The organism is Enterococcus sp. JNUCC 77, assembly GCF_054819945.1.
The window spans coordinates 743,749-801,419 of the sequence record NZ_JBTHIG010000002.1; the positions used below are offsets into that span (position 1 = coordinate 743,749).

The 57,671-nt window shown below is 36.5% G+C and carries 55 protein-coding genes and 1 pseudogene (2 of these 56 only partly in view); 43 read left to right on the forward strand and 13 right to left on the reverse strand.

Going from position 1 to position 57,671, the window contains the following annotated elements; all coding sequences use genetic code 11:
- The 8 genes from ACVWNY_RS16665 to ACVWNY_RS16700 form a co-directional block, all read left to right on the forward strand.
- On the forward strand, positions 1-531 hold the 3' portion of the coding sequence (locus ACVWNY_RS16665; RefSeq protein ID WP_218325714.1) for a sulfurtransferase. Its footprint begins 216 nt before the window's first position; only the last 531 of its 747 coding nucleotides appear in the window; its start codon lies off the left edge, out of view; its stop codon occupies positions 529-531.
- 157 nt (positions 532-688) lie between these two features.
- A complete protein-coding gene (locus ACVWNY_RS16670) occupies positions 689-1,489 on the forward strand; it encodes an SDR family oxidoreductase (RefSeq protein ID WP_218325715.1) in 801 nt (266 codons plus the stop codon).
- Positions 1,490-1,507: 18 nt separating this feature from the next.
- Complete coding sequence (locus ACVWNY_RS16675; protein ID WP_218325716.1) at positions 1,508-3,358, forward strand: BglG family transcription antiterminator; 1,851 nt, start codon at positions 1,508-1,510, stop codon at positions 3,356-3,358.
- Positions 3,355-3,840 carry a transcriptional regulator GutM gene (locus ACVWNY_RS16680; RefSeq protein ID WP_218325717.1) on the forward strand — a complete coding sequence of 162 codons (486 nt, stop codon included), beginning with the start codon at positions 3,355-3,357 and terminating at the stop codon, positions 3,838-3,840. Before ACVWNY_RS16675 ends, ACVWNY_RS16680 begins: the two co-directional genes overlap by 4 nt.
- Complete coding sequence (srlA, locus tag ACVWNY_RS16685; protein ID WP_218325718.1) at positions 3,840-4,409, forward strand: PTS glucitol/sorbitol transporter subunit IIC; 570 nt, start codon at positions 3,840-3,842, stop codon at positions 4,407-4,409. The genes ACVWNY_RS16680 and srlA overlap by 1 nt, the downstream gene beginning before the upstream one ends.
- Positions 4,410-4,428: 19 nt before the next feature.
- Positions 4,429-5,433 (forward strand): PTS glucitol/sorbitol transporter subunit IIB, encoded by a 1,005-nt coding sequence (gene srlE, locus ACVWNY_RS16690; RefSeq protein WP_218325719.1) that lies wholly within the window; start codon positions 4,429-4,431, stop codon positions 5,431-5,433.
- 11 nt (positions 5,434-5,444) lie between these two features.
- Positions 5,445-5,804 carry a PTS glucitol/sorbitol transporter subunit IIA gene (locus tag ACVWNY_RS16695; protein WP_218325720.1) on the forward strand — a complete coding sequence of 120 codons (360 nt, stop codon included), beginning with the start codon at positions 5,445-5,447 and terminating at the stop codon, positions 5,802-5,804.
- Between the two features lie 17 nt (positions 5,805-5,821).
- On the forward strand, positions 5,822-6,499 hold the full coding sequence (locus tag ACVWNY_RS16700) for a fructose-6-phosphate aldolase (RefSeq protein ID WP_218325721.1): 678 nt from the start codon (positions 5,822-5,824) through the stop codon (positions 6,497-6,499).
- 50 nt (positions 6,500-6,549) lie between these two features.
- On the opposite strand, the gene ACVWNY_RS16705 is transcribed toward ACVWNY_RS16700, so the two are convergent.
- Positions 6,550-7,092, reverse strand: coding sequence for a DUF1697 domain-containing protein (locus ACVWNY_RS16705; protein WP_218325722.1), 543 nt, complete (start codon positions 7,090-7,092; stop codon positions 6,550-6,552).
- 127 nt (positions 7,093-7,219) lie between these two features.
- On the opposite strand from ACVWNY_RS16705, the gene ACVWNY_RS16710 reads away from it, so the two are divergent.
- The 12 genes from ACVWNY_RS16710 (at position 7,220) to dagF (ending at position 18,475) form a co-directional block, all read left to right on the forward strand.
- Positions 7,220-8,083 (forward strand): SAM hydrolase/SAM-dependent halogenase family protein, encoded by an 864-nt coding sequence (locus ACVWNY_RS16710; protein WP_218325723.1) that lies wholly within the window; start codon positions 7,220-7,222, stop codon positions 8,081-8,083.
- A 122-nt stretch (positions 8,084-8,205) separates the two neighbouring features.
- The gene (locus ACVWNY_RS16715) at positions 8,206-9,909 is read left to right on the forward strand and encodes an ABC transporter ATP-binding protein (protein WP_218325724.1); all 1,704 of its coding nucleotides are present in this window, start codon (positions 8,206-8,208) and stop codon (positions 9,907-9,909) included.
- Positions 9,909-10,742, forward strand: coding sequence for an energy-coupling factor transporter transmembrane component T family protein (locus tag ACVWNY_RS16720; RefSeq protein WP_218325725.1), 834 nt, complete (start codon positions 9,909-9,911; stop codon positions 10,740-10,742). Before ACVWNY_RS16715 ends, ACVWNY_RS16720 begins: the two co-directional genes overlap by 1 nt.
- A 297-nt stretch (positions 10,743-11,039) precedes the next feature.
- Positions 11,040-12,893: a BglG family transcription antiterminator gene (locus ACVWNY_RS16725; protein WP_218325726.1), complete on the forward strand. Its 1,854-nt coding sequence runs from the start codon at positions 11,040-11,042 to the stop codon at positions 12,891-12,893.
- Between the two features lie 4 nt (positions 12,894-12,897).
- On the forward strand, positions 12,898-13,230 hold the full coding sequence (locus tag ACVWNY_RS16730) for a PRD domain-containing protein (RefSeq protein WP_218325727.1): 333 nt from the start codon (positions 12,898-12,900) through the stop codon (positions 13,228-13,230).
- A 19-nt stretch (positions 13,231-13,249) separates the two neighbouring features.
- Positions 13,250-13,606 carry a glycine-rich SFCGS family protein gene (locus tag ACVWNY_RS16735; RefSeq protein ID WP_218325728.1) on the forward strand — a complete coding sequence of 119 codons (357 nt, stop codon included), beginning with the start codon at positions 13,250-13,252 and terminating at the stop codon, positions 13,604-13,606.
- An 11-nt stretch (positions 13,607-13,617) separates the two neighbouring features.
- Positions 13,618-13,977, forward strand: a complete 360-nt coding sequence (locus tag ACVWNY_RS16740; RefSeq protein WP_218325729.1) for a DUF4312 family protein — start codon at positions 13,618-13,620, stop codon at positions 13,975-13,977.
- Between the two features lie 17 nt (positions 13,978-13,994).
- Entirely contained in the window at positions 13,995-14,774 is a 780-nt protein-coding gene (locus ACVWNY_RS16745) for a DUF4311 domain-containing protein (protein WP_218325730.1), read from the forward strand.
- 53 nt (positions 14,775-14,827) lie between these two features.
- Entirely contained in the window at positions 14,828-15,520 is a 693-nt protein-coding gene (locus ACVWNY_RS16750; protein WP_218325731.1) for a DUF4310 family protein, read from the forward strand.
- A gap of 18 nt (positions 15,521-15,538) precedes the next feature.
- Positions 15,539-16,645: an amidohydrolase/deacetylase family metallohydrolase gene (locus ACVWNY_RS16755; protein ID WP_454072014.1), complete on the forward strand. Its 1,107-nt coding sequence runs from the start codon at positions 15,539-15,541 to the stop codon at positions 16,643-16,645.
- On the forward strand, positions 16,635-17,726 hold the full coding sequence (locus tag ACVWNY_RS16760) for a DgaE family pyridoxal phosphate-dependent ammonia lyase (protein ID WP_218325733.1): 1,092 nt from the start codon (positions 16,635-16,637) through the stop codon (positions 17,724-17,726). The genes ACVWNY_RS16755 and ACVWNY_RS16760 overlap by 11 nt, the downstream gene beginning before the upstream one ends.
- A gap of 11 nt (positions 17,727-17,737) precedes the next feature.
- Positions 17,738-18,475, forward strand: a complete 738-nt coding sequence (gene dagF / locus ACVWNY_RS16765) for a 2-dehydro-3-deoxy-phosphogluconate aldolase (protein ID WP_218325734.1) — start codon at positions 17,738-17,740, stop codon at positions 18,473-18,475.
- Between the two features lie 41 nt (positions 18,476-18,516).
- On the opposite strand, the gene ACVWNY_RS16770 is transcribed toward dagF, so the two are convergent.
- The gene (locus ACVWNY_RS16770) at positions 18,517-20,424 is read right to left on the reverse strand and encodes a BglG family transcription antiterminator (RefSeq protein ID WP_218325735.1); all 1,908 of its coding nucleotides are present in this window, start codon (positions 20,422-20,424) and stop codon (positions 18,517-18,519) included.
- 174 nt (positions 20,425-20,598) lie between these two features.
- Here ACVWNY_RS16770 and ACVWNY_RS16775 point away from each other — a divergent pair, with 174 nt between their 5' ends.
- From ACVWNY_RS16775 to ACVWNY_RS16810, 8 genes and pseudogenes are all read left to right on the forward strand, one after another.
- Complete coding sequence (locus ACVWNY_RS16775) at positions 20,599-20,913, forward strand: PTS sugar transporter subunit IIB (protein WP_218325736.1); 315 nt, start codon at positions 20,599-20,601, stop codon at positions 20,911-20,913.
- Positions 20,914-20,925: 12 nt separating this feature from the next.
- Positions 20,926-22,194 carry a PTS sugar transporter subunit IIC gene (locus ACVWNY_RS16780; protein ID WP_218325737.1) on the forward strand — a complete coding sequence of 423 codons (1,269 nt, stop codon included), beginning with the start codon at positions 20,926-20,928 and terminating at the stop codon, positions 22,192-22,194.
- Positions 22,195-22,211: 17 nt separating this feature from the next.
- Complete coding sequence (locus ACVWNY_RS16785) at positions 22,212-22,559, forward strand: PTS sugar transporter subunit IIA (protein ID WP_218326151.1); 348 nt, start codon at positions 22,212-22,214, stop codon at positions 22,557-22,559.
- Positions 22,560-22,642: 83 nt separating this feature from the next.
- Positions 22,643-23,434 (forward strand): histidine phosphatase family protein, encoded by a 792-nt coding sequence (locus tag ACVWNY_RS16790; protein ID WP_454072015.1) that lies wholly within the window; start codon positions 22,643-22,645, stop codon positions 23,432-23,434.
- 79 nt (positions 23,435-23,513) lie between these two features.
- A complete protein-coding gene (locus tag ACVWNY_RS16795) occupies positions 23,514-24,941 on the forward strand; it encodes a glycoside hydrolase family 1 protein (protein ID WP_218325739.1) in 1,428 nt (475 codons plus the stop codon).
- Positions 24,942-25,409: 468 nt separating this feature from the next.
- Positions 25,410-26,618, forward strand: a pseudogene (locus ACVWNY_RS16800) (MFS transporter).
- 125 nt (positions 26,619-26,743) lie between these two features.
- A complete protein-coding gene (locus ACVWNY_RS16805; RefSeq protein ID WP_425514609.1) occupies positions 26,744-26,902 on the forward strand; it encodes a hypothetical protein in 159 nt (52 codons plus the stop codon).
- Between the two features lie 348 nt (positions 26,903-27,250).
- Positions 27,251-28,222 (forward strand): alpha/beta hydrolase, encoded by a 972-nt coding sequence (locus ACVWNY_RS16810; RefSeq protein WP_454072017.1) that lies wholly within the window; start codon positions 27,251-27,253, stop codon positions 28,220-28,222.
- A 333-nt stretch (positions 28,223-28,555) separates the two neighbouring features.
- Here the strand turns inward: ACVWNY_RS16810 and ACVWNY_RS16815 are convergent, their stop codons facing one another.
- From ACVWNY_RS16815 to ACVWNY_RS16835, 5 genes are all read right to left on the reverse strand, one after another.
- Positions 28,556-28,948 (reverse strand): VOC family protein, encoded by a 393-nt coding sequence (locus tag ACVWNY_RS16815; RefSeq protein WP_461211751.1) that lies wholly within the window; start codon positions 28,946-28,948, stop codon positions 28,556-28,558.
- 77 nt (positions 28,949-29,025) lie between these two features.
- Positions 29,026-29,799 carry a helix-turn-helix domain-containing protein gene (locus ACVWNY_RS16820; protein ID WP_454072018.1) on the reverse strand — a complete coding sequence of 258 codons (774 nt, stop codon included), beginning with the start codon at positions 29,797-29,799 and terminating at the stop codon, positions 29,026-29,028.
- A 233-nt stretch (positions 29,800-30,032) separates the two neighbouring features.
- On the reverse strand, positions 30,033-30,773 hold the full coding sequence (locus ACVWNY_RS16825; RefSeq protein WP_454072019.1) for a hypothetical protein: 741 nt from the start codon (positions 30,771-30,773) through the stop codon (positions 30,033-30,035).
- Complete coding sequence (locus ACVWNY_RS16830) at positions 30,770-31,630, reverse strand: ATP-binding cassette domain-containing protein (RefSeq protein WP_218325744.1); 861 nt, start codon at positions 31,628-31,630, stop codon at positions 30,770-30,772. The genes ACVWNY_RS16825 and ACVWNY_RS16830 overlap by 4 nt, the downstream gene beginning before the upstream one ends.
- Positions 31,627-31,995 (reverse strand): GntR family transcriptional regulator, encoded by a 369-nt coding sequence (locus ACVWNY_RS16835; RefSeq protein ID WP_218325745.1) that lies wholly within the window; start codon positions 31,993-31,995, stop codon positions 31,627-31,629. Before ACVWNY_RS16835 ends, ACVWNY_RS16830 begins: the two co-directional genes overlap by 4 nt.
- Before the next feature lie 188 nt (positions 31,996-32,183).
- On the opposite strand from ACVWNY_RS16835, the gene ACVWNY_RS16840 reads away from it, so the two are divergent.
- The 7 genes from ACVWNY_RS16840 to ACVWNY_RS16870 all read left to right on the forward strand — a co-directional run bounded on the left by ACVWNY_RS16840 (position 32,184) and on the right by ACVWNY_RS16870 (position 41,471).
- Positions 32,184-33,128 (forward strand): AAA family ATPase, encoded by a 945-nt coding sequence (locus ACVWNY_RS16840; RefSeq protein ID WP_454072020.1) that lies wholly within the window; start codon positions 32,184-32,186, stop codon positions 33,126-33,128.
- Positions 33,128-34,201: a DUF58 domain-containing protein gene (locus ACVWNY_RS16845; RefSeq protein WP_454072021.1), complete on the forward strand. Its 1,074-nt coding sequence runs from the start codon at positions 33,128-33,130 to the stop codon at positions 34,199-34,201. Before ACVWNY_RS16840 ends, ACVWNY_RS16845 begins: the two co-directional genes overlap by 1 nt.
- A complete protein-coding gene (locus ACVWNY_RS16850) occupies positions 34,198-36,402 on the forward strand; it encodes a transglutaminaseTgpA domain-containing protein (protein ID WP_218325748.1) in 2,205 nt (734 codons plus the stop codon). Before ACVWNY_RS16845 ends, ACVWNY_RS16850 begins: the two co-directional genes overlap by 4 nt.
- 2 nt (positions 36,403-36,404) lie before the next feature.
- Positions 36,405-36,842: a helix-turn-helix domain-containing protein gene (locus ACVWNY_RS16855; RefSeq protein ID WP_454072022.1), complete on the forward strand. Its 438-nt coding sequence runs from the start codon at positions 36,405-36,407 to the stop codon at positions 36,840-36,842.
- Between the two features lie 484 nt (positions 36,843-37,326).
- A complete protein-coding gene (locus ACVWNY_RS16860; RefSeq protein WP_438720692.1) occupies positions 37,327-38,160 on the forward strand; it encodes a PRD domain-containing protein in 834 nt (277 codons plus the stop codon).
- 4 nt (positions 38,161-38,164) lie between these two features.
- The gene (locus ACVWNY_RS16865; protein WP_454072023.1) at positions 38,165-40,024 is read left to right on the forward strand and encodes a beta-glucoside-specific PTS transporter subunit IIABC; all 1,860 of its coding nucleotides are present in this window, start codon (positions 38,165-38,167) and stop codon (positions 40,022-40,024) included.
- 16 nt (positions 40,025-40,040) lie between these two features.
- On the forward strand, positions 40,041-41,471 hold the full coding sequence (locus ACVWNY_RS16870) for a family 1 glycosylhydrolase (RefSeq protein ID WP_454072024.1): 1,431 nt from the start codon (positions 40,041-40,043) through the stop codon (positions 41,469-41,471).
- Between the two features lie 412 nt (positions 41,472-41,883).
- Here ACVWNY_RS16870 and ACVWNY_RS16875 read toward each other — a convergent pair whose 3' ends face one another.
- Together ACVWNY_RS16875 and ACVWNY_RS16880 are read right to left on the reverse strand one after the other, a co-directional pair.
- Positions 41,884-43,122, reverse strand: a complete 1,239-nt coding sequence (locus ACVWNY_RS16875) for a hypothetical protein (protein ID WP_438720689.1) — start codon at positions 43,120-43,122, stop codon at positions 41,884-41,886.
- A gap of 101 nt (positions 43,123-43,223) precedes the next feature.
- Positions 43,224-44,300, reverse strand: a complete 1,077-nt coding sequence (locus ACVWNY_RS16880; RefSeq protein WP_454072025.1) for an NAD(P)/FAD-dependent oxidoreductase — start codon at positions 44,298-44,300, stop codon at positions 43,224-43,226.
- Positions 44,301-44,436: 136 nt separating this feature from the next.
- On the opposite strand from ACVWNY_RS16880, the gene ACVWNY_RS16885 reads away from it, so the two are divergent.
- On the forward strand, positions 44,437-44,760 hold the full coding sequence (locus tag ACVWNY_RS16885) for a PadR family transcriptional regulator (protein ID WP_218325755.1): 324 nt from the start codon (positions 44,437-44,439) through the stop codon (positions 44,758-44,760).
- A gap of 7 nt (positions 44,761-44,767) precedes the next feature.
- A complete protein-coding gene (locus tag ACVWNY_RS16890; protein WP_454072026.1) occupies positions 44,768-45,727 on the forward strand; it encodes a permease prefix domain 1-containing protein in 960 nt (319 codons plus the stop codon).
- Between the two features lie 164 nt (positions 45,728-45,891).
- On the opposite strand, the gene abc-f is transcribed toward ACVWNY_RS16890, so the two are convergent.
- Positions 45,892-47,382, reverse strand: coding sequence for a ribosomal protection-like ABC-F family protein (gene abc-f, locus ACVWNY_RS16895; protein WP_454072027.1), 1,491 nt, complete (start codon positions 47,380-47,382; stop codon positions 45,892-45,894).
- A gap of 616 nt (positions 47,383-47,998) precedes the next feature.
- On the opposite strand from abc-f, the gene ppdK reads away from it, so the two are divergent.
- The 4 genes from ppdK (at position 47,999) to ACVWNY_RS16915 (ending at position 54,998) form a co-directional block, all read left to right on the forward strand.
- Complete coding sequence (gene ppdK / locus ACVWNY_RS16900) at positions 47,999-50,626, forward strand: pyruvate, phosphate dikinase (RefSeq protein WP_454072028.1); 2,628 nt, start codon at positions 47,999-48,001, stop codon at positions 50,624-50,626.
- A gap of 582 nt (positions 50,627-51,208) precedes the next feature.
- A complete protein-coding gene (pepV, locus tag ACVWNY_RS16905) occupies positions 51,209-52,621 on the forward strand; it encodes a dipeptidase PepV (protein WP_438720683.1) in 1,413 nt (470 codons plus the stop codon).
- An 87-nt stretch (positions 52,622-52,708) separates the two neighbouring features.
- Positions 52,709-54,637: an OPT/YSL family transporter gene (locus tag ACVWNY_RS16910; RefSeq protein WP_218325760.1), complete on the forward strand. Its 1,929-nt coding sequence runs from the start codon at positions 52,709-52,711 to the stop codon at positions 54,635-54,637.
- Positions 54,630-54,998: a PqqD family protein gene (locus ACVWNY_RS16915; RefSeq protein WP_218325761.1), complete on the forward strand. Its 369-nt coding sequence runs from the start codon at positions 54,630-54,632 to the stop codon at positions 54,996-54,998. Before ACVWNY_RS16910 ends, ACVWNY_RS16915 begins: the two co-directional genes overlap by 8 nt.
- Before the next feature lie 50 nt (positions 54,999-55,048).
- On the opposite strand, the gene ACVWNY_RS16920 is transcribed toward ACVWNY_RS16915, so the two are convergent.
- Complete coding sequence (locus ACVWNY_RS16920; RefSeq protein WP_218325762.1) at positions 55,049-55,570, reverse strand: HdeD family acid-resistance protein; 522 nt, start codon at positions 55,568-55,570, stop codon at positions 55,049-55,051.
- Between the two features lie 528 nt (positions 55,571-56,098).
- Between ACVWNY_RS16920 and ACVWNY_RS16925 the strand changes: the two genes are divergently transcribed.
- Together ACVWNY_RS16925 and ACVWNY_RS16930 are read left to right on the forward strand one after the other, a co-directional pair.
- Entirely contained in the window at positions 56,099-56,569 is a 471-nt protein-coding gene (locus ACVWNY_RS16925) for a hypothetical protein (protein ID WP_454072029.1), read from the forward strand.
- A 28-nt stretch (positions 56,570-56,597) separates the two neighbouring features.
- Positions 56,598-56,837, forward strand: a complete 240-nt coding sequence (locus tag ACVWNY_RS16930) for a hypothetical protein (protein WP_218325764.1) — start codon at positions 56,598-56,600, stop codon at positions 56,835-56,837.
- Positions 56,838-56,881: 44 nt separating this feature from the next.
- Here the strand turns inward: ACVWNY_RS16930 and ACVWNY_RS16935 are convergent, their stop codons facing one another.
- Both ACVWNY_RS16935 and ACVWNY_RS16940 read right to left on the reverse strand, forming a co-directional pair.
- On the reverse strand, positions 56,882-57,097 hold the full coding sequence (locus ACVWNY_RS16935) for a hypothetical protein (RefSeq protein WP_218325765.1): 216 nt from the start codon (positions 57,095-57,097) through the stop codon (positions 56,882-56,884).
- Positions 57,098-57,284: 187 nt separating this feature from the next.
- Positions 57,285-57,671 carry the 3' portion of a Na/Pi cotransporter family protein gene (locus ACVWNY_RS16940; protein ID WP_454072030.1) on the reverse strand. The gene runs 1,338 nt beyond the window's last position, so the window shows 387 of its 1,725 coding nt (coding positions 1,339-1,725); its start codon lies off the right edge, out of view; the stop codon is at positions 57,285-57,287.

The following is a 57,671-nucleotide window of genomic DNA, read 5'->3' on the forward strand; positions in this document are numbered from 1 at the left end:
GATGATGCTCGGTTAGTTGAGATTATGAGGGCTTGCGACTTTGGACAGGTAAAAATCGTTGATGGTGGTTGGAATGCTTTATTAGCTGCAGGCTTTGAAACTGCTGAGGAAAATTCTTCACTACCAGCTAGCAAAATAATAATTGGCAGAGTTGAAAAAAGTCATTTTATCTCTAAAGAAGTCTTACTTGAAAATTATGGTCAATATAAAATTATCGATGTTCGTTCTCAAGCAGAATATGATGGGGCCATTTTATATGGGGAAGCTCAAGGAGGACACTTGCCGCAAGCCTGTTTAATTCTTTTTGAAAGCTTATTTCTACCAAATCAAAAGCTCCTTTCCAAAGAAAGCTTGCAAAAAATATTCACTGCTGGAGGTTTAAAGCCGCAAGATGAGATTGTTGTCTATTGTACAATTGGTGTACGGGCAGCCTATATGAGCTTAGTTTTACAAATGTTAGGCTTTGAAAGAGTAAAAAATTATCAGCAGGGCTTTTTAGAATGGAGTAAGCAAGAACAGGTTGAAAAATAATAAGTAATTTTAGCTAGTTAATTGATTAAGCCAATCAGTTAGCTAGTTTTTTTAATTAATACAAAGATTTTTTAAGCAGTAGAAAAATGATTGTATTAATTATTTCTAATAAACCCCTTACACTGAGTTCAGCAAAGAAATGTAAGGAGTGATTTGATTGGAAAATTGGTTAGCAATTGAGAACAAAATTATTATTGTCACCGGTGGTTCTTCAGGAATTGGTGAAGTAATTGTTGAGGAATTACTAGACGTTGGGGCAAAAGTAGCGAATTTTGATTTAAATGATAATCAGAAGAAACATGATAATTTATTATTTCTTCAAACGGATGTCTCTTCAAAAGAAAATGTTGAACAAGCTGTTGCAAAAGTAGTTGAAAGATTTGGCACGGTGGATGGTTTAGTCAATAATGCAGGCATTAATATCCCTAGGTTATTGGTGGATTCAAAAGAGCCTAACAGCATGTTTGAATTGACAGAGGAAAACTTTGATAAGATGGTGAGCATTAATCAAAAAAGTCTTTTTTTAGTTTCCCAAGCAGTGGGACGGATTTTAGTTGCTAAAAAAGATGGCGTAATAATCAATATGTCTTCAGAAAGTGGCTTAGAAGGTTCAGAAGGTCAAAGTATTTATGCAGCCACCAAAGCGGCGGCTAATAGTTTAACCCGTTCATGGGCCAAAGAGTTAGGCAAATCAAATATTCGTGTTGTAGGAATTGCACCTGGAATTATGGAAGCAACAGGCTTGCGAACGATCGCTTATGAAGAAGCTTTAGCTTATACAAGAGGAATCACAGTAGAGGATTTAAGGGCTGGTTATAGTAAGACAACTACGATTCCATTAGGACGTAGTGGAAAATTAAAAGAAGTAGCAGATTTAGTATGTTTTTACCTTTCGAATCGGGCCAGCTATATTACCGGAGTGACAACGAATATTGCCGGAGGTAAGACGAGAGGGTAAGTAAGGAGTGAAAATATCTTGCCTTTAATTGATCGTTGGTATCAAATATTACAATTTTTTATGGTTCATCCACAACTAACGATAGACGATTTGAAGAAAGCAACTGGTACAAGCAGTCAGACAATCAAAAACTCGATTCAGATGTTGAATGAACAAATTGCTGACGTGGCAGAAATTATCCAAACGGGGAATCAGTTCGAGTTAAATATCATAGATTTTGATGGTTTTGACTCAATTTTGACGGGAAGCTTGAAGGAAGAGACGGATTTCAATTCGCCATCTAAAAGAACAGCTTACATTATAGATCAACTGATTTTTTCTGAAAAGCACTTGTTGATTGATGATCTGTCAGAAAGTCTGGGTGTCAGTCGTGGCACAGTTAACAATGATTTAAAAAGTTTAAAAAAATTATTATTAAATTTTGAACTGAGATTGGAAGGTACACCCAATCGTGGTGTGAAATTGGTTGGTGATGAATTAAATATTCGGTTGCTTTATTCAAGTCAAGCATATGATTATTTTAGCCATGTTCCTTTGAAAAATGGTGTGGTAGAGCTGGCGAAAAAGCTAACTCTTTATTGGCAAATGGAAAGCAAGCATTTTTATTTTTGGCAAAAGGTGATTGATATTACCATCCAAAGAGTCAAAAATAAGCAGAGTCTGACGGAGCCCATCTCCCATTACATTAATACAGTTGAACGTAATCAATTGGTAGAAGAATTTATTGCTCAAATTGAAATTGATTATGGCATTTTATTAGGTCAATCTGATTTAGCTTTTTTGTTTTTTCCCATTAACCTGCATCATTTCGGGAAGAATGTTAGTCAGTTAAATGAATTAGAAGATATTTTTCAAGAAATGATGCACAAAATTCAACAAGTGATGATTGTTGATTTAGACCTTAAGCAAATGTATGAAAATGTCAAACAGCATTTATTATTTTTAATCAATCGCTTGGTTTTTCATATACAGCCAACTGATATTTTTCAAGATGAAATTGAAAAAAATTATCCTTTTGCTTATCAGCTGGCGTCAATCGGTATAGGTGTCTTGGAAAAACAAATCAATCGTACAGCTGGGAAGGCTGAAATCAGTTATTTAGCCATTTATTTTGAATTGATTTTAAGAAATGTCTCGCAAAATGATCAAAAAGAGGTAGCGATCGTCTGTACGACAGGTCGGGGAACGGCAGCTTTGATTAGGCGCCAAATTGAGAATGTTTTAGGGCCAGAGGTCAAGATTCAGCAATTTTTAGAGAACGAATATGAAAAAGTTGATTTAAATAAATTTTTTGCGGTGTTTACAACTATTCCTTTAAAACAAATTAATCCTAATGTACCAGTGATTCGCATCAGTAATCTTTTTAATGATGATTGGATACGTAGCGAATGGGAACGGGTGAATCATGAACAGTTAAGTAAGTTTGAACATGTTTTGTTTTATTTTAATCAAGTGAGTCAAAAGCAAAACTATCAAGAAATTTTAGTCCAACTGCTTAATCAATTTGAAGCTGAAGCAGTCGTTGATTTGGGCTTTGCTGAAAGGATATTTGAGCGGGAAGCCAAACACACTACGATTTTTAGTCAAGGAGTTGCTTTTCCTCATGCTATTTTAAAAAATAGTCAGAAAATTTTGTATTCAGTCACAATTTTACAAGAGCCGTTAATCACTGACGAAGGTGAAGTATCCGTCATTTTTTTAGTTGGCATACCGGAAGAAACGACTGAAGAAAACGAAAGCGAGTTACTAGTTTTATACGATCTTATTTTTGCCATTGCGGCTCGTCCAAATTACAAAAATGAATTATTGGGTTTGTCAAATGGTCTTGAGTTTAAAGCTTATTTAAAAAGGGAGGGATTAATCTCATGAGTTTTATGATGATTTTTGGGATATTTGCATTATCAGCCTATGGTTTACAAATTGTGTTTTCATTAAAACAAATCAAACATTTTAATCAAATTTATCGTCAATTGAGGCGAAAGGGGAAAGTCGCCATTGGTCGTCGCTCCGGTAAAGTAAAAGCAGGTACGATTATTATGTTTGCAGTAGACAATCAGGGGTTGGTGATTGATTGCTGGAAAATGCAAGGGATTTCAGTGGTTGCTAAATTTAAACAACTACCGGAATTTATCGGTGAAGATATTCATTATTTAGATAAATTTAATCCGATAGTTTATCAACAAAATAAATTGTTGATTCAAGCAATCGAGGACGCAAGAGAAATATATCTGCGGGTAGAAGCGGGCAATTATGTTGAAGAAAAACCCATGTCGCCACTTTCTGGATTAGTTTTACAAGCAAAAATATCAAAAATGAATCTTCAAAATAAATTAAGAGGAAGTGTTAAGTAATGGAATATGTAGTTAAATTTGCAGAAGGATTTATGAATTTGTTCCAAACAGGGGCGGAAACTTTTATTAGTTGGATGACTAGTATCGTTCCAGTAGTATTAATTTTGATGGTATTGATGAATACGATTATCGCCTTTTTAGGGGAAGAAAGAATGACTAAGATTGCCAAAGCATCTTCTAAAAATCCCTTGACACGTTATTTGATCTTACCCTTCTTAGCCGCTTTTATGCTAGGGAATCCGATGTCCTTTACTTTAGGACGCTTCATGCCAGAATTTTATAAGCCTAGCTATTATGCTTCATTAGCACAATTTTGTCATACTAGTAATGGGATTTTCCCTCATATTAATCCCGGTGAATTATTTGTTTGGTTAGGGATTGCACAAGGAATTACTACATTAGGATTAAACACAACAGAGCTTGCGATTCGTTACTTATTAGTTGGTTTAGTGATGAATGCATTAGGCGGCTGGGTAACAGATTTAACCACTGCTTATGTATGTAAGCAACAAGGAATTGAGTTAAGCAAGTCAGTTGAATTAACTGAAGGCAAAAAAGCTGCAGCATAAAAAATAAGGAGTGAAAATCATGGAATATAAAAGCATAAAAGTAACTAAAGGTTCAGGCGGATATGGTGGCCCATTAACGATTACACCGACAGCAGAAAAACATAAAGTTGTTTATATTACTGGTGGAGGAGAAAAACCGGCGATTGTAGATAAAATTGAAGAATTAACGGGAATGGAATCAGTTAATGGTTTTAAAACATCGATTCCAGATGAAGAAATCGCCTTAGCAATTGTCGATTGTGGAGGCACATTACGTTGTGGAATTTACCCTAAAAAAGGAATTCCGACAATCAATGTTTTGCCCACTGGAAAAAGCGGACCATTGGCACAATATATTAATGAAGATATTTATGTTTCTGCAGTTGGTCCTAATCAAATTCAAGCAACTGATGAAACGGCAGTAGTTGTTGAAGCCGTAGCAGATGAAAAAGAAAGCAATACCAGCACAGGAACTTATGATACGAGTAAAAAAATTACCCAACAAAAAGCTGAACAAGGAAGCTTTATTGCTAAAATCGGAATGGGTGCAGGTAAAGTCGTAGCGACATTTAACCAATCTGCCCGCGAAGGTGTTCAAACCATGATCAACACGGTTATTCCTTTTATGGCCTTCGTATCATTACTAATCGGAATTATTCAAGGATCAGGAATTGGCGATCTTTTTGCAAAAGTAATGTCACCTTTGGCAGGAAACGGTATTGGATTAGTTATTATTGGTTTCATATGTTCGCTACCATTTTTATCTCCACTTTTAGGACCTGGTGCGGTTATAGGACAAGTAATTGGCACTTTAATTGGTGTGGAAATTGGTCAAGGAAATATTCCGCCACATTTAGCATTGCCAGCACTATTTGCCATTAATACTCAAAATGCTTGTGATTTTATTCCAGTTGGTTTGGGATTAGAAGAAGCGAGTGCTGAAACAGTTGAAGTAGGTGTACCATCGGTTTTATATTCCCGCTTTTTAAATGGTGTGCCACGAGTAGCAGTTGCATGGTTAGCAAGCTTTGGATTGTATAGTTAGGAGAGAAATGTATGTCAGTATTTGAAACTGAAGTCACAAAGATTGGCCCAGAAGCCGAAATGTTTAGAGCAGAAAAAATGTTGATTTTATTTGGGGATAATGCCCCCGAGGGTTTAGCGGAGTATTGCTATAATATTGTAATGGCTAAAAGCGCTAGTGATATTACGACAGAAATGGTTTTAAATTTTGATGATAAATCTTATAAAATTACCGCAGTTGGTAATGTCGTTGACAAAAATTTAAATGAACTAGGACATATTACTGTAAAATTTACTGGTGAAATGGAGGCAGAAATGGCAGGAACCTTGTATGTTGAAGCCACCGAGATGCCTCAGCTAGCAATCGGTACAAAAATTTCTATTACAAAATAATTTTAGGAGCTGAAATGATGGAACTATTATTAGATACAGTTAATCTTGAACAGATTGAAAAATTAGTGGCGAGTATGCCAATCGCTGGTGTAACGTCTAACCCTTCGATTATTAAACAAGAAGGAAAAATCGATTTCTTTAATCATATGAAAAAAATTCGCGAAATCATTGGCTTTGAAAAAACGTTACATGTTCAAGTGGTAGCCACCAATTATGAAGGAATTTTGGCGGATGCCAAGGCCATTAAAGAAAAGATAGATCCTGAAGTCTATATTAAAATACCTATCAACGATGAAGGCTTACATGCAATAAAAACTTTAAAGGCTGAGGGCTATAACATTACAGGAACTGCTATGTATACTAAAATTCAAGGCTTATTGGCAATTAGTGCTGGTGCAGATTTTATCGCTCCATATTTTAATCGCATGGAAAACCAAAATATTGATTCATTTGATGTCTTAGCGGCTATGAGCCAAGAAATTGAACGAACTCAAGCGAAAACTAAAATTTTAGCAGCTAGCTTTAAAAATATTCGGCAAGTAACTGAAGCTTTTGAAGCTGGTGCGCAAGCAGCAACTGTCGGAACAGACATTGTTAAAACGGCATTTGCCATGCCATCCATCAATCAGGCTGTTGTAGATTTTAATGCCGACTGGGCTAGTATTTATGGTGACGTCACGATTGCAGAAATGTAGAAAGCTGTTGAAAAACTTCTCAGGTTTAGGAGTTTTTCAACAGTTTTTTTTCAGTCTTGACACAAAGTCATTAATTTTTTTACAGTATTGCTATTTCGAATCGTTACTTGATTGTTTACTTTTGAACTGGCTATTTTTGACCAACGGGCTTTGTTAAAAGTTTTTCGCGGAGCACTCCAATAAATGATGTTTTCACCAAAGTCGATTTGTTCATATTCAGGATTTATTTCACCAACCGCCGCTGAAACTTCATCAGTGGTAATTGGCGGAATTAAAAAAATAGCATAATGAATCGTTTCATCAGCCTGATCCCACCAATCTGGTGCATTTTTGAGGGTATCATTTATTTCAGTGTCGGTAACGATTGTGACAGGAATATTCAATTGAAATTCGTCTTGGATCAGTGTTTCAATTTGTTGAATCAAAGCTTTTTTATCGGTCATTGGACTACTAAAAATAATATTACCACTATTAATGTAAGTTTTGACTGATGAAAAGTTGGCATCCTCAAAAATCTTTTTTAATACAGGCATAGGGATTTTATTTTTGCCACCTACATTAATCCCTCTCAATAAAGCGATATATTTTTCCATTTTCCACCTCGGAATGCATTTATTTTTACCTTATTATAGCCTATTTTTGTGAGAAAGATTCTGATTGCTTTTTTTTAGTAAAAATTATAATATGATTGAGTGATTTAAAGAATTTAAGGAGGATTTTATGGGTAAATACTTAGTTTTACAAACAGATTTTGGATTAGGTGATGGAGCCGTTAGTGCAATGTACGGGGTCGCTCATATGGTGAGTGATGAAATTACCATCAATGATTTAACGCACGACATTCCTCCTTATGATATATGGACAGCTTCTTATCGTTTATATCAAACAGTTAAATACTGGCCGGCTGGGACTGTTTTTGTTTCAGTGGTGGATCCTGGCGTAGGGAGTCATCGCCGTAGTGTAGTAGCAAAAACAGCATATGGCCATTATATTATTACACCGGATAATGGTTCTTTGACACATATTCGGAATTACCAAGGAATTACCGAAGTCCGTAATTTAGACGAAGTGAAAAGTCGTCTGCCTCACTCAGAAGAGAGTCATACTTTCCATGGACGAGATATTTATGCCTATAATGGTGCTCGTTTAGCTAGTGGTGAAGTGACTTTTGAAGAACTAGGTGGCATTGTGCCGACGGATAGTATTGTTGAAGTTCCGTTAGTTGAAGCAAAATACGACGGTAAAATTTTCAGTGGTAGTATTGATGTCTTGGATGTTCGTTTTGGTTCATTGTGGACCAATATTCCGTTAGACTATTTCAAAGAAGCTAAAATTGATAGTGGTGATCGTCTGCAAGTGACGATTTATCATGACGGTAAAAAAGTTTATCAAAACATCATGCAATTTGTCCGTTCTTTTGCAGAAGTAGAAATTGGCGAGCCGTTAGTTTATGTTAATTCATTAATAAATATCGGAATTGCGGTTAATCAGGATTCTTTCTCTGATTTATACAATATCGGTACTGGGACTAGCTGGCAAATTGAGTTGCGTAAAGCAGCCAAAGTTATTTTCGAAGAAGATTAATCCTTTAAAGGATTGCTTGTGTTGGTGCGAACGTTTATTATATGAATGAAGCAGTTTAGGAAAAGGTCCGGGGTGGGTACATGCACTTCTCCTGACCTTTTTTCTGATTGAAGGAGAAATAGATGACAAAACCAATGATTGATTTTAAAAATTTTACTTTCCAATATCATAGTCAAGCTGAGCCAACCTTAAAAAATATAGATTTATCGATTCAAAAAGGTGAAAAAGTGCTGATTGTCGGGCCTTCCGGCAGTGGGAAATCGACTTTTGCCAACTGTATTAATGGTTTAATTCCCAATCAATATGAAGGGAAAATCGAAGGATCGGTAGAAATTGATGGTCAAAATATTGCCGACCGTTCACTTTTTGATTTATCTTTTAGCACTGCAACTGTTTTGCAAGATACCGATGGGCAATTTATTGGCTTAACGGTAGCAGAAGATATTGCCTTTGTTTTAGAAAATGATTTGGTTTCCCAAGCTGAAATGAAAAAACAGGTAGCTCATTGGGCTGAAGTTGTTGATATTGACCAGCATTTGGAAAAACGCCCACAGGATTTATCTGGCGGACAAAAGCAGCGGGTGTCGATGGCCGGCGTCTTAGTCAATGAAGCACCGATTTTATTATTTGATGAACCATTAGCAAACCTGGATCCGAAAGCTGGTAAAGAAGCAATTGCATTAATTGATCAACTACATAAGGAAACCGGCGCAACTATTTTGATCATTGAGCATCGTTTAGAAGATGTTTTAGACAAGCCAGTAGACCGGGTAATTGTTTTTAGCGAAGGGGAAGTGGTGGTTGATACCACGCCAGATGCATTACTGAAATCGACTACTTTGGCAACCCATGGTATACGTGAGCCTCTCTATGTAACGGCTTTGAAATATGCGGGTGTTGATTTAAATCAATTGACACAAATTGACCAATTGGAAAAAATCGATGGGCCAGTTGTCAAAGAAAAGATGGAAGTTTGGCAATCTGCCCACTTTGATTTGCCAAAATTAACTGAAAAAGCCCCATTATTGGAATTAAAAGATTTGATTTATCGCTACGGTCAAAATGAACCGCTGGTAATTGATCATTTAACTACCACTATTAACAAAGGTGAACGAATTGCAATTGTTGGGAAAAATGGTGCTGGAAAATCAACTTTATTTAAAGCAATCTGTGGCTTCATTAAACCTCAAGGCAGTCTAAAATGGGAAGGTCAAGAAATCGCCAAAGAGTCCATTAAAGAACGGGCTGATAAAATTGGTTACGTGATGCAAAATCCGAATCAAATGATTTCAAAAAAATTGATTTTTGATGAAGTTGCCTTAGGCTTAACTTTACGAGGGGTTAATGAAATTGAAATCAAAGAACGGGTGGAAAAAGCTTTAAAGGTTTGCGGCTTATATCCATTCCGGAAATGGCCGATTTCAGCTTTGAGTTATGGACAAAAAAAACGGGTAACGATTGCAGCGATTTTAGTATTAGAGCCGGAAATGATTATTTTAGATGAACCAACTGCCGGTCAGGATTTTCGCAATTATACTGAAATGATGCGCTTTATTGAAGAGTTAAATCATTTAGGTAAAACGGTAGTCATGATTACACATGATATGCATTTGATGTTGGAATATTCAGATCGGGCCCTCGTGGTTAATCAAGGGAAAATCTTAGCTGACACTACACCGATTGATGTTTTAACTTCACGGGATTTGGTTGAACAAGCATCGCTAAAAGAAACTAGCTTGTTTACTTTTGCGGAAAAAATCGGTTTAGCCGATCCAGTCGAATTTACCCGGAAATTTATTCATTATGATCGTGAGGTGAGACGTTAATGGAAAATAATCAGACCTTAGGTTATCATCCCGGTGAGACAATATTGCATCATTTAAATGCGACAGCCAAATTGATTTTTCTATTATTAGTCTCGATTGCCTGCATGACTACTTATGATACCCGCTTTTTGATTGTCATTAGTATTTTATCTTTGGCAATGTTTAAAGTGGCTAATGTGAAATGGTATCAAGTGTCATTTGTGATCAAATTTATTGTCTTCTTCTCGATTTTAAATTTATTAGCAGTCTATATTTTTCAGCCAGAATATGGGGTGCAGTTGTATGGTACTCGCCATGTGATTTTCGCTGGTTGGGGACGTTTTACTTTGACGCAAGAACAATTATTCTATTTGTTTAATCTAGTATTAAAATACTTTTGTACGATTCCAGTGACATTGATTTTCTTATTTACTACCAATCCTAGTTCTTTTGCTTCTAGTTTAAATAAGATTGGGGTCAGCTATAAAGTCAGTTATGCAGTGGCTTTAGCTTTACGCTATATTCCTGATATTCAAGAGGATTTTCAAAATATCTCGCAAGCGCAACAAGCTCGTGGTTTTGAAATGTCTAAAAAGGGTAAGTTGATGCAGCGGGCAAAAGGAACAGCTCAAATTGTTTTGCCATTGATTTTTTCTAGTTTAGATCGAATCGAAATCATCAGTACGGCAATGGAGCTACGGCGTTTTGGTCAAAAGAAAAAGCGCACTTGGTATGTAGATCAACCGTTTCAAATGAAAGATTATCTCTTGATTGCACTTAGTATTATACTCGTTTTAATTACGATAGCTTTATTTCATGTCAATGGCGGACGTTTCTATAATCCATTTAAATAAATAATTTTTACAGACGGAGCCTTTCTGGTTTCGTCTTTTTTATTTTTCAAGAATAAAATTTAAAAAAGTGAAAAAATAATAGTGAATATAACAAGAATTTTTAATCAAAAATATTTCTATTAGTGCAATAATAAAAGGAGAGAACGCGCGGTTTTACACTAGAAAAAAGCGGGAAAATTTAAAATGCACGAATGATCGAAGTAAAATCAAGGTTTGTTGCACTAACTAAAGTGCAAACATTTCATATTGTCGTAAAAACAGAAAGCGCTTATATTTAAGCCATAAGGAGCGAGAAAAATGCAACAATTAAGTAAGAGAGAACTTAGAATCCTGCTTTACTTATTAGAAAATTCCGAACCAGTGACGACGCAAAAGTTAGCTGATGAAGAAGCAGTCAGTGTTCGAACGGTGAAATACGCTCTAGATAATATTCGACTATGGCTAAAAGAACGGCGCTTGCAATTAGGCAGCAAACGCAGTCAAGGAATCTGGATTGAAGTCAATGGTTCAGAACGGATGAAACTAAAAAGTGAGCTGATGGCAGTTGATCGCTTGGAGTTATTTCCTGATCAAGGCTTGCGGTTAGATCGTTTGATTATTCAATTATCATTGAGTAAGTCAGCCACTACTGCGCAAGAATTAGCTGATCGTTTGAAAGTTAGTAAAGATACGATCATGAATGACTTTGTTGTTTTAGAAGAGAAGCTAGCACGAAGAGAGATGGAATTATCACGTCAAACGGGAAAAGGTTTTTCAATCACGGGGACTGAAAGAGAAATTCGCTTATTGATCGAAGAAGTCTTGCAACAAGGTTTCACCGATTACGACATCTATCGCATCATGGAATTATTGTTGCAGGGAGAAGAATGCGATCGTTACGAGATTTATTCAGCTTCCCAAACCTTATTGCAAGAAGTTTTTAATCAAGCCATTGTCAGTTTAAGAGAATTATTGGCTGTCGAAAATTTAGATGAATTAAATTATTCTGAGCTATTAAATATGCTGATTCGCGTTTCTGTTGCCGCTACGCGAATCCAGTCAGAAAACACGATTGGTGGCTATCAATTATTGCAAACAGATCAAATTAATCGCGAAGAATTGGCATATCAATTAATGTCGGTTATCTCAGCTAAGTATCATTTACCTCTTTTTGAAGACGAATATCGTTATATTTACAGTGATACTTTTGATAGCGGACCGCAACAAGATGTGATGACCTTGACGAAAGAAATTATTTCACAGGTTAGCGAAAATCAAAATTATCCATATAGTCAAGATCCAGTACTATTAACCAATTTATATGCCCATCTGTCTTTGCGTTTTACCCGCAAACAAAAATATGTCAATGAATATAATCCTTTCAAAGATGAAATCAAAGCCAATTATCCCAGCTTATTTGCCGCAATTGAGATGGCCGTAAAAAAAGAGATGATTGATGAAAGTCTCTTGGTGAACGATTCATTTATTGCTTATATCGCTTTACATTTCTTGGTTTCCTTTGAAAAAGAAACAGATTCACGACGTGTCAGAGCAGTCTATGTTTGTTCCACTGGTCTAGGCGTCACTAGTTTAATCAAACAAAAAATTTCAGAAGAGCTATCTAATCTTGAAGTGGCTGCCTTTGCTTCGGTCTTAAATGCTCAAGAAATAGTCAAAAAGAAAAACCCTGATTTAATCATTAGTATTTTTCCGATTGAAGGCGTTGATCGACCTTTTGTGAAGGTACATCCTTTGCCAACGAAGGAAGATTTGAGAAAAATCCAAGTTGAAATTAAGCGAATTCTTGGTCAAGACAATCAAAAAACACCAAATAGACTTGGCTTAGCCAGGGGTCCAATCAATCATGATTCGGCTGAATCTTGCAGTAAAGATTTGATTTTAAAAGGGTATACAGTTTATGAGCGTCTATTGGTGTTATTGAAAGATCACTTAATTATTGAATATCGAGAGGGCTTTTTACTCCATGTCTTGTTATTAGTGCATCGGATTACCTTCGAGCAACAATATATCTTAGAAGGCGGTCACGAAGATCAACGAATCATGCAACAAAAAAATTTAGTTGAGCAAATTGAAGCTTTGTTCGCTGAAAATAATTTAGCCATTAATAAATCAGAAATTCATGCGTTATTTGCGTATCTGAGAGAGGAGTAAATCATTGGAATTGTCAGTCGATGCCAAAAAAATTATCGCTGAAAGTCAGCAAAGAAAAGCTCTAGAGGAACTGATTGATTTTGTCGAAGAGCAGTTAAAAACGCCAGCGATTGAATTATCAGAATTACAGTGGACGGTCTTAATTAATCACTTGAATGAAATGTTAAAACGCTCGGAAAATCATGAGGCAATTCAAGAAGTTGATGCCAGTATGTTTAATGAAGTATCAGAAGAATCATTAATGATCGCCAAAAAAGTTGTCGATTTTATCGGTCAGCTACCAATTGATGAAATGTATGTCTTATCGATTCATTTTGAAGCAGCAAAAAACAATTAAAAATTAGGGGGAAACAAAAATGATTACAGTAGTTATCGCAGATCGCATGGGTAAAGGACAAAATGTCGCAAAAGGAGTAGAAGCAGCAGGTGGAAAAGCAGTAGTTGTTCCAGGTATGGGTGCCGATATGCGGCTAGGTGATGTGATGCAACAAGAAAATGCAGATATGGGAATTTCATTTTGTGGCAGTGGTGGCGCAGGTGCTTTAACCGCCGCAACAAAATATGGTTATCCTGAACGTCACGGCATGCGTTCAGTTGAAGAAGGCTTGACTGCCATCAATGATGGAAAAACGGTTTTAGGCTTTGGTTTTATGGACCAAGAAGAATTAGGCAAACGTTTGACGGAAGCTTTTGTTAAAAAACACGGCTTATAGGAAGTGATGAAATGACTGCACAAAAAACAACTCAAAAAAAAGTCATTGTTAACGGCAAAGGTGATTCAAAGCAACATGCCTTTGCGGCAGCATTAGGTGAAATTCAGCAAAAATTAATGCAAGAATCAGAGGTTCTGTTACGAGTTGAACCGCTTGAAGTCGAAGTTTTGGCAGCAACCGAACAAACTTTTACCGAACGATTTTTATTTTTCTTTTTTCCGCGAAAACGGACCAACTATCAAGTTCAGTTGGCAGTAACGGTGGAAGTCAGTGAAATAGATTTGACACTGGTTCCTTTCATGCAAGAAAAGATTGCTGATCCGGAAGGGATTAACCTGCCTTTTGTATCCAAAAAAATAAAAACTAACTAAAGAGAGGAAGTTATTTCGTGGATTTTGCAATTATATTAATTAAATCAATCATCATTGGCGGATTGTTAGGTTTTTCTGCATCAGTCGGTGCAGCTCGAATGTTTCATGCTCCTAGCACTCAAGGTTTAGGTGCTTTTCGGACATTGGGAGAAATGAATGCCTGCATGGGCGATCCTGCTTCGCATTTTTCTTTCGGTTTAGGGTTCTTCTTTAATGCTTGGGCATCAACTGTTGGTGCCGGTGCCTTCACGCAAGATGTGACCCACCGGATCGTTCCCAACTGGGCAGCCGCAGCTTTATTATTCAAAAATAAAAATGTTGGCGAAACCGTCCATAATCCTAAGAAAATGGGGATTGTCGGCGCCGTGATCGGGGCTGTCGTAGTAGCCTTTTTAAATTCAACTGCCGCAGCTATTCCAGAATCTTTACAAGTCACAGCAGTCGCAGTCTTAGTTCCGGCAGCAACAATTTTAATTAATACCGTAATGCCGGTTATTTTCTGGCTAGCAGCTTTAGACGCAGGCAAACGAACTGGTTTCTGGGGAACTTTATTTGGCGGACTTGCACAATTAATCATGGGTAACGCGGTACCAGGTGTGGTATTAGGGATTTTAATCGGTAAAGGTGTTGACGAAATCGGTTGGAACAAAGTTACTAAGAGTATGATGGCAGCAATTATCTTACTGTTCGTGTTAAGTGGCTTCTTCCGTGGTTTCGATTTACAAATGTTGGAAAGCTTCAAACTTTCAGCACCAAATTGGTTAGATAATCTGCATGGTATTTTTAATATCGAATAAACAAAAGAAATTTCTGAAGAGAAGCTTTATGCATAAAAATTAGGAGGAGAATCATGGAGAATACGGAACAGTGGGAAAAAGAACAAGAAGAGATATTGGCCGCACAAAAACAAAAAAGTTTCTGGTTTGCGGATTGGTCATTTCCGATTATTGTAGGCTTGATGTCGGCAGCTGTTTTTGCGGGAACCCATATGTATGTTACTTATGGCGTGGGCGCCTTTAATGAAGTATCGATTGTAGCAATGTTAAAAGCTGGTTTAGATGGCGGATCTTATGGTGCGGCAGCGGCTTTTGGCGCTAGTTTCTTATTTGCCCGAATTTTAGAAGGTTCATTAGTCGGTATTTTAGATTTAGGCGGTTCAATTTTAACAGGAATCGGGATTGGGATTCCAGCGATTTTTCTTAGTATGAAAATTACTGCGCCAATTGATAACTTTGCTTTGTCATTAGCGACAGGTTTAATTTTAGGTGCGTTAGTCGGTGGAGTGATAATTTTGATTCGTAAGTTTACGATTAATCAATCAAACTCGACTTTTGGCGCGGATGTGATGATGGGTGCCGGAAATTCGTCTGGTCGTTTCTTAGGACCATTGATTATTTTAAGTGCTTGTCTAGCATCCATTCCCATCGGCATCGGTGCAACTTTAGGCGCATTAGCTTTTTATGCATGGAAAAAACCAATTGCCGGTGGCGCAATTTTAGGTGCGATGATTTTAGGTGCACTTTTCCCTGTAGCGATTAAATAGAAGGAAGGCAGTTCATAAATGTTTGATAAATTAATCAAAAATGGGAAGCAAATCGACGGTAGTAAAATTGAGATTGCAATTTCAGCTGGAAAAATTGCCAAAGTCGACACAACGATTACTGATGAAGCAAAAGAAGTCATTGATTTAAAAGATGATTATTATATTTCAGCTGGCTGGATTGATGATCATGTTCATTGCTATCAAAAGATGAAATTGTATTACGATTTTCCTGATGAAATTGGCGTAAAAAAAGGGGTAACCACAGTGATTGATGCCGGAACCACCGGCGCTGAAAATATCAATGATTTTTATCAGTTAGCAGAGGCGGCAAAAACCAACGTTTATGCATTACTTAATATTTCAAAATGGGGCATTGTCGAGCAAGATGAATTAGCTGATCTTACCAAAGTGCAAGAAGATTTAGTTCATCAGGCTTTAATGGAGTTGCCTGAATTTATTGTAGGGATCAAAGCTCGCATGAGTAAAACAGTTGTGGGAGAAAATGGGTTTACACCACTAGAATTGGCTAAAAAAATCCAAGCGGACAATCATGATTTACCTCTGATGGTGCATATTGGATCAGCGCCGCCAGAATTACAAGAAGTATTGACAGTGATGTCAAAAGGTGATGTCTTAACCCATTGTTTTAACGGAAAACCCAATGGTATTCTTGATCAAACAACCCAAGAGATTAAAAGTTTTGTTTGGGATGCTTATCGTAAGGACATCATTTTTGATATTGGTCATGGAACAGATAGCTTTAATTTTAATGTTGCAGAAAAAGCATTTGCAGCAGGAATGAAAGCTCACTCAATTAGTACCGATATTTATGTTCGTAACCGTGAAAATGGCCCTGTTTTTGACTTAGCGACAACGCTAGAAAAATTACGAGTCGTTGGCTATTCTTGGGAAGAAATAATCGAAAAAATCACAGTTGCACCGGCTAAAAATTTCAATTTAAACAATAAAGGGAAAATAGCTGTCGACTATGATGCTGATTTAACCATTTTTGAAATTATCCCAGCAGACAAAGAATTAATTGATTCTAATGGTTTTACTAGAATGGCAATCGAACAGATTAAACCCCATCAAACAATCATTGGAGGCGTCCTTTATGACAATTAATTTTGAAAAATTAGGCTTGAAAGAAGTTATTAATGCCTCAGGTCGCATGACTATTTTAGGGGTTTCAAAAGTTTCTGAGAATGTTTTGACAGCCCAACGTTTTGGTGGTGAACACTTTTTTGAAATGAGTCAGTTAGCCATCCAGACTGGGGCCTATTTAGCTAAATTATTAAAAGTGGAAGACGCACAAATTGTTTCTTCCGCTTCAGCTGGAATTGCCCAATCAGTGGCGGCCTTGATTGGTGCTGGAGATTTATATCATGCTTACCATCCGTATACTGACAAAATCAATAAAAGAGAAATCATTTTACCGAAAGGTCATAACGTTGATTATGGGACACCAGTTGAAGTCATGGTGGAACAAGGTGGCGGACAAGTGATTGAGGCAGGTTATGCCAATATGTGCGGACCAGACCATTTAGAAATGATGATTACAGAAAAAACAGCGGCGATTTTATATATTAAAAGCCATCACACTGTTCAAAAAAGCATGCTGACGGTTGCTGAAACGGCAACTGTAGCGAAAGCACACAAGATTCCACTAATTGTCGATGCAGCAGCGGAAGAAGATTTATTTAAATATATTCAAGCGGGTGCAGATTTAGTGATTTATTCTGGTGCCAAAGCGATGGAAGGGCCAAGTGCTGGTTTAGTCATCGGTAAAAAAGAATATATTGAGTGGATTCGGCTGCAAGGCAAGGGAATCGGTCGCGCCATGAAGATTGGTAAAGACAATATTTTAGGTTTTACACAAGCGGTGGAAGATTACTTAGTCCATGGTAGTGAAGCCGGCAGTGAAATGAAGGCGAGAATGCTTCCTTTTATCGCAGATCTTAACGAAATTTCAGATTTATCCGCCGAAGTCGTTCAAGATGGTGCCGGTCGCGATATTTATAGAGCCAGCGTCAAAGTCAGCGGCGAAAAAAATGCCAAACAAGTGATTGAAGAACTGAAAGAAAAAGATCCTGCAGTTTATACGAGAGAATATCAAGCTAATAATGGCATCATCGAATTTGATGTACGCTCAGTGAATCAAAGTGAAATGACAAAAATTGTCAATCGATTAAAAGAAATTATGTAGGGAGTTTAATTATGTCATTAAGTCCAAAATATTATCAAGAACGGGTTTGCTTAAATGTTTTAGCAAATTCAGTTGAAAATGCAAAAGATTGTTATGAAGCTGCTGAAGGTTATGTAGTTTTAGGTGTATTGTCAAAAAATTATGCCAGCGACGAAGCGGCCATTGAAGACATGAAAAAATATCAAGCAGCGACAGAAAATGCTTTATCGGTGGGACTTGGTGCGGGTGATCCAAACCAAAGTCAAATGGTAACCCGCTTATCTGGAGTTTTACAACCGCAACATGTGAATCAAATATTTACTGGCGTTGGTGCTTCACGAGCATTATTAAATCAAAATGAAACAGTTATAAATGGTTTGGTTTCTCCAACCGGAAAAGTTGGTTTTGTAAATATTGCGACTGGCCCGTTAAGCTCAAAAGCGCCAGAAGCAATCGTGCCAATCGAAACAGCCATTAAATTATTACAAGATATGGGCGGTAGCTCGGTAAAATATTTTCCAATGAAAGGCTTAGCTCATAAAGATGAATTCAAGGCAGTGGCTGAAGCTTGTGGCAAGTATGATTTCTATTTAGAACCAACTGGCGGGATTGATCTAGAAAACTTTGAAGAAATCCTACAAATTGCTTTAGATGCTGGTGTGAAGAAAATCATTCCTCACGTATATAGCTCGATCATTGACGGAACAACTGGCGATACTCGACCAGAGGATGTAGCAACTTTACTTTCGATTATTAAAAAAATCGCATAAAAAAGCAGCAGCGACGTGAAATTTTCCGTCACTGCTGCTTTTTAAATTTTGGCTAAAATTAATTTACGGAAACTCTCAAAATCTTTGACTTCTTTGATTTCTTGATAGATACCCGCAGAATCAAAAACCGATATCAAGGCTTCGTAAATTTCGGTAAAATACCGTCGGTCAACTTCATTAATGGCTGCCAATAAAACCAATTGAACTTTTTTTGTTCCCCATTGAATCCCATCTTTGGCAATAAAAATCGAAATTGTCGTTTTTTCAGCTTCCATATAGACGGAATGGGGTATCGCCACTGCTTCAAAAGCTGTGGAAGAAGCCAATTCTCGTTCTAAAACATGGGTATAAAAATCTTCTGAAACAATTTCTGCACTTTCTAATTGCTGACAAATTTTCTTCAAGACGGTCATTTGATTGGTTTCATTTTTTTGACAGGTAAAGAATTGTGGATCAAAATAATCATCGAAATTCTTGGCTAAAATACGATGTTTTCTATGTAATCGTATTTGCCCAACTTTAGATAGAAGTAACAAGCGCTGCTCTTCAGTGAAAATAGGCGAAATTTGAATGGTTTGAAAACTTGAGCTGGCAGGTACCGGTAAGGTCGTAATCAATAACTCAATATCAGGTGTTTTTAATTGATTATAATCGGATATCACCGCTTCAATCTTTAAATCATTGCCAAATTGCTGGTGCAGTTGCTCATATAATTTTTCATCTAAGTTCATATATTGTGGGCATAGTAAAACCGTCGAAATTTTAAAGAGATCTTTTTTCTGTTGTTCTAATTCAGAACCCACATGGAGCGCAATATAAGCCGCTTCATCTTCAGCCACATCAATCGATAAATAATGATTTAGACGTAAAGCAATAAAGACTGCGATATCATAAACAATCGGAAAATCTTTTTTCATGGAAGGCAACATTGGGTTTTTTAAAGAGGTTGCTTGCTTTGCTCGGGAAAAAAGTCCGCTAATATGCAACGAAAAAGGCACTAAGAAAGATTCACTAGTTAAATTGACACCAAAAGTCTGGCAGGTGTCACTGACGATATTTTGCACCGCTGTCATAATATCAGCACCGACAATCTGCTCCAATTCATCCAGATTATTGGAAGGAATATAGTTGACATTGGCTTGGAAAATCATATGAATTTCTTCTTTTTCATGATGGTTCAAGACTAGATCAAAATCTTTTTCAATCGCATGAATCATTTGCGTCACTAGTTTGGCTTTGTCTTCTCTCAGCCAAGAACTAAACCAATTACGACTGATGAGAGAATGATCATTACGAACTGACTCCAGTAAAATCAGTAGATGCAACATCAAATTAATAAATGAAAAATCATTAAGGCGGTATTTAGTCGCTTGCAAAGTTTCAGTAATAATATTCGCCAGCTTGGTTACGTCATTTTGGTTAAAGTTCTCTGCTAAAATTTCTTGATTGATGAATTGATGGGGGACTTCCTCGAAAATAACGTAGGAAAGCAATTGACGTTTGTCTTTCTCCTCACCGATGATCTGTAAAGTGTCATTTTTAATCATGAATTTGACGTGGTATTTGGCAAAGGACTGGTTCATTTTAGCGACGTCAGTTTTCAAAGTAGCGTAGCTGACAAATAATTCCTCACTTAAGTCAAAAATATTCAATTGGCGATTTTCAATCAGACTTTTTTTAATCAAATAAAAAGAGCGCTCTTTAAAATTTTGTGGGAGGGCTTCTTTTTGCGGTGTCTGACTCAAGATTTTTTGTCCCGCTTGATGTTCGATTTGATAGCCTAATTGTGAGGATAAAATAACGGGATTTCCAGATGATTGATTGATTTCATAGATATAATTTTTAATTGTTCTGACGGACACACCAATTTTTTCAGCCAAAATACGGGCCGAAGTTGGGTGCTGTTGTTGTAAAAGATAATCAATTAATTGTGCTTGTTTGGCTTTCATAGGTGGCCTCCTTACAACACTTTATAAATATTATAACGTGGATTAAAACCAGATGATATATTTTTTTGCACGGGGGTGTGCAATTGTTTAGTTGAGGGTGTAAGTGCAAATCAGCCATAATACGAAGTGTAAAGAACAACGAGTTAAATAAAAAAGATACTGGAGGACAGCAAAATGAAAACGGTTAATATTATGTTATGTTGTGGCGCAGGAATGTCGAGTGGCTTTTTAGCTCAAAAAACTAGAAAGGCAGCGAAAAAACGTGGCATCGGTGGTTCTATTGAAGCCCGCAGTGAAAGCGAGATTAGTCAATATCTTGATAGCATCGATATTTTATTATTAGGTCCACATTACGCTTCTTTTAAAGAGGAAATGACGGAACAAGCAAAACCTTTTAATGTCACAGTCGATGTGATTCCGCAAGATATTTACGGCATGTTAGATGGCGATGGGTTATTAGATTTTGCTTTAGCTAAATTAGAAGCATAAGGAGGCACAAACATGAAAAAGTTTATGGATTGGCTAGCGAATTCCTTTGCACCTAAAGCCAAGATTCTAACTCAAAAACCTGCAGTAGCTGGATTGTCCAGTGCGATGCAAAAGTTAATTCCTTTTATCATGACTGGTTCGATTGTATTTTTCTATAATGTTTTTCGTTCGTATATTCCACAGTTACCAGACCTAGGAAATATTTCTAATTATTCTTTTGGAATGATCGGTTTGATCGCCTCTTTCATGGTAGCCAATCAATATATGGAAAAGTTAAAACATCCTAAGTATGCCATTACCGCAGGAATCGTTGCAATTTGTTCGTTAATGATGACGCTACATCCGGTGGGTGCTGAAGAAGGCTTTTATGATATGGGACGCGTTGGACCGACTGGGATTTTAATTGGTGTCATTGTCGGTGGTGTCGTCAGTATTATTTTCCATTTATATTCGAAACTGAATTTATTGAAAAACAGTGAAATGCCAGATTTTGTCATTGAGTGGATTCACAATATTATTCCAATCTTCTTGAGTTTGGCATTGTGGTCAACCTTAATCTTTAGTTTCAAATTAGATATCTTTGACATTATTTTAAATCTTTTTGAACCGATTCAAAGTTTCGGTCAATCATTACCAGGTTTAATCTTGTTAGTATTAATTCCCGCTTTCTTCTATTCAATGGGAATTTCGACTTGGTTGTGGTCAGCGATTCAAAATCCGATTTTTATTGCCGGAATTGCTGCCAACGCTTTAGCAGTGGATCAAGGCAATGCGGCTATGAATATTGTTACCAATGAAACTGTTTATAGCTTAGGTTTAATTATGATGGGCGGTACAGGTGCGACATTGGCCTTAAATTTATTAATGTGTTTCTCAAAATCAAAAAAATTAAAAACGTTAGGTCGAATTTGTATCGCCCCTTCGATTTTTAATATTAATGAACCAATTGTCTTTAGTACGCCGGTGGTGATGAACCCAATCTTAATGATGCCAATGTGGATTAATTCCATTACAGGTAGTTGCGTCGTTTGGTTTGCGATGCGTGGTGGTTTACTGAATATTCCAGAACAATTGATGCAAGTAGCTCAGATTCCGGCACCGATTTCTAGTGTCATGATTTTACAAGATTTCCGAGCAGTTCTTTGGTATATCTTATTGTTCGCGATGTATCTAATTACTTGGTATCCATTCTTTAAAGTGTATGAAAGAGAACTTTTAGCTGATGAAATTCAAACAGAAGAAGCGCCAGCAATGCCTGCTGCCTCTGTTAGTCCACAATAAATGAGGTGTAAATTATGATGGAAGAAAAAGAAATGACAGAAAACGAATTAATCCCAGTAGCGATGCAAATTATTTTACACGCTGGTAATGGTCGAACGAAAGCCCAGGAAGCCATCAAATTGGCGAAAGAAAATGATTTTGTGGCAGCAAAAGAAGCTTTAAAAGCTGCCAAAGACAATATTGTTTTGGCTCACAAATCCCAAACTGCAGTCATTCAAAATGAAGCAGCCGGTAAAAGCTATGAGCCCTGTTTATTGTTTACTCATGCGCAGGATCATTTAATGACAATTTCAAGTGAAGTAAGTTTAACAAAAGATTTGGTCGAGTTTTTCGAGTTGATAACCAATAAGCTTGAAGCAAACTAACTGATACGAGGTGAGAATCCTCCGTTTCTCACCTCATAAATATTTAAAAATTTTTCAGATACAAATTAGAAGGAGTTTTGACTGTGAAAAAATTTAGACTGGCTTTATTAGCTATCGTAGCAGTTAGTTTTAGCTTTTTTGGTGGAGTAAATAATGCTGAAGCCAAAGGAAATACCGATAATCAAGAAAAACCAATCACGATTTATTTAGTCCGCCATGGAAAAACTTGGTTTAACACAACCGGCCAAGTGCAAGGTTTTGCTGACACCCCATTGACAGATGTAGGGATTGATCAAGCAAAATTGGTAGGTGGATCTTTGGCTGATGTTAAATTTTCCGGTGCTTATTCTAGCGATTTAGGACGACAAAGGAGCACTGCGCAATTAATTTTAGCTGAAAACAATAAAAAAACACCAACATTAACTGAAAACAATGGCTTCCGCGAAAAAAACTTTGGTGGCTTTGAAGGTCAAACCAATGAAGTTATGTGGAATACAATCATGGCACCTCATGGACTTGCCTATAAGGATGATTGGTCAGATTATTCAGCATTGGTAGAAGCGTTAGGTGGAGAGGCAGGCGTTGTCGATGCGATTGCCGCAGCAGATGAAACTGGTACGGCAGAAAACTTTGCCACTGTCCAAAAACGTGGACTGGCAGGTATGAAAAAAGTTATTAAGCAAACAGAGAAAAAAGATGGCGGCAACGTATTAATCGTTTCTTCCGGTGGCATGATTCCAATATTGTTAGAAGAAATCGTCCCAGGACAATATCAAGGTGAAGATATCGGCAATTGTAGTATTACCACTTTGAAGTATCAAGCTGGAAAATATACATTAGAAAAGTTAGCTGATACGAGTCATTTAGATGAGTAGTTTTTTAATCAAGGTAAATTGATGTAGTCCGTTATTGACTCATCCTTAATTTAAATAAAAAGATGAGGAGCGAAACAACATGCAAAAAGAATTTCCAAAAGATTTCCTATGGGGGGCTTCAACTAGCGCCTATCAAGTAGAAGGGGCCGCTGCTATCGATGGCAAAGGCGTTTCACAACAAGATGTGATCAACCAAGAGCGACACGAAAAATTTGGTTTTGCTGATGCCAGTGTAGCCAGCGATCATTACCACAAATATAAGGAAGATATCGCCTTGTTTAAAGAAATGGGCTTCACTAGTTACCGTTTTTCGATTGCTTGGTCACGAATTTTTCCAAATGGAGATGGTGAAGTCAATCAAGAGGGGGTTCAATTTTATCGAGATTTAATCAATGAATTGAAAGCCAACGATATCGAACCAATCCCAACTTTGTATCATTATGATTTGCCTTGGCCTTTGGTAGAAAAATATGGCGGCTGGTTATCTCGGGAAGTGGTAGATGATTTTGCGGTCTTTGCAAAATATATTATTAATGAATTTAAAGATGATGTGAAATATTGGATTACCATTAATGAGCAAAGTATTATCGTGCAATATTGGACGCAAAAATGTTATATTCTGCCAGAATATCAAGACAATAATCAGTTGCGCTATCAAATCAATCATCATATGAACTTGGCGCAAGCTATTGCTGTGAAGTATGTTCATGAAGTAGGTGGTTTAGCAGGTCCGGCTTTAGGTTATTCACCGATTTATGCCAGAACTTGTAAACCAGAAGATCAAATTGCGGCTTTAAATGCCAATGATTTAAGAAACAGCTACTACTTGGATGTTTATTTCAAGGGTTACTATAATGTCGCAGCTTTAACTTATTTGAAACAAAATGACTTGGCACCAGAAATGGCTGCTGACGATGAAAAATTATTCGCTGAAAACTTGTCAGATTTCTTCGCTATTAATTATTATGACAGCAATTGTGCTCATGCTTGTCCAGAAGGGGCTGAGCGACGCTGGTCCGGATATAATTTAACTGGTAAAAAAGGTGATATGTCTGGTTTTGAAACCCATCCTGGATTTTATCAAATGTGTTCAAACCCTGAATTAAAAACAACAGACTGGGATTGGGCAATCGATCCGATTGGTTTGGAATATGTTTATCGTGATTTGTATACTCGCTATAAGATTCCATTTATGATTACTGAAAATGGCTTAGGTGCTTACGATGAATTAACGCCTGATGGCAAAATTCACGATGATTATCGAATTGATTATTTACGGGAGCATATTAAAGCCACCAAGCGAGCGATGGATCTTGGTGTTGAAGTGATCGGCTACATGCCTTGGTCAGCTTTAGATTTACTGTCTACAAGTAACGGCTACAAAAAACGCTATGGCTTGATTTATGTCGATCGCACAGATGACGACGAAAAGGAATGTGCCCGTATCAAAAAAGATTCTTTCTACTGGTATAAAAATGTGATTGCTAGTCAAGGAACTGAATTATAAAAAGTAGCAGACGGATTTTCCGTCTGTTTTTTGGTCTAGCTAGTAAACAGCGAGTCCAAATAACCCACGTTGACACTGGGAAAGAGAGTATAATATAGTTATCGAGAAGAATTTAAGAGTGAAGCAAAGTTTATTTGATGAACGGGGTTGTATTTTTGAGCGTAACAATGTCTATCTAGATGAATTTAATAGCCGATAAGCAATTGTTTATTTGGCGTGTCTATAGATATTCTTACATTCTCAATCATCATTCATATGAACTTGCTTATAACGAGTGTCAGTTGAATCATACTATTGAGGGCTAGGAGAAATCCTAGCTTTTTGTGTGCTTTTATTTGACGACGTTCAGTAGACATCCATAAATAAACCATTGCCTGAAGGCGAATCCGATTTTAAATTTCAGGAGGTTTTACTTTGAAACAAAGTAATGCAAAACGCCAGTGGCACGTCAATGTTCAATTATTTTTAATGAGTCAATTTTTAACAGGAATCACCAGTATGACTGTTCAGTATGCCATCATCTGGTATCTGACTGAACAAACGAAATCCGCAACGATGCTGAGTTTTGCGACATTATTAGGGATGCTGCCGATGGTTGTATTAAGCCCATTCGTCGGTCCGTATGTGGATCGCTTGAACAAAAAAGGACTGTTGGTTGTGCCAGATTTGATTGCGGCTTTATTTGCGATTATTCTATCTGTCACCGGAATAGTTACCGGAACTTTCCCATTTTGGCTGATTTATGTCTCTTTATTTGTTCGCGCGGTGACGCAAACATTCCAGACACCGACGATCCTATCGATTTTGCCAACGATTGCGCCAAGAGAAGAATTAACTAAAGTCAATGGACAACTAGGCATGGTGCAATCCGCCAATAAAATCATTGCTCCAGGAATTGGCGCGTTTCTTTTTGCCCTTATGCCGTTGCATTTATTGTTGCTTTTAGACGTTTTAGGAGCATTCTTAGGTCTAGTGTTGTTACTTTTTGTAAAAATACCGAAAACTGCAACGCATTCCGGCAATACACTGGCACTTGAAGATACAAAACAAGGGATCAGAGACCTGCGCAGTAAAAAAGGTTTGTGGATTACCGTGCTGATTGGCGCCATATCCTCCATCTTTATTATGCCAGCCGCCAGTATGTATCCTTTAATGACGATTGGTTATTTTGAAGGAACTGTCAGCAACGCAGGATTTGTCCAAATTATTTACTCGATCGGAATGTTGGTAGGTGGATCAATTATTGGTGTCTTTGGAAACTGAAAAGACCGTATGAAGCCTTTAATCATTGCTTATCTAGTCATCGGAATCACGTTAGCAGCAAGTGGTCTTTTACCTGCAAATAATACTGGATTAATCTGGTTTATCATTTTTAGCGCCTTTACCGGGATAGCTGCACCATTTTTTGACACCATATTAATGGCAATGATCCAGCAAACTTTTCCAATCCAGCAGCTAGGAAGAATCATGGGTGTAGTCATGGCATTATTAAGTTTACTAGCATCAGTCGGTCTAATTTTCGCCTGTCCAGTAGCCGATCGCATCGGTGTAGAAAAATTATTTATCATTGCCGGATGGGGGATTATCTTATGTGCCATTATTAATTGGCTGATTGCTCCAGCAAAAAATTACGATAAACAGTTACAAGAAAAAGGTGTAATGGAACGTTATAAATAAATCGATTTTTCATGAATAATTTTCTATTTTAATTGATTTAGTAGGAAAAAATAAAAATCTAAAGTTAGAAGCCATTTATCAAGGCTTCTAGCTTTTATTGTCTGAAATTAGTTTAGTCGTTACTGATTCGGTGGAGATTACAGGCGAGCAATGGAGTGGGGAGACCTGTCCACCGTCTTTACAACCAAAAGTTCGACGAACATTTCTACATGCTAGATGCTAGTAAATATGAAAATATCGCAAACGCTGGCTGTGAAAAAGAATGGATGGCATTCTACGCTTGAGAAGACATAGAAATTCCAATCTAGCGCGTGTTTAATCCGAATCCCAAGATGTGGGATCGGATCATTATACGTTGAGCATCGATGGAAAATCTTGGTTGATTACAGAAGGTTGGAAAGCAGAAGGCACCGCTTCTTAAGGAAAATAAGTGTATATAAAAAAAGTCAGACTGTCTGATCTTTTTTCGTTTTTATCATAACCAACAGGCATAACAGTGTGTTCTTTATAAGTATTAGCTAATCGAATGGCGGGCTTCTATACTAAATGTAACCAGCAGGAAAATATTTTTCTTGACTTAAAGTCAAGGTGAAGCTTTAGACTGCATTTATCAAAGAAAAGAGGTCATCATCATGGAAGAAAAATTAAATTTAACAATAGAATGGGATAAAGTTTTCCCGCAAAGTCAACTGGTGAATCATCGTAAAGTCACCTTTCACACTCGTTATGGCATTACTTTAGCAGCGGATTTGTTTGAGCCAAAAAATATTTCTGGCAAGCTTCCGGCGATTGCAGTTAGTGGACCATTTGGCGCAGTCAAGGAACAATCTTCTGGTTTATATGCCCAAAAAATGGCAGAAAATGGCTATTTGACTATCGCTTTTGATCCGTCTTTTACTGGTGAAAGTGGCGGGACACCGAGATATGTGGCGTCACCCGATATTAATACGGAAGATTTTCAAGCGGCGGTGGATTTTTTATCGGTTCAAGACAATGTTGATCCAGAAAAAATTGGGATTATCGGAATTTGTGGTTGGGGCGGTATGGCGTTGAATGCGGCGGGGATCGATACAAGAATCAAGGCGACAGTAGCGGTCACTATGTATGATATGTCACGGGTTAATGCCAATGGTTATTTTGATGCGATGGACCAAGAAGCCCGTTATCAAGCCCGTCAAAATTTAAACGCCCAAAGAATTGAAGATTACAAAAAGGGTGAGTATGCTTTGGCTGGTGGTGTAGTGGATCCATTACCGGAAGATGCGCCTTATTTTGTGAAGGATTATTTTGACTATTATAAAACCGACCGCGGCTATCATCAGCGTTCGTTAAATTCAAATAACGGTTGGAATGTCACTTCGGCTTTATCATTTATGAATATGCCTTTATTACAGTATATTCATGAGATTCGCAATGCTGTTTTACTGGTTCACGGGGAAAAAGCCCATTCGCTATATTTTAGTGAAGATGCTTATAAAAGTCTTACTGGCGACAACAAAGAATTAATGGTGATTCCAGGCGCGAGTCATACCGATCTGTATGATCAACTAGAGATAATTCCTTTTGAAAAAATCACCCAGTTTTTTGATCAAAATATTAAATAGTAACATAGAGGGGAAGATTAAGATGATCAAACCTCACATTACTGTGCATATTTTTAGTTGTTGTTCGAGAAATGATATCTTTAACTATCCACCAAGAATGACCCGTGGTAGAGACTATAGTTCTTTGATAATTACCTTTAAAATGCATCTGTAAAATCTTAATATAGTTTATCAACTGCTACTTCTAGCCCATTCTTACATCATAAACCGAACTAAACTAGTGAAGTGTTGGATGCCATACTCAGCTTATACCAAAATATCAGAACAGAAACTTGTAAATACTAAAAATGACGCTCAGTTTTGTGAACGTCATTTTAGTATTCAATTGTGAATTTACTTCTTTTCTTCAGTAAAAGTTAAAACGTAGCCAGAATTATCTAGTATTGCAAACTCTTTGGTTCCATAGAATGTCGTGTGCATTTCAGTGTTAATCGTATGAACTGCTTTTAAATTATCGTACAAGGAATCCAAATCGTCAGTTTGGATATAAAGACTAATGGACGGTTTAACTTTGTCCGTTTCCAACGCCGGATACTCACTAATGAAATTATTCTTTTCTTGAACCATTAGGGTTAGATCATCCTTTACAAGAATACCAAATTGCAAGCCGCCTTGCTCACTTGGAACAGAAGCAACCATAATAAAACCTAATTTTTCTTCATAAAAGCTGATAGTTTCTTCAACGCTTTCTACCATTAAATTGGGTGACATGCTTTTCATCATCATATACTCCTCCTCTATTTAAGGATAGTTTATCAAGAAAATAATTTGCCGTATTGGAAAAAATAGTCAAAAATTCCACTTTATTGGTAACGAGAAATAAGCTCAAGTGGTGTTAACCCAATGTTTCGTTTAAAATCATTGATAAAATGCGATTGATCATAATATCTAACAAACTCTAAAACGTCACTTGGTCTTGATTTTGTAGAAGTTAAAATAGTAATGGCTTTTTGAAATCTTAAAATTGAAAGAACAACTTTGGGGGTCAAGCCATAATGTTTAATGAAGTTCCTTTGACATTGGCTTTGACTAAGATTCAAAATCTGACAAACTTCACTTACTGAAGAAGGTGGGTCCTGACTAAACTTACTGAATAACTTTGAATAAGTATCAGGTACAAAACCATCCATTTTATTCGAAATGAATCCTATTAAGTATTCTCTGGCTTCTTCAAAGGACAAACTAAAAAATAAGTCACAATCAAAATCAGTATATATTTCAGCTATAGACAAAAGTTTATCTAAAGCATCTTGTGGTTTTCGACCAGTAAGTTGGTGGAAAGCATTGGGCATTAGACGTAACCCCATAAACTTAGCTGGTAGATGGATGGGGAAATGAAAGTCCGTGCTAGTCATACCGGAGAACCCAATTACTTTTGCTTCAAAATCTACAACTAAATCAATACATCCGTCTAAAATGATGATATTTTCTAAATAAAGTGCTTCATCAGTAAGGGAAATCATATCCCAATAACAAATAATAAAATCGGATAATTCATCAATGACAGTTTCACTGTATTTAATATGCTTTTGAAAAGATAAATCAAGGATATAGGGAATTTGGATTGGATAATACATAGCAGAGTCTCCTTTGTGATAACCTATATACCCATTATATTATAAAAAATTAAGTGGCTTAATGTCTTTCATTAAGGTATGGAGTAGGAGAAGGATAATAATCCGACAAATTTACCTGTCGGCTTTCAATTAAAATCAGCCGAAGTTCTCTCGGGAGATACTTTGTGGTTGAAGTATTTGCCTAAAAAAGACTAAAAGAAACACGGTGATCAACTAGCGATCACCGTGTTTTTCTATGCATTCAAACGTCGAACTTCCCGACGAACATTTAATAAATAGGTAATACCTAAGCAAATCACCATACCAACTAAAAGTGAAATACTCATTGGCAATAGATGGAAACGACTATTTTGCAAGCCTATAGTAAGTTTCATAAATGTTGCTACCCAAGGACTAAGGGTCGTGCCAGTAGCAATCGGAAACAAAGTTAACAAACCAGTAGGAATCATAATCAATAATAAAATAATGACAATTTTTTTCATTCCTTGGACCCGATCATTAAAGGTACCAGCTAATAAAGCAATACATGTACCAAAGAACAGGATCCAAGTGAAAATAAACAAAGTTTTTAATAAATTTCCATCAGAATAAAAATCCAAGAAGAAGGTACTTAAAGTAAAATTCTCAAACATTGGTAGTGAATCAACCACTTTTTTAAGTAGTAAACAGATTGCTGCTAATCCAAAAGATTGTAGTAAATTAGAAATAATATTGGTGATAAAAATTGTACGACGAGAGACACCATTTTGAATAAATAATTTGAAATCAGAATTTACCCCAATAAAAGCCATAATGAAACCATAAATTAACGGACTGAATAGAAGATCCGAGTAGACTTGTTCGTGACTACCACCTATCGCTATAACTCCCAGTAGTGGAAAAATAATGGCAAAAGCCACGAAAAATCCAAAGTAAATCCCACCGGAAATGGCTATATATTTTAATCTATATCCTAAGGCTGTTGTCAGTTTCATTTTGCTTCCCCATTTCTTTTTGTTAATTGCACAAAGTAGCTTTGTAAATTCATCGGTCCTAAGCGAATTTCTCCGGGTAATTGGGCAGGTAAATCACCAGTCACAAAAGCTGTTGCTTGGTTACCTAATAAATCAATATTTAAAACATGTAAATTTTCAGTCGCAGCTAAAACCAAATCCTTCGGTCCAGTTAAAGTTTTTCCCTCACCTAAAATATCCTCGACCGTTGCTTGTTTGATCAATTTTCCATGATCAATAAAGATCACTTCTTCTAACAAATTAGCGATTTCTTCGATTAAGTGAGTAGATAATACAAAAGTTCGTGGACGTTCTTCGTAAGTTTCTAATAAAAACTGATAAAACAATTCTCGGTGATTGGCATCTAAACCTAAAACAGGCTCGTCCAGAAAAATATAATCACAAGGAACTGATAAAGCTGTAATCAATTTTGCGATGCTACGGTAACCAGTTGATAGTTTGCGCATTTTTAATTTCGGGTCTAAATCGAAAGCTTTGATCATATGATTGGCTAAATCCCAGTCGAAGTTGCCATAAAATCCTTCACTTAATTTAAAGACATCTTTGACTTTCAAAGGTGAAGGGAAGAGATTGTCTTCACTCATTAAATAAATGTTGTCTAGGGCATGTTCGTTATCAGTCACTTTTTCACCATCTAGATTGACCGATCCCCGACTAGGAAAAGCGCGATTGCTGATAATATTTAGTAAAGTACTTTTACCAGCACCATTTCGTCCTAATAGACCATAAATTTTTTCTTTTTCAAAAGTTAATTGAATATCATCTAAAGCATTTTTTTCTTTATAAATTTTAGTTACCCCATTAATCACTAAACTCATTTTTGATACCCTCTTTCAATTAAGGCTTGCAGCTGTTCTTGGCTGATGCCGATTTTTTTTGCTTCTTCGACTAAGTTAGCAACTTCTTTCGATAAAAATTCTTCTCTGCGATTGGCGCGGATTTTTTCTTGTGCCCCAGCTAGTACAAACATGCCAATACCTCTTTTCTTTTCGATTAAATTTGTTTCAACCAGTAAATTCATGCCTTTTAAAACTGTGGCAGGGTTGATTTGATAACTCTTAGAAATTTCTGTGGTGGAAGGTATTTGTTCCCCTTCAATAAAATCACCATTTAAAATCCCTTCAGAGATCTGATCGGCTACTTGCTGAAACAAAGGTTTTGCATCGGTGTAATTAAATTCCAAAATGTTCACCTCAGTTGTTTGGTTAGTTACTTGTGTAATTAACTATAAAACTATATAACGTCTCTGTCAAATAAAATTTTAAATAAATCAAAATTTTTTCCTAAAATCGCTTTTTTTGGCTTAAAAGATTGACTTAAACTCCACTCGAAGGTCTAAACTAAGGTCTATCAAACAGCGAGGAGCATTCTATGAATAATCAAGAAAAGATTTGGCGTTTGATGAAAAAGTTAAATACGGTTATTTTGGGGAAAGAAAATTTAATTATGTCAGTTGTGGCGGCATTTTTAGCCGATGGACATATTTTGTTGGAAGATATACCGGGGGTAGGAAAGACGACTTTGGCGACGGCCTTGTCGAAAGTTTTTGCGTTGAAGAATAATCGCGTGCAGTTTACACCAGATGTTTTACCATCGGATTTAACAGGTTTTTCGATTTATCAAAAAGATCAGGATCGTTTTGTTTTTCAAGAGGGAGCTGTTTTCTGCGATTTATTATTAGCCGATGAAATCAATCGAACATCACCGAAGACCCAATCAGCTTTATTAGAAGTAATGGAAGAAAAACAAGTGACAGTTGACGGAGAGACTAGAAAGTTACCGCAGCCATTTTTTGTAATTGCGACTCAAAATCCGCAAGGGACTGTCGGAACGCAATTATTGCCGCCGGCTCAAATGGATCGTTTTTTAGTTTCATTATCAATGGGTTATCCCAGTGAGGCCGATGAAATTATTTTAGCGAAGCAAGTTGCCAATGGTCGCCGTACAGATAGTTTAAGGAACCTTGTCACCAAAGATGAATTATTAGAAATACAAGCCGAAGTCAATCAAATTTATATTCATGATGCCATTTATCAATATTTAGTCAAATTAGTTCGTGAAACACGCCAAAGTAATGAGATTGAAATAGGCGCTAGCCCGCGAGGAGTCTTAGCATTAGTCAAATATGCCCGAGCAATGGCATGGTTAAAAGGGAATCAATTTGTTCAGCCCGCTGATGTGGCGGATTATTTTGAAGCGGCGATCGCCCATCGAATCGTCTTAAGTCCCAAAGCACAAGCTGATGGTCTAACAAAAAAAGCAGTGTTGCAAAAAATCGTTGCTCAAGTCGATAAACCGGTATTGAGGAGGATTTAATGCGAAAAATATTTTATTTGTTAGTGACAATTGCCAGCTTCTATTTCGCCGGACGTTACTATTCAAACTTATTGATGATTTTTTCTTTAGTATTATTGCTATTTTTTCTTTTTTCTTTTCTACAAGTTTGGTGGATTGGCAATCGGTTAGATATAAAAATTGAAAATCAGACGCAAAAAGTATTTCAAGGAACTGCTGGTGAGACAGCTTTTATTGTAAAGAATCATCAGTTTTGGCCGGTGCCAAATTTTAAAATCTTGGTGACAGCTGGAAATACCAAAGATCCAGAAAAAAAAGTGACCCAATCTGAGCTGTCTGGTTACGTCGATGGACGATCCGAGACGATTTTAAGTTTGCGTCTAACTTCTGAATACAGCGGTGAAATTGCTGTGGCTGTCGAAGGAATTGTTTTTTATGATTATTTAAAATTATTCAGTCATCGCCGTAGTGTACAAATCGGCAGTGTACAAAAAGTTTTCCCGCGCCCTTTAGAGATGACAATTGTTTATCAAAGTGCAACAAATACAACTTCAGATAACCAACCACTTGCTGAAATTCGTGGAAATGACGGTCCAGATATTTTTTCCGTTGATGTTTATCAGGTGGGAGACCATCCGAAAAATATTCATTGGAAGCTTTCGGCACGTACCGGAGAATTAATGACTAAAGTTTATTCTTTAGAAGAAAATCGGCAGGTTGTTTTGTGGCTGGATTTATTATTAGAAGACCAACAAAAACTAGCAGATGTTGATCGCTTTTTAACTTTGACGGCTAGTTTAGTGAATCAGTTGATGGTTCAAGGAATTTCTCAGGAAGTTCATTTAATTAATGGACTGTTGCCGATTTCACCAATCACTGTCAATAATCCTCAATCTTATCAGCGTTTGATGACCGAAATCATTAATCAATTGTCGATTGAAAAAAAGGTCGAGCAAACAACTACGCCACATGCTTATGGTAGTAATAATCTTTCATTGAACTTGAAGGGGGAGTTGTATGTGAATCAAAAATTATTGACCACATTCAGCGAAGATTATCAGCAAAAACTTCCACAGCAGGTGATTTACCTATGAGGTTATTTAAAGCAAAAGAATCGGAAAATGGCATTGCCTTTCAGCAACAATATACGATTAGTGGAAAGCCAAAAAAGAATCTTAGCTTTTTAGTGATTTTCTGGTTAAATTTTTTTGCGGGCAGTTTATTTGGTTTTGAAATTTTAAAAAGTTTGTTATTGAAACAAGTTACCAATTATCAGAACTGGTTAGTCATAACCATCGGTGTCATTTTTAGTCTGCTTTTGTTGTTACGCTTTTTCAGTCAAAAAAAAGGTTATGATTTGGCTGTTATAGCTTTTTTTGCGACTTATGGCATCCTTTTTTTACCCATTTATCGTCAATTTAGCGGGCTCATTACTGGAACGAGCTTAAATAGTCCGACGACCTTATCGGTAAGTTTGTTATTTGTATTCGTTGTAAGCTTGATTTATTTAATGGTGGTCGTTTTGCGACAACGCTTTATTTTTACCATTTTAGCAGCCGTGGTCTTATTTGTATCTCCTTATATTGGTATCGAGACTACAGGTTTTTGGTATGGATTGTTGTTTTTTATTATCGTCACTAATTATGTATTAACCGGCAGTAATTTAGCAGGAAATAAAAATAATATCAAAGCATTTCAACGAAAAACCAATATTATCGGCAAGACAACGATTATTATTAGCCTGTTATTTAGTAGTGTGTTTTTGGCTTTTTATCTGCTACTTCAACCGCAAATGAGTCGTTTACTGGAGATTCCGATCCAATTGGAAACGCGAGTTAGAGATCTTTCATTGCAGTTATTAAATATTAATCAGGAATCAATCAATGGTCGGATCAATCGCGGCAATAATTATCCTTCTGATCAAGAAGAATTCAGAGTGACGGTCAGTCAATTACCGACCGAGGATCTATATTTAAAGGATCAAGCTTGGAGCGATTATCAAGGTGATCAATGGTCGGAATTAAATGAGCAGCCTTTTTTTGATGAATTAACCACCGCTTATGAACGCAATGGCTGGGGGACAAATTATTACGCGAACGGGAATTATTTTGATGGCCGCTATACCTATTTATTGGATTATGGGAATGACTGGGATTACTCAGCCAATCAAGCAGCTAGAAATAGCAGTTATGATCTACAATTAGAAAAGTTGAATCAAAATTTACAATCTTATTATCAACCTTATTATTCCTTAAATAATTATGGTACAGCAGACAATGCCAGGTATCGATTACTCAGCCAAACAGATTATCTGACGGCTTTGAATCAAGCTGATCCAAATCAGATTGATTGGTTTGATCGAGTTGAGAATCTTTATAGCCGCTATGTCCAATCGGAATATACGAAAATCTCTACTGAAGAAGTGCCGCGAATAGCAGAACTTGTTGCTAGCCAAAACTTAACTGAAAGAAGCGAAATCACTGCTTTTATTATTGATCAGCTCCATTCTCGAGCGAGTTATTCTCTTACACCTGGTGTAATGCCTTTTGGAGAAGATATTGCAGAGGGGTTTTTATTTGATACGAGGCAAGGCTATTGCCAACATTTTGCGACAGCAGCGGTAATTATGTACCGATTATTTGATCAGCCGGCCCGTTATACGACGGGTTACAAAGTACCCGTTTCAAGTTTTGAAGAACAAGAAAATGGTCAATACGTGGCAACTGTCAAGGATGGTGATGCTCATGCGTGGGTGGAATTGTATCAGGAAAATTCTGGCTGGTTACCGGTGGAAGTAACACCTGATGCCACTAATCAAGCGAGTCTAACGAATCAAGAAAATACGACCAATGTAACCAATACTTCTACTAGACAAACTACTTTTCTTAGTCGTTTCGGTGTTGTATTGGTAACAATCTTTTTAGCAATCAGTTTGGTAATAGTATCGTTTTGGTTGCGCCATAGATACAATAAAAAAAATGCTGAAAAAAATCAACAGAGAGCAGATCAGGCTTTCCAAAATATGTTGTCAGCTGTTAGATATGCTAAAAAAATACCCCTCACTGGGAATGAAGCAGATTTTTCTAAACAAATGCACGAGCTTTTTCCAATGATTTCTGAGGGGAAATTCACCGAAATATTAAGACTTGTCATTCAGACCAGCTTTAGTCCGACTGAATTATCAGCCTCTGAAGTAGGTCTGGTAAATGAAACAGTCCAGCAAGCCATGAAAAAAAATCATCAAGAAATGACGACAGTGAAGAAAATTATAGCCAAGTATTGGTATGTCTATTAAGAGTGAAAATCGTCAAAAATATCAATCAAAAAAATATAATCATTATTCATTTAAGCGAAAACAATCAAGGCGATAGTGAAGTCCTGACTGGGGCAACTTATTTATCTCCCACAGCTTCTTTGGAAAATATCCGCGAGACACTCTGCCTCGAAGAAGAGATCCCAAAAGAAGCGTTCCGTCAAGAATCTTTATTAGAAAAATTGGTTCTGACAAAAAGGGAATTTCGTGTACTCCAAGAATTAATCAAGGCAGATGGTCGACCGCTTTCACAAGAAGAATTATGTCGACTTGTCTGGGACAAAGAAGTGCTGACCACTTCAATTAAATGCCAAATATCTACTTTAATCCGAAAACTACGAGATAAGATGGATCATGCTGGTTTTGCCAGCGACAAACTAAAAACCGTTCACGGTAAAGGTTATCAATTAATAAAAGAATAGGTGAATTCATTGAAATAGATAATTTATTAGTCGAGGAAACTCGGCTTTTTTAGTAGCTTTGGTTAAAGGGGTTAACTGAAATAGTCGGTGAAGAGATTTTATATAATCTGAAAGTAGTTGAGCTTGCAAGAAGATCATTCCAGATTCACTTTCAAGAAGAGCCAGTATTGATGAGAGCACATTACTGGCTATTATTGATCTAGAAGGATTGTCTAACACAGAAAAAGATGTAGACATTCTAGTGATATTTATGAAAGGTGATCAAAAAAACAAAAATAAGAAAAAGAAAGCGTTGACAAATATCAGGGTTTGATGCTATTCTTTTTTTGTAAGTAAGAAAAAAAGCTAGGAATGACAAAGTAGTCATTTTTAGAGTGATGTGACTGGTAATGCAGGCAGAACTCAGATTATGCACTAAATACACCGAAAAATTTCGGTTTGTTTAGTCTGTAATCTGAGTTTTTTTTCTGGAAAGGGGTAAATGATGAAAGTAGTAAAAATCTTAAATAATAACATAGCAATTATCGAAAAAGGCGGACATGAGTCCATTGTTTATTCTCCAGGAGTTTCATTTAAAAAAAAAGTTGGCCAACGAATTAATGATTCTGAAATAGAGAAGACTTATGTTTTAGACTCCAAAGATCGCTTAGAGCACTTTAGCTATTTGCTCACCCATTCTGATGAAAAAATGATTTATCTTTTAAACGATATCGTGGCGTATGGAGAATCAGTCAATCAACAAAAAGCGAATGATTATTTATATTTGGCGCTATTAGATCATCTTACTTTTGCATTGAGACGTGGAAAGAAAGGTCAATTCATTTTGAGTCCGTTAACTTGGGAGGTTCAGAAATTTTATCCGAAGTTTTATGAGATTGGTACTTATGCTGTTGCATTAATGAGAAAAACTTTTCAAATTGATTTTCCAGATGAGGAAGCCGTTTCGATCGCCTTACATTTTGTAAACATTAATGAAAGTCAGTCATTACTAGCTGAAACTGTCGAAAGTATGGAAATTTTGCGAGACATTTTAAATATCATAAAATATCATTTTCAGATTTCATTAGATGAGTCGTCAATGAATTATATGCGCTTGGTTACCCATCTGCAATATTTTATCGAACGATTAAGAAAACAAGAAGTCTATGATCAAGAAAGTTCTTCTTTGTATGAACAAGTAAGAATGCTTTATCCTGAGGCTTATCTAGCAACTGAAAAAATTGATATTTACGTAAAGGGCAGGTTCAATCAGTATCTGACACCAGATGAATACACTTATTTAATGATTCATATTAATCGTGTAACTGAGAGGAAGTAAAAAGATGAAATATCAAAATTTTAATCAAGAGATTATCGAATTAGTCGGTGGAAAAGAAAATATTCAAGCGGTAGTTCACTGTATGACAAGGCTACGGTTTACCTTGAAAGATCGTTCTAAAGCGGATACAGAGGGACTAAAAGCTTTAGACGGAGTAATTGATGTAGTCAGTAATCAAGTAGCCTATCAAATAATTGTTGGTACGCATGTTAGTGAAGTCCATAAAGAATTAACGACCATGCTAGGGATCAATGACGATGCGCCAACCCAGCAACCAAAGGCCAAGAAAAATGTTGTTAAAGCGGCTTTAGATGTTGTATCAGAATCAATGACACCGATTTTAGAGCCAATAATTTGTGCGGGTCTTTTAGCGGCAGTTCTATCCATTTTATCGTTAACGGGATTGATTTCGCCTGAGAGCTCAACTTATATCATTTTAGATACATTAAGAAGTGCGGTCTTTTATTTCTTGCCAATTTTTATGGCTATGAGTTGTGCTAAACGGTTAGGTGCAAATCCTTATTTAGCCGTTGCTTTAGCAGTTACCATTTTATCAGATTCAATCAATGGCGTTTCTGGTTTAACAATGTTCGGCATTCCTTTACCAGAGATTACTTATTCAAATAGTTTTGTACCGATTTTGCTGGCTGTTTGGGTGATGGGATACGTCACAAAATTTATCAAAAGAATTGTGCCAAATTCTTTACAATTGTTTTTAACACCGTTATTAGTGATGTTAATCATGTTACCAGCGACTTTGCTGGTTTTTGGACCAATTGGTTTTTATTTAGGTGAAGGCATTATTGGTATTTTTACTTGGCTATTGGATACGGTAGGTGCGTGGTTTGTAATGATGCTTTATGCGGCCTTACAACCTTTCTTAATTATGTTGGGTGCTGGTAATTTCATCATGCCGGTGGTGGCTTCGTTAATTGCTGCCAATGGTTTTGACCCAGCTTTTATTACCGCATGTACAATATCAGATATTGCAGTAGGTGGTGCGATGCTGGGCTATTTCTTAAGAACACGAAATAATAAGCAAAAACAATTATTCGGGACGGTTACATTATCAGCAATTTTAGGAATCACTGAACCAGCTATTTACGGAGTTTTTGTAAAATACCGTCGACCATTTATAGCAGTTATTATTGGTGGGGGATTAGGCGGTTTATTTGCAGGAATTACCGGTGTGAAAGCTTATTCTGTTGCTTGGGGACTATTTGGTCTTCCTTCTTATATTGGTGAAGGTGATTTTAGCAATTTATGGTTCATGGTCGCTTCAGTAATAATCAGTTTTGTAGGTGCAGCAGTGGCAGCTTTTCTATTAGGTGTTCCTGCTGAAGAAGATGATTCCCAAGAAGAAAATGCTAAAAGCAATCAAGAATCAGAGGGTAAAATTAACTTACGTACAATTTCTTTGAAAAGTGTAGTGAAAGGTCAATTGGTACAACTTTCTGAAGTAAGTGATCAGGCTTTTTCATCAGGTGCATTAGGTAAAGGTGTGGGCATAATTCCTGAAGCTGATGACATTTTTTCTCCAGTCGATGGAGAGGTTACTGTTGTTTTTCCGACAAAACATGCTGTGGGTATTAAAGGGAAAAATAATGAAGAAGTATTGATTCATATTGGAATTGATACTGTTGAATTGGACGGCATGGGTTTTGTTATTGATGTCAAAGCTGGTGATCAAGTAAAAGTCGGTCAAAAAATAGGTACTGTTGATTTTAAAAGTATAAAAGAAGCAGGGTATGACACTACGACAATTGTGGTAGTGACGAATACTAATGATTATTTAGACGTTATTCCAGAAACCAATCGAACGGTTTGTGACAGTGATTTATCAATGAATATTATTTTTGAATAGAAGTCGAGGAAAGTAGATGAAATTAGATAGTAATTTTTTATGGGGCGGTAGTATTGCCGCTCATCAATGTGAAGGTGCTTTTCAAGCAGATGGAAAAGGAACGGGAATCATGGATTTAGTGACAATTGGTTCTTATCAGCAGCCAAGAGAAATTGATTCTGAAATAAATCCTAATAAACGGTATCCATCTCATCAAGGAATTGATTTTTACCATCGATATCGAGAAGATATTGCTTTGTTTGCAGAAATGGGTTTTAAGGCTTTGAGAATCTCAATTGATTGGTCCAGAATCTATCCCAAGGGGGATGAAGAGCAACCAAATCAAGCGGGTCTAAAATATTACCAAGATGTTGTGGATGAATTATTAAAACACAATATAGAACCGATTGTTACTTTGTATCACTTTGAAATGCCGGTTCACTTAGTTAAACAATATGGTTCTTGGGCGAATCGAAAAGTAGTTGATTTTTATTTGAAATTTTGTGAAACAGTTTATCAAGCACTAAATCATAAAGTGAAATATTGGGTGACCTTTAATGAAATGAACCATATTGATCCCCAAACTGAGGCCAGTGACATATTTACTTATATCATTGCCGGACTAAAATACTCTGAAATAGAAAATAAAAAACAAACGTTAGCAACGATTGGTTACAATATGACTTTAGCCAGTTGTCTAGCTGTAAAAATGGGCCATGAAATAAATCCTGATAATCAAATTGGCTGCGTGTTTGGTATTGAGCCAGTTTATCCAGTTGATTGCAATCCAGAAAATGTTCTAAATGCTTTTCAACAGATGGATCGAGATTTTTATCAGATTGATGCCATGTGTAATGGAGAGTTTCCTAAATATAAACTAAATGAATACCAAGATTTAGGTATCGAATTGCCAATTAATCCTGAAGATTCTCAAGCATTTGAACACGGTCGTCTAGATTTTATTGGCATGAACTATTATGCATCTTCGGTGGCAGAGTATGAAGGTTCTGACGCAAATTCGAGTGCATTATTTGGAGGCTTACAGAATCCATTCTTAAAAACTAGTAAGTGGGGGTGGACCATTGACCCAATAGGTATTCGTTATCTATTAAATTATACTTATCGTAAATATGGGTTACCAATCATTATTACTGAGAATGGTTTAGGTGCAGTGGATGAAGTAAATCAAGCAGGAGAGATTGTCGATGATTATCGAATTGCTTATTTATCGGATCATATTTCTGAGATAAAAAAAGCGGTTGAACTTGATCAAGTAGCGTGTTTTGGCTATTTGATGTGGGGACCAATTGATCTGGTAAGTGCAACAACAGGACAAATGAGCAAACGTTATGGCTTTATTCATGTTGATTTGGATGACGAAGGTCGGGGAAGTTTGGCTCGTACCCGAAAAAAATCTTTTGATTGGTATCAACAGGTGATTACTGAAAATGCAGAAAATTTGAAATAAACAAAAGGAGAAATGCCGTTCATATAATGGATGGTGTTTCTTTTTTGTTCATCATAAGGTTATTTTGAGTGATCGAAGGGAAGTAAGGGGGAAATAATATACTTCTTTAATCATTTCAGCTTGAAAAAGTGAAGTTTAACAGATTAGATAAATGGTCATGACACGCTATTAGCTTTTATTATTGCTTTTTTAGTACCAAAAAAAGAGGGATGAATTATTAAAATCATCCCTCTTCTTGTTAGTTAATTAGTTTCACTGAAAATATAAATTATTCTGATGTGACAAAAGATTTCGACAAAAATATTCATCAATCATTATCAATGATCTCCAATTAGTTCGATTGATCGCGATTACTTTTATAAAAGTAATTTTTTTTGAGAGAAATGGTGACAGATTAAGAAGTTTTTGTCACTTACATTTTATACAAAATCACTTTTGAGTAGCCAGTGTTTGAGTAGATATTGCTAATCCGATTAACAGGGTAGACTTGGTGGAAAGCTACATTTTCATGAGGTGTATTGCCCCAGAAAAAGCCGATGTGACAATCGAAGTTGACTTCACCAAAGTTAGGTTCGAAATAGAAGATATCTCCTTTTTCAGCCAATCCACTGTTTAATAAGGCGGCAACGTTTGGAAATTCGTGACGCGTGGTTCCTTGATTCAAGGCATTACGCCAGTTATAACCATTAGCCCAGCTACCCCAGTTGTTTGAAATAGCAGAAATTCGGTTTAAATCGCCACCAGCATTTCTGATAGCTGCAGCGACAAAACCGGCACAATTCATACCAGAACCTGGTTGCATATAAAGCTCCGGATTATTAGAAGCAACGCCTCTAAATGGTGTGCCTAGGTAGCGACCGCCATTAACGTTAAGTTCATCAATAATTGCTTGTCGTGTAATTCCGAAAAAGTTTCTCTGTGGTGCGGGATTATTAATCGGATCACCTTTAGCGACCACATAATAAGCAATGCCTTCATTTTTCCAGCCAGCTTTAACTAATCCATCTCGTTCACCAGCATCCGTGGTGTAATGATGACTGCCAGCATTTCTAGCATTTTGATTGAAGAGCCGATACATGGGGATCCCTGTATCTGGTGTACTCCAAGCATTACCTTCATATACCCAACCATTTCTTCTTAAAGAATCAATTTCACCTTGATTAGCAGTCCAAAAGTGTTCACCAGAGTTAGGATTATAGACCCTAAATAAAGCATTGCCGGTCATGTTAACTTTCATACTAGTGCCTTCATAATACCAGCCGATGCTGACTAAATAATCTTTTTCACTGGCACTTTGTGTATGCAGATGCTCGCCATTATTAGGGTTATAGATCCGATGAATTACGATTAAGGCTTCATTTGCTGCCATCGCACTTCTAACTTGTGGATCAGCAACAGCTGTATTTGATCCCGGATTTTCAGCAAATGTTTCCGGTGCCATTTCTTCAGCTTTTCCTTGACGGTCTAGATAAACTTCTGGAACGTTACTGGTAATTGGATATTCCTCGCTAGAATTTTCAATGATTTGTGTTTCTTCTGATTGAATATCTTCGGCAGAAGCTTCATTCACAGATGCTAAACTAATACCCAAAATAGTTATTGTAGATAACAAAAGTAGACTGCCATAACGAAATTTCCCCGACTTTTTCATTATTTTCTCCCCCTTAATTAGAATCATTTTCATTTCCTAATTTTATTATAACTGATTTTTCCAATAGTTCAAAAGCAAATCAAAAGGATGTAATAATTCTATTATTTTAGATAATTAATAAGAGGTTTTTGATAACTATCCCATTTTTTCTCGTGATTATTTAAAAAATTTGCTAATAAATTTGCAATCATTGGTCCAGTAGTTAAACCAGAAGAGCCTAAACCACTGGCGACAATTATGCCATCTGGAAGTTCACCAAAAAAAGGCGCAAAGTCACTGGTGTATGCCCGTGTACCAACTCGTTGGCTATGAGGAAATTGAAATAATTTTTCTGGTTGGATTAAAAAGCTAGCTGCACCTTCAGTTAATTGATGAAAGGCGGCATTCGTTGGTTCCAAATCCCAATTAGCATCATTCTCGTGGGTGGCGCCTAATAAAATTTTTCCATTATTAAAAGGAATCAAATCACTTTCTCCTGCTAACATTGCTACTGGCCAATCGTCACTAGTAAAATTTGTTTCAAAAACAATTAATTGACCCTTTTGCGGACGAATATCCACCTGATAATTTAGTGGAGCTAATAATTCTTTTAAATGAGGCCCCACTGCTAAAACAATTCGATCGTATTGTTCCGGGCCGTGATTCGTCAGCAAAGTTTCAGGATTTTTTATCTGTATCTTTTCATTGCGAAATTGAATATTGGTGGCAATTTTTTTTAAATGATTCAAATAACCTAAACCATCTAATCGTGCGCCTCCGGTAATAAATAAACTTTTTTGCGGTTTTAATAAAGGGAGCATTTCAGCTGTTTCTTGGTTAGACAAAAGATGAATTTCACCAATTTCTGGCGCATCAATTTTTCGGGTCTCAGCTAATTCTGTTAAAGCTGCTAAATTTTCCTCAGGTTGTAAAATTAAGCTACCTACTTGTCGATAGATAGCTTCATCTAATTGGAAATCTTGCGCTAATTTAGGTAATAAAGCAGCGCCTGCTTTTGCTAATTGATACCATTGTTTATTCCGCCTTTTGGAAAGCCAAGGGGAGATGATACCGGCACTGGCTTTGGTTGCTTGACCAGTGGGCTCATCAAATAAAGTAATCTCAAATTTTTCAGACGGCAGGATATTGGCTAAAGTTAATCCGATGATTCCACCGCCGACAATTGCTATTTTTTCCATCGTCATCCTACTTTCTCTATTCATTTTCCCACAGAAAAAAATTTTTTCAAAACATCTTGAATTTTACTTTACCTGTCGTAGTAATTAAGCTATACTAATTACAACGACAGATGAAGTAATTTTAGGAGGGAACAAAATGATCTCTAGCGACGGGATTCGCGGCTATAATGACGTAATCATTTTGTCCATTCTAAACGAAGGGGATTCTTATGGCTACGCCGTTTCAAAAAAAATTCGAGAGATAACCGAAGAGCTTTATGCAATTAAAGAGACCACCTTGTATTCAGCCTTTAATCGATTAGAGAAAAATGGATTGATTGAATCTTATCCTGGCGAAGTTACCCACGGGAAGAAGCGTACGTATTATCAAATTACCGCAGCTGGACAAAATTTTTTGGAAGAAAAAAAACGCGAATGGCAGCAAACAAAAAAAGTTGTGAATCGTTTTATGAAAGAGTGAGGGTGCTATGGATACGATAAAAAATTATTTAGAGACATTATTTTTAGAATTGCCGAAAACAGAAGCCGTCGAAAAAGCTAAAGCTGACTTGTTGGCAAATATGGAAGATCATTATTTTAGTCTAATCGATGAGGGGAAAAGCGAACACGAAGCAATTGGCGCAGTAATTAGTGAATTTGGTTCAGTGGATGAATTACGCCAGACTTTAGAAATTGAAGAGGAACCTGAAGCTGATTTTTTCGAGGATGAAGATGAATTAACCTTGCCAATCGATGAAGAAGAGATGCTGACCTTTTTAGCTGGACGAAAACAGATTGCATTAGGCCTAAGTTTAGGTATTATGTTTACCATCTTAGCTGTAGCTGCCATGATTCTATTTTCCGAAGTAGGGGAAGCTTTAGGAATGTCGATATTCTTCATTTTTGTGAGTATTGGTGTCGGATTAATTATTTATTATGGTATGCAGTTTCAAAAGATTGATGGTCCTTTACATGACCGAATGATTTCACGAAACCTTGTAAAAAAAGCACAAGCCCTCAAAGGTGAGTACACCAAAAGCTTTACTATTGGCTTAATTTTAGGAATTTGCAGCTGTATTTTATCAGTTGTCCCAATATTTGTTTTTAGCTATGCTGAAAATTTTGGTGCCGCATTATTAATGGCAATGATTTCTATCGGTGTCTTTTTAATTTGTTATAGCAGCATATATTATACTGGTTTCGATAAGTTTGTTGAAAGTCGTTTTTTCGTAGGTGATGAAGACAAGTTAGGTCCCAATGCTAGAAAAGAAAAATATGGAAACAATGCTGAAAAAAAGTACGTAATTGAAAAAATGTATTGGCCAGTTATTGTTGTGACTTATTTTATTTGGTCATTTGTTTTTGATGCTTGGCATATTAGCTGGGTCCTTTTAGTGGCTGGTGGGATTTTATGGAGTGGGATTGAAGCTGTAATAAAGAAAGTATAATAATTAAAGCACGATTCCGACTTGATTGCCGGAACCGTGCTTTTTTTAGTAAATTATTATTTAATTGGATAACTAGCGTCTGAATCGCGATTTTTTAGTTAGCCAGCTTTACAGTTTAGACTATAAAAAGAATCTGCTAGAGGATATTACTGATATTTCTAGGTTTATCCTAACTTAACGATACCTGCGCTGACATTTTTTAAAAACCGTTCATCATGTTCTACAATCAGCATAGTCGGATTGATCCGTACCAACAATTCTTCTAACTGTTTCTGGTTAAAGACGTCCAAATAATTTAGTGGTTCATCCCAAATATATAACTCTGCAGGTTGAGCTAGTGATTTTGCTAGCTCGACTTTTTTTCGTTGTCCCATGCTCATTTGTTCGATTTTATTATGGAAGACATTTCGTTCCATTCCTAGTTTCCGTAAATTATTTAGAAAGGAAGAATAATCTAATCTTTCTTTTTCAGCAAAAGCTTTTAAGGTACCTTGGTTATCTTCATAATTTTGCCGAACATAACTAATTGCTAGTTTTTGTGGACGTAAAACTTCACCATCTGAAATGCCAGTAAAATTCTCCAGCAAATATTGAATCACACTGGATTTTCCCGAACCATTAGCGCCGGTTAATGCGACAATTTCGCCTTGATTTATTTCAAAGGAGAGGGAAGAAAAGAGGGATTCCATCCCGTAAGATAAACGCAAATTTTCAACTTTTATTAATTGTTTGTGATATGTTGGCTGATAATTCAGACTTAGCTGATCGACGGTCTCAATATTTTTTAATAATCCTTCTTTAAATTCAATCTGACTCTGCATGCGACCTTCCATTTGCTTCGAACGCTTCATCACACGGGCGGCACGAGCACCAATAAAACCAGTATCACCAATCGCACCACTACCTTTTTCAGAAGGCTTACCATATTTATCCTTTTCTCGAGACTGTGACCAAGCTGCTTTTTCAGCAGCGGTTTGTTTAAGGCGACCAATTTCTTTTTTTAGTTTACTATTTTCAGCTTGTTCGTAGGAATCTTGTGTTTCTTTTTGTGTTTCGTACGTCGAAAAATTCCCTTGATAAAGAACGATTTGATTTTTTTCGATAGCTAAGGTGTGGTTGCTTACCTCATCTAAAAAGTTGCGGTCATGACTAATAACGATATAACCAGCTTTTTGTTGCAGGTATTTCGCGACTTGTTGGCGGCCTGCTGCATCTAGATGATTGGTGGGTTCGTCAATTAATGGAAAGAAATTTTCTTCAGTAAATAAACAAGCCAGCAATACTTTTGTCTGTTCGCCACCAGATAATGTACTGTAAGGTTGCCATAATAAATCTGGCGATAAGTTTAAATGATTCATCTCTCGCTCTAACTGCCATAGTTCAAAAGAACTGACTTCAATTAACGCATCATAAGTTAGTAAATTTTCATTTTGAATGTTCAACGGAAAATAAACCGTCGATAAGGGGATAACGATATCTCCTTGATAAGTTAAGTGTCCCTGCAGTAAACTCAGTAAAGTTGTTTTTCCTCGACCGTTTCGTCCGACTAAACCTAGTTTCCAACTAGAGTCCATCACTAAGTTGACATCATCAAATAATAAATCCCCTTGACCGTCATAGCCAAAAGTTAAGTGTTTTAATTCAATTGTACTCATCTATTCACCCCATTATAAAAAGCCCAAAAACTATTTTCAGAATTTGGGCTTAAGCAGGCGAGTACACAAAAATAGACCTGTCGTTAAATCCCTAAGCCAATCCTGAAAATCTGCCGATAAATCCCTTGGTATTAACCAAAAATTTATATTACTGACAGCTTTCAACATTCACTTAGATTTTCAACGGCAGATCCCTCGTTTCTTTTAATTTCATCACTATTTAAACAAATTTGGGAAGGATTGTCAAAAAAAAGATGGACGTAGCCGCTTCCCCAAACAAACTACGCCCTGGAGTGACCCCCGATAAACGAGGTGAAGAAAAATTCTTCTTCACTTATTATAGTAGCATATTTCAAGGAAAAAAGAGGTTTTAAAGCTTCCTAAATGAGAAAAAAATATCATTTTTTTTGAATAAGTCATAAATCTTTTATAAGTATTGAAAAATTAAAGAACAAAAGTTATCTATAAACTTTTATGAATATTGAATTAATCGATTTTCCAAGGGATAAAAGAGATATATATGTGACGTAATAAAATTATTAAACATCTTATTGACTTTATATAATCATCGTATTAAACTGATGTCAGATCAAATAAACAAATAAAGGAGAATTTTATGAAACGCTGGGTTTATTTATTTTCAGAAGGATCAAAGGAACAAAGAGATTTACTAGGAGGCAAAGGCGCCAATCTAGCTGAAATGACTAAATTAGGCTTGCCGGTACCGACTGGCTTTACCGTAACAACGGAAGCATGCTTACATTATTTAAACAATGGTAACGTGTTAACGGATGATATGAAAGATCAAGTAATGGCATCAGTGATGCAGCTAGAAGAAAAAACAGGAAAATCTTTTGGCGATTTCAAGAATCCATTATTGGTTTCAGTACGTAGCGGCTCAAAATTCTCTATGCCTGGGATGATGGACACCGTTTTAAATCTTGGTTTGAATGACGAAACAGTTGAAAGTTTGGCTCGTAATTCCGAAAATGAACGTTTTGCTTATGATTGTTACCGCCGCTTATTACAAATGTTTGGTGATGTGGTAATGGGCATCGATAATAGTAAATTTGAATCACGGATTACTCAGTTGAAACAATCAGAAGGTTTGAATTTTGATAATGAATTAACTGCTAATCATTGGAAACGAATTGTAAGCGAGTACAAACAACTGTATCGGGAAAATTTAGATCGTGATTTCCCGCAAGATCCTGTTGAACAACTTTATTTAGCTATTGAAGCTGTCTTCGGCAGTTGGAATAATAATCGGGCAAAAACATATCGCCGCTTGCATGACATTTCAGATGATTTAGGTACGGCAGTAAATATTCAAGAAATGGTCTTTGGTAACTTTGGTGAAACTTCCGGCACTGGTGTAGTATTTTCTCGCAATCCATCAAATGGTGAGCCGGGATTATTCGGGGAGTATTTAATCAATGCCCAAGGCGAAGATGTGGTGGCAGGTGTGCGCACGCCAAAACCAATCCAAGTTTTAGCTGAAGATATGCCAGAACAATTTGAACAACTAGATACAATTTGTAAAAATCTCGAAAAACATTATAAAGATATGCAGGATGTCGAGTTTACGATTGAGCGGGGTAAATTATTTATTTTACAAACCCGCAGTGGAAAGCGAACTTCTAAAGCACAATTGACGATTATTCTAGACTTATTTAATGAAGGAATAATCGATGAAGAAACCTTGGTACAACGAATTGAAGCTAAAGATCTAGAAGCAGCTTTGCATCCTAGCTTTGATGTAAAAGCATTAAAAAATCGGGTTCATTTCTTATCTGGTTTGGCAGCAAGTCCTGGTGCAGCAGTCGGCGCGGCTTACTTTACAGCTGAAGCAGCTACTGAAGCTAAGGACCGCGGTGAAAGAGTTATTTTGGTGCGAGAAGAAACTTCACCAGAAGACATTGAAGGAATTGCAGTCGCTGAAGCGGTTGTTACTAGTCGTGGTGGAATGACTTCTCACGCCGCAGTTGTTGCTCGTGGTATGGGGATTTGCTCAGTAGTTGGTTGTGAAGCATTAACAGTTGTTGATGGTGAAAATCGCGGAACTGTTGGTGAAGAAACGATTGAAGAAGGGACCATTCTATCCGTGGATGGGACAGCTGGAAAAATTTATTTCGGTGAAATTCCGATGGAAGAAGTAGCAAATACGGTTGCTTTAGATGATTTACATGAAATTTGGGATCGTCATGCAACCATTAAAGTTCGTGCCAATGCAGAAACACCAAATGATATTGAAACAGCCATGGCCTTAGGCGCGGTGGGCATTGGCTTAGCTAGAACGGAGCACATGTTCTTTGAGAAAACTCGTTTATTGCAGTTCCGTCGCTTGATTTTAGCGGATACTTTGCAAGAACGCCAAGAAGTTTTAAAAGAATTAAAAGAAGTCCAAAAACAAGATTTCAAATTTATGTATCAAGCGGGAGCTGGTAAATCAGAAAATGTTCGTTTACTGGATCCACCATTGCATGAATTTTTACCGAAAACAACTGAAGAATGTCGTGAAGTGGCCAAAGCTTTAGGTAAAACTTTAAATGAAGTGAAACGTAAATCGGATAACTTATCTGAAACAAATCCAATGTTAGGTTTCCGTGGATTACGTCTTGGAGTGGCTTACCCAGAAATTTATCAAATGCAAGGAGAAGCAATTATCGAAGCTGCTTATGAAGTCATGGCAGAGCAAGGATTTGAAATAAAACCAGAAATCATGATTCCATTTACAATTGATGCGACAGAATTTGCGACTGTCCGTCATTCAATTGAAGAAGCAGTACAAAAAGTCATGGCAGAAAAACAATTGCCGTTAGATTATCAAATCGGTACGATGATTGAAATCCCGCGGGCTTGCTTTGTGGCTGATGAAATTGCTAAACATGCTGATTTCTTCAGCTTTGGTACCAATGACTTAACTCAAATGGTTCTAGGTTTGTCCCGTGATGATTCACCAAGAATTGTAACGCAGTACCTAGATGCTGGCATCTTCCAAGATGATCCTTTCCAAGTTATCGACGAAGCAGGTGTGGGTGCGATGATTAAGATTGCGATTGAAAATGGTCGTAAAACCAATCCTAATTTAAAAATTGGTATATGTGGTGAAGCAGCTGCACATCCGAAGTCAATCGAATTTTTAAGTACGCTACCAATTGATTATATTTCTTGCTCGCCATTTAGAATTCCGCAAGCAAAAATGAAATTGGCTCAAGTTCGCGTAGAAGAAACTATCAAATAACAATTGTCAGACAATTCAAATAGCTTGTATAAAAATTGAAAAGTTATTCAAAAAGAGATGGAAGAAATTTTCATCTCTTTTTCTTCGTCTTCTTACGATTATTTAATTATTAGAAGAATTTCACTTTTTAAATGAAAAAATTAGATTTTTTCTCACCAAATCCAGTAAAAAGTAATTTGTAAACGGTGCCAATATCCGATATAATTATAGTTAGGGCGATAACGATGCTAATGAGCAAAAATAGCTCTTTAGTATGCTAGCTTTGGTAACTGAATAGGTTTAATTATCATAAAAATGGGAAATTAAAATTTTTTTATGAGAAATTTGTTATTTTCAGAATGACACAGAAAACGATTTAGCGTATAATGTTTTGCGGAGGAGGTGAACTTTTCTGCGACTTTGGTTAGGAGAAATAACAACGTTTGTTGTATTATAGTCAGTTGCTCATGATTTTTTCATGACTGAGGTGACTAAACAAAATTAATCTTTATTCAGTCAGACTAGCGGTTTGACCCAAGTTTTTTTCTTATGATCTAACAAGTAGCTTAACTTGTTAAATAAATATGGAAGCAGGGATAGACAATGACAATCGATTGGCAAAAAGAAGTAGAAGCACGCAAAGATGATTTACTTCGTGATTTAGGCGACTTAATCAGAATTAATAGTGTGCGAGACGTGGAACATGGAACTAAAGAAGAACCTTTAGGACCTGGACCATCTAAAGCGTTATATGAAATGTTGGATATCGCTAAACGTGATGGTTTTGAAACGAAAAATGTTGCCAATGTAGCAGGACACATTGATTACGGTGAAGGCGATGACATGGTAGGTTTATTAGGTCACGTGGACGTAGTACCAGTTGACGACAATTGGGATACAGATCCTTTCGAACCAGTAATCAAAGATGGTAAATTATACGCTCGTGGTTCTAGCGATGATAAAGGTCCATTAATGGCTTCTTATTATGCTATGAAAATTATTAGAGACTTAAAATTACCAATCTCTAAAAAAATCCGCATCATCATCGGTACAGATGAAGAAAGTGAATGGTATGGTATCCATCGTTATATGGAAACTGAAGAAATGCCTAAATTTGGATTCTCACCAGACGCTAACTTCCCAATTATCAATGGTGAAAAAGGAATTTTATCTTATGTCGTAACATTTGCTGACAAAGCAGCTGACCACGGTGACTTTGATTTAGTAAGCATGAAATCTGGCTTACGTACAAACATGGTACCAGGGGATGCTACTGCTGTTCTTAAAGTGAACGAAGGTAACGTTGCTGACATGAAAGCAGCTTTTGAAAAATTCATTGCTGACAACAGTCTAAAAGGTGAATTTAAAGAAGAAGGCGGAAATGTAACAATCACTGTAATTGGTAAAGGTGCACACGCACAAGAACCTAAATTCGGTGTGAACTCAGCTACTTTCTTAGCAGACTTCTTAAAAGGCTACAAATTAGATTCAAATGGTCAAAACTACATCAACACAATCGCAAATTACATGCACTTAGATTACACAGGTAAAAAATTAGGTGCTTATCACAAACATGATGTAATGGGTGAATCTACTGCATCAGCGAACTTATTTGATTACACAAACGACGGTGTGAAAAACATTACTATTAATGTCCGCCATCCAGAAGGTATCACTAAAGATGAAATCATGGACAACATGGTAGGAATCTTAAAAGATGCTGATGTATCAATTGAAATCGTTGGCGATATTAAAACACCTCATTATGTACCAGGTGACGATCCATTAGTTCAAACACTATTAGCTGTTTACGAAGATCACACTGGTGAAAAAGGACATGAAATGACAATTGGTGGCGGTACTTACGGCCGAATCCTAGAACGTGGTGTTGCTTATGGCGCAATGTTCCCTGGTGAAGAAAACGTAATGCACCAACCAAATGAATATATGCCGATTGATAGTTTATTAAAAGCGACAGCGATCTATGCGGATGCTATTTATCGTTTAGCTAAATAAAAAGGGAGTTCTGTGTGGAGTCCTTTTTTCAGGGCTCCTCACTTTTTAAATGAAAAAAGGTAGGGTATGAAAGAAGGGATAGGTAAAATGAAAAAATTGTCAAAAGGTGCATATGGCGGTGTCGCTGGTAAGGATTATGTACCATACGTAGAAGAAAAGCCTAAAAAGGCTGGTTCTACCATCATCTTAATTTTAGGGATTTTATTAGCTGCTTTATTTGCCGCTTCAACTGCTTACTCAGGGATGAAAGCCGGTTTAACAGTAGCAGCAGGGATTCCAGGTGCAATTATTGGTTCAGGTCTAGTGGCCGTATTAGTAAAACCTAGAACAATCCTAGGAAAGAACTTATTACAATTAATGTCAAGTGGTGGTGAATCTGTAGCCTCTGGTATGATCTTCGTATTACCTGCCGTAGTTTTAGTCGGTGGTAAAATCAACTTTATCCAAGGTGTCGGTTTAGGTGTCGGCGCAGTATTACTTGGTGTTGGTGTGTTCTCATTAGTTCAAGAATACATGTTAGTTGAAGAACATGGTAAATTGGTCTATCCAGAAGCAATGGCGATTTCTGAAACGTTAGTTGCCTCAGATACTGGTGGCGATTCTCTTAAATATATGGGAATAGGTTTTGGTATCGGTGGGGTAATTACTGCTTTAACTGGTTCTGTATTTGGTATTATGAATAACGTTATTGGTTATACAAATGAACAATTCTACAAATGGAATTTCCAAATGGAAGTTAATCCACTGTTAGCTGGTATTGGTTTCATCGTAGGGATGGACGTATCTTTACTAATGTTTGCTGGTTCAATCTTAGCTAACTTTGCAATTGCGCCATTATTAGGTTATTTCATGGGTATGGCTGGTCCTGGTGCATTTACTTGGGACAACGCAAGTCAATTATTAAGTGCAGCTGACTTTTCAGTAATCTCTGGTTCTTATGTACGTTACATCGGAGCTGGTATGATGATTTCTGGTGGTTTAATTGGTGCAATTAAATTAATTCCGACTATTGTAACTTCAATTTCTGCAACTTTAAAAGGTCGCAAATCTGAAGGTGCTGAAGCAAATGAAGGCGGCGGCGGAATCTTACCATTATTAATTGGTGCAGTTGTTGCAATCGTAATGGGCTTCGTTATTACTGGAAGCATTTCAATGGCACTTATTGGTGGTATTTTATCAATTATCTTAAGTTTACTATTCGTTATCGTAGCCGGACGTTTAACTGGTACAATCGGTACATCTAACTTACCGGTATCAGGTATGACAATCGCGTCAATGGTTATCTTAACTTTAGTATTCGTAGTAATGGGCTGGACTTCAGCTGAAAATACGCAACAATTACTATTATTTGGTACCTTTATCGTGTTGGCAATCTCTGTTGGTGGTGGTTACTCACAATCACAAAAAGTTACTTTCGTTATGGGTGGTAACTTAAATGAAGGTCGTCGCTACTTCATGATCGCTGGTATCGTGGGTGTTGTTATCGTTACTGGTATGATGGTAATCTTAACACCTCAATTAGCTATTACAGGTGCGAACCCACCATTTGGTTTGCCACAAGCGAACTTAATGGCAACATTAACTTCAGGTATTATTTCAGGTAGCTTACCATGGCACATGGTTATCGCTGGTATCGCAATGGGTATCGTATTAACATTGATGAAAGTTCCAGTAATGACATTTGCGATTGGTTTTTACTTACCAATTTCTACGACTTCAATCATTTTAGTTGGGGCATTAATCCGTGTATTAATCGAACGATTAAACAAAAAAGAAGCTGTCGAAGTCGGCGAAGAAAGAATTACTTTGGGTGTCAGCTTATCATCTGGTTTAATCGCTGGTGGTTCAATCATCGGTTTAATCGGAATTATCTTACAAGTAACTGGTATTGTTACTCCAGGAACACCAACTGGTTTCTTAGGTGGTAATGGTGCAGGTGTCCTTATCTTGATCGTCTTAGTAATTGCGATTATCGTTCCATTATTAAGCGTAAAGAAAGTGAAAAGTAATGACTAATCAGCAACCTGCTGTGAATGAAGAAACAGCTCGTTTGCTGCAAAGAGTTTATCGTATCAAAGATCCAATTCATTATGAAGTTCGGGATGGCGTGGTTTTTATCATTAAAGAAAATAATGCCAAAATCCAAAAAGTCTTACGGAAAATTCGCTATAAGATTCCAAAAACATCTGAGATGGAATTGGATGAATATGGTAGTTTCATTTTTCAACAAATTGATGGCGTTAGAACAGTTGGTGAAATTGCTGAATTGCTAGGGGATGCAATCGAAGAAGCAAATAACCAATTGTATGATCGTCTGATCATTTATATGCATCATTTAGAGAAAAATGAGAAATATATTGAATTGGTAAAGAAATAAGAAAAAAAGGCCGTTCTAGCCAAAGCTAGAACGGCCTTTTTGCGGTTCAGTTAGAATGCTGCAATTAAAAAGTCGATTCCTGAAATCATAAAATAAAAACCAACTAAAAATGAAATCGTAAGTGCTGAAGCAGCGGCATTGAATAATAGCATGAAGCCTAAGACAACCCCTAAAATATTGATAATTATTTTAAACCAATAATAACCAGTACTCATTTCCTTAACCGCCCCAGCCATCAATAATTCTCCAAGAGAATCAATAATGAACCATGCAGCAAAGACATAAGGTAAAGCAATAATTCCAGCAGTTGTGTTAAACAGTAGGAAAATGCCCAAAATGACATCAATAATACCTAAAACTAATAACCAAGTCGCTTTTTGACCAGTAAATCTTGCCAAACGACGACGTAAGCCAATTTGAAAAATCCCTTCTAAAATGGCTGAAATAGCGAATAAGAAAACAATTGCTAAAAGACTACTCAAAGGGTTTTTAAAAACCATTAATGAAGTCAAAATAAACAAAATTCCTAACAGAAACTCTCCCCAATTAAATTTGCGTTGATTTGCTACCATAATAAATCATTCCTTTCCATTTCCATAAAATAAGTGTAGCCCTAAAAAAGAATTCTGGAAAATATAAACCATTGAAATGAAAATTAAATGAGAGATAAACTAAAAAAACAGTGTCTAAACAAGATTTAATAAATCTAAAAAAATTACTGATAAATGAATAATTATTAAGGAGAAAAAGTATATTTAGCTAGCTAATAAAATCCTATTATTTATAACTATTTAAAAAATATTTCGTAATGTTTCATATGTGAGAAACAAAAAGTCTTAAAACTAAATATTCATGGTATTTTCGGATATCCATCTCTTTATGTACTAAAAGAGTTCTTATTTAAAATGTGGATAACTCTATTCACTAGAGTGTCTTTTAAGGAAGATAATTGAGATAAAGTAATTACTATTTTATTTTCAGGAGTTTTAGGATTTGCAGCAGGTGCCTCAGCGGTCGAAACTCCTGATAATCCAAGCGCGGGTTCAAAAACCGTAATTGACCAATCAGATACAACGGTTGAAGTTGAAGGAACTTTAGGAATGGATAATACTGATCCTACAGCTCCAATCCCAGAAGATGATATAAAATGGGTGAATGTGACTGTTCCAATGAAAACAATTTTCTACAGTGTGGGTAGTTCAACTAGTGTCTCATCTCCAACTTATACAATTAAAAATAATTCTGGTCGACCTGTAACAGTTACAGTAAATAGTTTCGCAACACAATCATCAGGAGATATTACTGCTGTAACAAGTCTAGATGTTGCTCTAAATGTAACAAATGGTCCGACAGTGAACGTTATCACTGATGGTGGAGCTAGTATTGTAACACCGACTGATCTAGGTGAATTAGCAAATAGCGAAGGCAAATTAAATGAAGCTGATGCTGAAGATTCGGAATCACAAGAATTAACTTTTGGATATTCAGGTAGTTTTACTGCAGGTGACGTAACAAGTACAATTACTGAAACTTACGATCTTGGATTGAAATTTGCACCAACTGCATGGTAATTAGCATTTTTTAAGAGGGGGCAACAAGATGGATAGCCAAATTGAAGTTCATGGCACATTGGGCGTTGCACCAACTGAAGAAAAGTTACCTGTGACGAATGTGAGTAAACCAACGCGTACATTCCAAGAGGTAAAAGTTTATCAAGGTTCGCTACCAAAAACCAATCAATTACCAGAAAGCAGTTTATTGTTTTTAGGCGTAATTTTGTGTTTGATAGCGATTGTGCTAGGAAAACTTAAAAAAATTCAGCAGAAACCAATTTGCTGAAAGATTGAAAAAGATCGTTCACAAAATTTTGTGAACGATCTTTTTTAGTTAAGTGATTGATTTGCTGAAGAGTGTAATTGACGATAGTATTTAATAGTTCTTCCAAAGAAATCATTATGGAACTCGTCAAATGATTTGAAAGAAGTAGGATATTGATTACGCTGGTCACGCCACATTTTTAAGGCATCCGTTTTTAACTTATTGTGTAATTCTTTTTCGGAAATGATTTTGCTGCTGTTATTGTTTATAAATAATTTCATTAATAATAACCCCTTTGACATTTTTTCTAACTTTTATTATACATTTTCATACTGGAAAATAAAAGTTATATAACATGTCATATCTTAAGTTTTTTGATTATTATTATATCAATAAAAGAATTTGTCGATGATATTATTAATTTATAAAAATAATTCAACTACATTTTTATTTGAATTACACTCGTTATTATATAGAATCGTTTTGATAATTAAAATTGGTAGTATCATATTTGAAGTTATATTTATTGCCTAAAATATATTTTGCAACATGCAGGCTACGATCACTGGATCTTTCTAAGTTGGAGCTGATATCAATCAATAATACCCCATCGGCTGCACGACCTTGGCCGGTATTCATTAGCTTGACATATTTTTCGCGTAATAAGTCAACAATCTGATTAATTTCTTGCTCTCGTTGTAACATTTTTTGTGCCAATTCAGTGTCATCATTTCGTAAAACAGCTAAAGCATCGCGAATATTTTTCGCTACTTTTTCAAATAATTGAGTCAAATCTTCATCTAATAAAAGATAGGTTTCACGATTATTGTTGCTAGTTTTTTTCGCACGTTTTTC

What these genes read in the sequence shown, in the direction of transcription:
- ACVWNY_RS16735 (WP_218325728.1), top strand. Translation starts at nt 13,250, where the DNA reads ATGATTACAGTAGTTATCGCAGATCGCATGGGTAAAGGACAAAATGTC.
- ACVWNY_RS16700 (WP_218325721.1), top strand. Translation starts at nt 5,822, where the DNA reads ATGGAACTATTATTAGATACAGTTAATCTTGAACAGATTGAAAAATTA.
- ACVWNY_RS16880 (WP_454072025.1), bottom strand. Translation starts at nt 44,300, where the DNA reads ATGGAAAAAATAGCAATTGTCGGCGGTGGAATCATCGGATTAACTTTA.
- ACVWNY_RS16760 (WP_218325733.1), top strand. Translation starts at nt 16,635, where the DNA reads ATGACAATTAATTTTGAAAAATTAGGCTTGAAAGAAGTTATTAATGCC.
- ACVWNY_RS16695 (WP_218325720.1), top strand. Translation starts at nt 5,445, where the DNA reads ATGTCAGTATTTGAAACTGAAGTCACAAAGATTGGCCCAGAAGCCGAA.
- srlE (WP_218325719.1), top strand. Translation starts at nt 4,429, where the DNA reads ATGGAATATAAAAGCATAAAAGTAACTAAAGGTTCAGGCGGATATGGT.
- ACVWNY_RS16680 (WP_218325717.1), top strand. Translation starts at nt 3,355, where the DNA reads ATGAGTTTTATGATGATTTTTGGGATATTTGCATTATCAGCCTATGGT.
- ACVWNY_RS16840 (WP_454072020.1), top strand. Translation starts at nt 32,184, where the DNA reads ATGAATAATCAAGAAAAGATTTGGCGTTTGATGAAAAAGTTAAATACG.
- ppdK (WP_454072028.1), top strand. Translation starts at nt 47,999, where the DNA reads ATGAAACGCTGGGTTTATTTATTTTCAGAAGGATCAAAGGAACAAAGA.
- ACVWNY_RS16770 (WP_218325735.1), bottom strand. Translation starts at nt 20,424, where the DNA reads ATGAAAGCCAAACAAGCACAATTAATTGATTATCTTTTACAACAACAG.
- ACVWNY_RS16750 (WP_218325731.1), top strand. Translation starts at nt 14,828, where the DNA reads ATGGAGAATACGGAACAGTGGGAAAAAGAACAAGAAGAGATATTGGCC.
- abc-f (WP_454072027.1), bottom strand. Translation starts at nt 47,382, where the DNA reads ATGAGTACAATTGAATTAAAACACTTAACTTTTGGCTATGACGGTCAA.
- ACVWNY_RS16740 (WP_218325729.1), top strand. Translation starts at nt 13,618, where the DNA reads ATGACTGCACAAAAAACAACTCAAAAAAAAGTCATTGTTAACGGCAAA.
- ACVWNY_RS16820 (WP_454072018.1), bottom strand. Translation starts at nt 29,799, where the DNA reads ATGTATTATCCAATCCAAATTCCCTATATCCTTGATTTATCTTTTCAA.
- ACVWNY_RS16825 (WP_454072019.1), bottom strand. Translation starts at nt 30,773, where the DNA reads ATGAAACTGACAACAGCCTTAGGATATAGATTAAAATATATAGCCATT.
- ACVWNY_RS16810 (WP_454072017.1), top strand. Translation starts at nt 27,251, where the DNA reads ATGGAAGAAAAATTAAATTTAACAATAGAATGGGATAAAGTTTTCCCG.
- ACVWNY_RS16755 (WP_454072014.1), top strand. Translation starts at nt 15,539, where the DNA reads ATGTTTGATAAATTAATCAAAAATGGGAAGCAAATCGACGGTAGTAAA.
- ACVWNY_RS16720 (WP_218325725.1), top strand. Translation starts at nt 9,909, where the DNA reads ATGGAAAATAATCAGACCTTAGGTTATCATCCCGGTGAGACAATATTG.
- ACVWNY_RS16845 (WP_454072021.1), top strand. Translation starts at nt 33,128, where the DNA reads ATGCGAAAAATATTTTATTTGTTAGTGACAATTGCCAGCTTCTATTTC.
- ACVWNY_RS16775 (WP_218325736.1), top strand. Translation starts at nt 20,599, where the DNA reads ATGAAAACGGTTAATATTATGTTATGTTGTGGCGCAGGAATGTCGAGT.
- ACVWNY_RS16935 (WP_218325765.1), bottom strand. Translation starts at nt 57,097, where the DNA reads ATGAAATTATTTATAAACAATAACAGCAGCAAAATCATTTCCGAAAAA.
- ACVWNY_RS16860 (WP_438720692.1), top strand. Translation starts at nt 37,327, where the DNA reads ATGAAAGTAGTAAAAATCTTAAATAATAACATAGCAATTATCGAAAAA.
- ACVWNY_RS16815 (WP_461211751.1), bottom strand. Translation starts at nt 28,948, where the DNA reads ATGATGATGAAAAGCATGTCACCCAATTTAATGGTAGAAAGCGTTGAA.
- ACVWNY_RS16780 (WP_218325737.1), top strand. Translation starts at nt 20,926, where the DNA reads ATGAAAAAGTTTATGGATTGGCTAGCGAATTCCTTTGCACCTAAAGCC.
- ACVWNY_RS16850 (WP_218325748.1), top strand. Translation starts at nt 34,198, where the DNA reads ATGAGGTTATTTAAAGCAAAAGAATCGGAAAATGGCATTGCCTTTCAG.
- ACVWNY_RS16910 (WP_218325760.1), top strand. Translation starts at nt 52,709, where the DNA reads ATGAAAAAATTGTCAAAAGGTGCATATGGCGGTGTCGCTGGTAAGGAT.
- ACVWNY_RS16930 (WP_218325764.1), top strand. Translation starts at nt 56,598, where the DNA reads ATGGATAGCCAAATTGAAGTTCATGGCACATTGGGCGTTGCACCAACT.
- ACVWNY_RS16890 (WP_454072026.1), top strand. Translation starts at nt 44,768, where the DNA reads ATGGATACGATAAAAAATTATTTAGAGACATTATTTTTAGAATTGCCG.
- ACVWNY_RS16920 (WP_218325762.1), bottom strand. Translation starts at nt 55,570, where the DNA reads ATGGTAGCAAATCAACGCAAATTTAATTGGGGAGAGTTTCTGTTAGGA.
- ACVWNY_RS16830 (WP_218325744.1), bottom strand. Translation starts at nt 31,630, where the DNA reads ATGAGTTTAGTGATTAATGGGGTAACTAAAATTTATAAAGAAAAAAAT.
- ACVWNY_RS16915 (WP_218325761.1), top strand. Translation starts at nt 54,630, where the DNA reads ATGACTAATCAGCAACCTGCTGTGAATGAAGAAACAGCTCGTTTGCTG.
- ACVWNY_RS16705 (WP_218325722.1), bottom strand. Translation starts at nt 7,092, where the DNA reads ATGGAAAAATATATCGCTTTATTGAGAGGGATTAATGTAGGTGGCAAA.
- pepV (WP_438720683.1), top strand. Translation starts at nt 51,209, where the DNA reads ATGACAATCGATTGGCAAAAAGAAGTAGAAGCACGCAAAGATGATTTA.
- ACVWNY_RS16875 (WP_438720689.1), bottom strand. Translation starts at nt 43,122, where the DNA reads ATGAAAAAGTCGGGGAAATTTCGTTATGGCAGTCTACTTTTGTTATCT.
- dagF (WP_218325734.1), top strand. Translation starts at nt 17,738, where the DNA reads ATGTCATTAAGTCCAAAATATTATCAAGAACGGGTTTGCTTAAATGTT.
- ACVWNY_RS16710 (WP_218325723.1), top strand. Translation starts at nt 7,220, where the DNA reads ATGGGTAAATACTTAGTTTTACAAACAGATTTTGGATTAGGTGATGGA.
- ACVWNY_RS16885 (WP_218325755.1), top strand. Translation starts at nt 44,437, where the DNA reads ATGATCTCTAGCGACGGGATTCGCGGCTATAATGACGTAATCATTTTG.
- ACVWNY_RS16785 (WP_218326151.1), top strand. Translation starts at nt 22,212, where the DNA reads ATGGAAGAAAAAGAAATGACAGAAAACGAATTAATCCCAGTAGCGATG.
- ACVWNY_RS16795 (WP_218325739.1), top strand. Translation starts at nt 23,514, where the DNA reads ATGCAAAAAGAATTTCCAAAAGATTTCCTATGGGGGGCTTCAACTAGC.
- ACVWNY_RS16865 (WP_454072023.1), top strand. Translation starts at nt 38,165, where the DNA reads ATGAAATATCAAAATTTTAATCAAGAGATTATCGAATTAGTCGGTGGA.
- ACVWNY_RS16725 (WP_218325726.1), top strand. Translation starts at nt 11,040, where the DNA reads ATGCAACAATTAAGTAAGAGAGAACTTAGAATCCTGCTTTACTTATTA.
- srlA (WP_218325718.1), top strand. Translation starts at nt 3,840, where the DNA reads ATGGAATATGTAGTTAAATTTGCAGAAGGATTTATGAATTTGTTCCAA.
- ACVWNY_RS16715 (WP_218325724.1), top strand. Translation starts at nt 8,206, where the DNA reads ATGACAAAACCAATGATTGATTTTAAAAATTTTACTTTCCAATATCAT.
- ACVWNY_RS16870 (WP_454072024.1), top strand. Translation starts at nt 40,041, where the DNA reads ATGAAATTAGATAGTAATTTTTTATGGGGCGGTAGTATTGCCGCTCAT.
- ACVWNY_RS16925 (WP_454072029.1), top strand. Translation starts at nt 56,099, where the DNA reads ATGGATAATACTGATCCTACAGCTCCAATCCCAGAAGATGATATAAAA.